Below are 56,918 nucleotides of genomic sequence, written 5' to 3' on the forward strand. Positions count from 1 at the left end.
TACCCATCGTGCTCTCGTCTCACTTCCATGCTCAGAGGATCAACTAACTCCTCTGCCACGAAGTCTGACGCGCGACACCAGCACCACTCCCCCTACGCGATCGCACCCACCGGGGTCTGGGTAGACCGGATGTCTGCGTGCGAGAACACCGCACGCAGCTACCTGACCGACCGGTTCGCCCAGACACTCGCGGGCGAGGCGATCCGGCCCGTCGACGACCCCGGCCGCCTGGCACAGGCCCTGGCCAACTGGGACATCCAGTCCCACCGCGCGCTGGCCCGCGACCTTGAGCCGTCCAACATCCTGCTCATCACCCGTACCCAGGGACTCGTCGCCGGCGCCAGCATGGTGCTCGTCGACGCGGCCGCCACCGCCGGCATCCTCGAGCCCTCGGACCGCCTGGTCCCCGCGATCGCCGACGCAGGCCGCTCCTGGAGCAATCTAGCCGGCCGCTGGGGAGACCTCGCTCCCCCGGGCGCTCGCCTCGACGAGCGCTTGGCTCGCGCGGCCGCAGAGGTCCGAGCCGCGTACCGCCAGATCACCCACAACACCACCACGCTCGCGGCGCCGGAAGTCATCGCCACCCGGCCAGGACTCCCCCAAGCCACCCTTGCGACCCTCCGTGCGATCAGGGCCGGCGCCGAGCTCGCGCACGTTGTCGCCGAGAAAGGCAACACGGCAGGTCTCACCGGGCCTGCACGGGCACTCTCGATCCGCGCCCACAACGACATCGAAGCCGGCTTGGTCGTTAATCCGCCGGAAGGCGACGTCGTCTGGGTCAGCCCGGCCGACATCCTTGCCCGCCGCAACGTACCGATACCGCGACCAGTGCGGGAGTCCCTGCGTACAGCGAGTGCAACGACGGTATCCGCCAGTGCAACGGCTGCAGCAACTGCTGACCTGACCATCGCCAACGGCGCCGACCGATCGCTCGATGTCGCGGCAACTTCCCCGGCCCTGAACCCGCTGCCCACGCGTCGACGGTCGCTGCTCGAGCCGGCCTTTACACCCCTACAACGGTTCGGCGGTGCCCAATCACGATGAGGAACCTATGTCCGAGACCACCTTGCCACGGCTACCAACTCCACGCGGAGGCGCCGGGCGATCCGTCCAGCGGCATCGCACAACCGCTGCGCATGGGTCACTTCCGACCCGTTCCTCCTGCGTTGATCGCTGCGGGCGCCTTCCTTCCCCTAGGTGACCGTAAGCAGTCACCGGCGAGACAACGGAGTGGATGCACGATGGCACGACCGACAGCAGCACAGAAGCAAGCACGTGAAGCGGCAGAACGCGCTCGCAAAGCCCGCGATACAAGCGCCGACCGACAGGTAGAAACCCCGGCGTTGTCGATGGCGACGGCGGGCTACGACCCGCTCCTGACCATCGAAGAGGTCTCAGAGTGGCTCGGGATTCCCAGAGGCACGCTCTACCAGTGGCGCACCCGCAAGCAGGGCCCTCGGGCCATCAAAGTCGGCGGAGCTCTTCGCTACCGACGCACCGAGGTGGAGACCTACCTGGACCAACACACAGATCCCCGCACTGCCTAGCACGCATACCCTCTAGCGAACGACCGCACAACGCGCCATCCGGAAGGCCCGCATGATCGGCAAGTACCCGTTCGGGATCGACCAGCCCGCATCGAGTGAGGCCGGCTGATGCCGCGCCCGCCGATGCCGCCAGGCACCTGGGGCACGATCGGCGTCTCCAAGACCGCCGCCGGCACCCATGAGGCCTCCGCTAACTATGTGTACTTCAGTGGCCGAGTGGCACGCGTCCGCGCCCGCGCTGACAGCGCCCAGGCTGCTCGCACCGCTCTGATCCGGAAGCTCCAAGAGCTCAACGGCGCCGAGGCCAGCGAGAACGAACTCACACCGCTGACCACGGTGGCTGAACTCGCTGTCTTCTGGCTGCGAGAGAAAGAGGCGCAGCAGGTGGCTACGAACTCCCTCAAGGCATACCGCAGCACGGTGAACAACCAGATCGTGCCCGTGATCGGAGAGCGACGGCTGCGCGATTGCCGGACGAGCACCCTTGACCGCGTCGTCAAAGATCGAGCCGCCCTTGGCTTCAGCCCCACCATGCTCCGCAAGGTCCTCCACGGAATGTTCGCCGTGGCCGTCCGTCACGACGTCATGGCCTCGAACCCGGTGCGGGACGTCGCGCGTATATCGAAACCGCGACGCGAGATCGAGTACCTCGACATGGACCAGATCCAGGACGTCCGCAGCCTCGTCGCAGAGTCGACCAGCAGCAAGCGACCGGGCCCACGGCCGACCACCGATCTCATGGACGCTGTCGACCTCATCCTGGGTACCGGCTGTCGCATCGGCGAGATCGGCGCGCTTATCTACTCCGAGATCGATCTGGCAGCCACACATCCCACACTTACCGTGTCCGGAACCATCATCACCGAGACCGGTGTGGGCACCTTCCGGCAACCGTGGACCAAGTCCAGCGCCGGCTACCGCACCCTGTTCCTACCACCGTTCGCCGTCGGGATCCTGCTACGGCGCCAGGTCGAGAACCACGCCAACCCGCACGGCGCTGTGTTCCCGACCCGCCGCGGAACCTGGCGGCAGATCTCAAACTGGGAACGGATGTGGAACCAGGTGGTCGACGACACCGCCTACGACTGGGTCACCTTCCACACCTTCCGCAGGTCGGTGGCCACCCTCATCGACCGTGAAGTGGGAATCGACGCTGCCCAGGCCCAGCTCGGTCACGAAGACAGCGACATCACCCGCGACTTCTACGTTCACAAGGCCACGGTCGCGCCCGATCTGACCGTCCATCTCGAGAAGTTCCGGCCCTCTACCTGACGGTCGCCCCACGAAGTCCCCCGTACGGGAGCGCTCGATACCCGGCGTGCACTCTGCCCCGCGCAGAGCGCTCTCGAGGTCTTGGCCGCGAGCGTTACTGGTCTGTTTCTGGACAGTTTCGTCATCAGATTCAAATCTCAGAGGGCCCCTGCCTGGACGTTTGCCCAGGTCAGAGGCCCTCTTCTGGCTCCCCCGGTTGGACTCGAACCAACAACCCTGCGATTAACAGTCGCATGCTCTGCCAGTTGAGCTACAGGGGATCGCTGTGGAGCGGAGAGAACCGTACCAAGCCGGACGCGGGGTCAGAAATCGGGGCCCGGGGCCCCGGCGTCGGTCCCGGGATCGGACCCGAGGTCGACGCCGACCTCGGCGGCGAGCTCGACGCGCAGGGCCGTCACGGCGTCGTGCACGCGGGGCGAGGCGGGATCGAGTCCGGCGTCGATCTCCTCGACCAGCAGCAGCGAGCCGTCGCCGCGGCGGCGCACGGAGACGGCCACGCCGAGCCGGCCCGCCACACTCCGCTGGCGGCGCAGGACGACCGACCGGGTGACCCGCTCGCGCACCAGCTGCAGCAGGCGTCCGGCGTCGTCGAGCGGCAGCCGCAGCGTCTCTCCCCCGGTCGTACGCACGGTGAGCGCGTCGTCGTCGGCGTCCCAGGCGGCGTCCGCGACGTCCTCCCACGGCAGGCGACGGTCGGGCAGGACGAGGGCGTCGCGGGTGCCGTGCACCTCGGCGCCGTGGGTCGTGCGGGCGCTCGCGAGCGGCCGCTCGCCGTCGGGGCGTCCGCGCCGTCGGAGCCGAGCCAGGGGGCCGGTCGGCGACCGTGGGGTCACTCGACGCCCACGATGTGGTCGCGCAGGGTGCGGCGGTGCTGCTCGAGCGCGGCGAGCTCGCCGAACATCCGATTGTACACGTCGGGCTGGTCGACGGGGTTGGTGCGCTGCAGCCGCGACTTCACCTCGGCGATGCGGCGCAGCACGGTGAGCTCCAGCAGCCGGACGACGTGCTGCTCGGCGTAGTGCTCGTCCGGCTCGCGGGCGGTGAGCACCGGCTCGACGCCGAGGGCCGAGATCGCCGACGACACCTCGGGACGTCCGGTCGCGGCGTCGCGCAGCCGAGCGCCCCACGTGGGGTCGCTCGCGGCGGCCGCGGGTCCGCCTGCGGCCTCGACGAGCTCCCACACCGCCCGGCAGGTCGGGTGGGTGAAGTCGTCGACGCCGGCCTGCGCCTGGCTGCGCGCGAGCGCCGCCGGGTGCTGGAGCAGCAGCTTGAGCACCTCGCGCTCGAGGGTGAACCGCGGGTCGCGCAGGTCGGGGCCCTCCCGGCGGGGCACGGGCTGCTCCCCCGGGGCTTCCGGCGACGCGCCGCCCCGCACGACCGTCTCGCGGGCCGGCTGTCCGGTGCCCGTCCCGGCCCCCGAGCCCTGCTTGGCCTGGCGGGCGGCGGCCCGCCGCACCTCCGCGCGCGCCTCGTCGGGGTCGACCCCCACGAGCTGGGCGAGCTCGCGGGCGAACGCGTCGACCTTCGAGCGGTCGCGCACGCTGGAGACCAGCCGGGCGCCCTCGCGCAGGGCGTCGACCCGACCGTCGGCGCGGTCGAGGTCGTGCCGGCCGACGACGTTGCCGAGCACGAAGCGGTAGAGCGGCACGCGGCGCGCGATCAGGTCGCGCACGGCCTCGTCGCCCTGCTGCATGCGCAGGTCGCACGGGTCGAGGCCGCCGGGCTCGACGGCCACGTAGGTCTGGGAGACGAAGTTCTGGTCGCCGCCGAAGGCCCGCAGGGCCGCCTTCTGGCCGGCGGCGTCGCCGTCGAAGGTGAAGATGACCTCGCCGCGGAACTCCTGGTGGTCGGCCAGGAAGCGGCGCAGCACCCGGGCGTGCTCGTCGCCGAAGGCCGTGCCGCAGGTGGCCACGGCGGTGCCGATGCCCGCCAGGTGGCAGGCCATGACGTCGGTGTACCCCTCGACGATGACCGCCTGCGAGCCGCGGGCGATCTCGCGCCGGGCGAGGTCGATGCCGTAGAGCACCTGGCTCTTCTTGTAGATCGCGGTCTCGGAGGTGTTGAGGTACTTCGCCTCGACCCGGTCGTCGTCGAAGAGCCGTCGCGCCCCGAAGCCGATGGTGTCGCCGGTGGCCTCGCGGATGGGCCACATCAGACGGCTGCGGAACCGGTCGTAGGGCGAGCGCCCGACGGCGGCCAGGCCGGCGGCCACGAGCTCGTCGGTGCTGAACCCGCGTCCGCGCAGGTGCCGGACGAGCGCCTCGCCGTCACGCGGGGAGAACCCGACCCCGAAGCGCTGCGCCGCGGCCTGGTCGAAGCCGCGCTGGTCGAGGAACTGCCGGGCGGTCAGCGCGTCCGGGGTGGCGAGCTGCTCGGCGTAGAACTCCTGCGCCTGACGGTGGGCGTCGACGAGGCGGCTGCGCTGCGGCCCGCGGTGGGCCGGGGCGTCGTCGCCCGACTCGTCGCGCTGCAGCTGCACCCCGGACTTCTCGGCGAGCCGCTCGACGGCCTCGGCGAAGGTGAGCCCGTCGATCTCCATCACGAAGCTGATGACGTCGCCGCCGGCCTGGCACCCGAAGCAGTGGTAGAAGCCGCGGCTGGGCGTGACGTGGAACGACGGGGACTTCTCGTCGTGGAAGGGGCACAGGCCCTTGAGCGAGCCGCCCCCGGCGTTGCGGAGGGTGACGTACTGCGCGACGACGTCGTCGATCCGGGCCTTCTCGCGGACCTCCGCGATGCTCTGCTCTCGGATGCGGCCGGCCACGAGCGCGATCCTACGGTCGGGTCCGCGGACCGCGGGTCAGGAGTCCCCCGCCACCCGGTTGGCCAGGGGCTCGCCGGCGGCGAACCGGCGCAGCTGGGCGGCGACCAGGCGGTGGGCCCGCGGCCACATGGCGCTGCTGGCCCCGCCGACGTGCGGTGAGACCAGCAGGTTCGGGGCCCGCCACAGCGGGTGCTCGGGTGGCAGCGGCTCGGGATCGACCACGTCGATCGCGGCGCTGATCCGGCCCTCGTGCAGGGCTGCGACCAGGGCGTCGGTGTCGACGACCGGCCCCCGCGCGAGGTTGACCAGGAGCGCCCCCGGACGCATCGCCGCGAGGAGCTCGGCGTCGACCAGGCCGCGCGACCGCTCGGTGAGCGGGAGGATCAGCACGACGACGTCGGCGTCGGGCACCAGCGTCGGCAGCTCGTCGACCCCGTGCACGTGGCCGCGCTCGTCGTCGCGGGCCGTGCGGGCGACCCGCACGACCTCGACCTCGAAGGGGGCCAGCCGCGCCTCGATGGCCGAGCCGATCGCGCCCGCCCCGACCAGCAGCACGCGCCGGTCGGCCAGGGCCGGGCGCCACTGCGGCTCCCAGGCGCCGCGGTCCTGCGCCCGGACGAAACCGGGCACGCCGCGCAGCGACGCGAGGACCAGGGTCAGCGCGAGCTCGGCGGTGGAGGAGTCGTGGATGCCACGGCCCGTGCACAGGTCGACGCCCGCCGGCACGCGTCCGCGCACGTGGTCGGCGCCGGCCGAGAGCAGCTGGACGGCCTGCAGCGACGTCATCGCCGGCAGCGGCTCGGCGATCACCGGGTCCATCCGGTAGGGCGGGACGTAGAGCGCGACGTCCGCGACCGACGCCGGCAGCGTCTCCAGCGCGGTCGGGTCGACGGTCTCGAACCGCAGCCCCGCCGGCGGGCCGTCGTCGCCCTGCGCCGCGAAGGCGGCGTCGAGGTCGGCGACGTCGAAGGGCAGCCAGACCAGTCGCTCGGCGGCCGGGGACGGGGTGCTCATGCGCTCCTCCTGCGGAGTCGGTCGTGCCACGAGACGGCGGTGACGTCGGTGAGCGAGGCGACCTGGTCGAGCACCACCCGGACGCACGCGGCGTCGTCGGGGGCGGCGCGCCAGTCGTCGGCGAACGGCGGGTCGAGCGCGTCGGGCCCACGCTCCAGCAGCACCTCGACGAGCTCGGCGAGCAGCTCGCGCTGCCGCTCCATCGCGACCAGCCGGTCGGAGGCCTGCATGACGTAGTGCGCCGCGATCGCCTTGAGCACCGCGATCTCCAGCAGGGTGCGCCCGGGCACGACGAGGTCGGCGCGGTGGCGGACGAGCGGGCCGCCGTCGGCGGCGGCGAAGGTGGCCGCCTGCACGGCTCCACAGAAGCGGCCGATCAGGTCGGAGGTGAGGTTCTTCAGGCCGGCGAGCGACCGACGCGAGCCGTCGTGGGCGGCCGTGGGCCAGCCGTCGACTCGCCGCAGACCGGCCAGGACGTCGTCGAGCTCGGCGTCGTCGGCGTCCGCCAGGCCCCAGGCGCGCAGCGTCGCCCAGACGGCCGGCGCGTCGAGGGCGTCCAGCCGCAGCCGGCCGGCCACGACGCCGTCCTCGACGTCGTGGACGCTGTAGGCGACGTCGTCGGCGAGGTCCATCACCTGCGCCTCCACGCACCGGCGTGGACGCTCCCCGGCGTCCGGCGCCGGCGCGCCCGCGCGGAGCCAGTCGAAGACCGGCCGGTCGTCGGCGTACACGCCGAACTTCACGGCGGTCGGACCGGACCCGCCGCGCGGCCACGGGTACTTGGTGCAGGCGTCGAGCGTGGCGCGGGTGAGGTTGAGCCCCACCGAGCGGCCCTCGGCGTCGACCGTCTTGGCCTCCAGCCGGGTCAGCAGCCGCAGCGTCTGCGCGTTGCCCTCGAAGCCGCCGCAGACCGCGCCGACGGAGTCGAGCAGGCGCTCGCCGTTGTGGCCGAAGGGCGGGTGGCCGAGGTCGTGGGCCAGCGCGGCGGTCTCGGCGATGTCGGGCGAGCAGCCGAGCGCGCGGGAGAGGTCGCGGGCGACCTGGGCCACCTCGAGGCTGTGGGTGAGGCGGTTGCGCACGAAGTCGTCGCTGTGGGGGCCGACCACCTGGGTCTTGGCGGCCAGCCGGCGCGACGCCGCCGCGTGCACCACCCGGGCGCGGTCGCGCTCGAACGGGCGCCGCACCGGCGCGTCGACCCGCTTGGGCGGCTCGGGCACGAGGCGCTCGGCGTCCGCGGGCGCGTAGCCGGGCTCGAGAGCGGGAGGCTCCTCGTGGAGCGGCGTCGGGGCGGGCATCGGCGCGAGCCTAGCCCCGTCCGGACGCGAGACCGCTCCCCCGCAGGCGCCGCGCCTCCTAGAGTGGTCCGCGACCACGCTCCCCAGCGTCCGCCTCCCCCTCACGAAGTGCCGCAGCCATGACCCTCGCCGTCGTCCCGGGCTACGCCGCGATCTCCGCGGCGCTCGTGACGAGCGTGCTCGGCGAGCTCGACCGAGCCGACGTGTGGGAGCGGCGCGGCACCGACCTCGTCGCCCGGCTGCTCGCCGACGACTGGGCGCGGCTGGAGGGCGCGGTGGCCGCCGCGGCCGCCGACCCGGCCGCTCCCCTCCCCGCGGCGTTCGCGTGGCGCTGCGCGTACGGGCTCCACCACCTCGGCGAGCTGCAGCGCGCCCGCGCGGTGGCGGCACGGGGCGCCGTCGACCCGTCCGCCTCCCGACCCGACCGGGCGCGGGTCGCCGCGCTGCGCGCGGCCCTGGCCTGGACCGCCGGCGACGAGGGCCGCTGCCGCGAGCACGCCGCCGAGGCCCGGACGCTCGCCGGCGACCATCCCGGAGCCGGCGCCTTCTCCTGGGTCGCGCAGGCCCTGCTGGCCGCGATCTCCGGCGACCGCGATGCCAACGCCCACGCCTACGAGCGCGGGCTCGCCTGCGCCCGCGCCGCCGGCGACCGGATCAGCGAGGAGCGCATCCTCAACAACCTGGGCTCCGCGGCCATCGAGGAGGGCCGCTACGCCGACGCCGCCGACCTGCTGGCCGCCGGGCTGGAGGTCAACGACCTCACCGGGCACCACTCCGGGCTCGCGGTGCTGCGGCACAACCTGGCCGAGGCGATGCTCGGCCGCGGCCGGCTGGACGAGGCGCTCCTGGAGGTCGAGGCCGCCCGCACGCTGTGGACGGCCATCGGCTCGCCCAGCGCGGGCGCGGCCTGGCAGGTGCTCGGCGAGGTGCAGGCCGCGCGGGGCAACGCCACGCAGGCCTCCCTGGCCTACCGCGAGGCGCTGCGGCTCGCCGAGGAGCAGGACGACGCGCAGACCGCCGTCCCGGCGCTGGCCGGCCTGGCGCGGGTCGCGGCGGCCGACGACCCCGACGAGGCCGACGCCCTGGTCTGCCGGCTGCTCGCCGCCACCGGCTCGGTCGGCGACGCCAACCAGCACCTCGCCGCAGGCTGGGTCCGGCTGCAGCGCGGGGCCGCCGAGGCCGCGCGCGGCCACGCGGCCCAGGCGGTCGAGGCCGCCGGACGCCACCGCGACCTCCCCCGCCTCGCCGAGGCCCTGCTCCTCTCAGCGCTCGCCGCGGAGCAGCCGGACGACGACGACCCGCGGGTGCGCGAGGCGCGCGACATCGGCGAGCGCCTCGACGCCCCGCTGATCGCGGCCCAGGCCGAGCTGGTCCGCGCGGGGCTCGGCCGCGACCGGCTCGCCCTCGACCTCGCGCTCGAGCGGCTGCAGATGCTCGGCGTCCACGACGACGCCGCCCGCATCGCCGGCCCCGCGCAGGCCGTGCGCGCCCGGCGTCCCGCGCCCGCGATCCGCGTGCACGCCCTCGGCCGGCTCTCGGTGCACCGCGACGGCGAGCCGGTGCCCGCCTCCGCCTGGCCCTCCCGCAAGGCGCGGGAGGTGCTGGCCGTGCTGGCCGGACGTGGCGAGCACGGCATCGCCCGCGGCGCGCTCGGCACGCTGCTGTGGCCGGAGGTCGCCGATGTCGGGCCGCGGCTCTCCGTGGCCCTCTCGCACCTGCGCTCGACCCTCGATCCCGAGCGACGCCACGCCGCCGACCACTACCTGCGTGCCGATCGCGAGCACGTGGCGCTCGACCTCGAGCACGTGGCGGTCGACGTCGTCGACTTCGAGCAGGCCGCCCGGGCGGCGCTGCGCGCCCACCGCCTCGACGCCCCGGACGCGCTGCGGCTGCTGGAGGCCGCCGCCGCCCGCCACACCGGCGAGCTGCTCGAGGACGACGCGGTCGAGGAGTGGGCGCTGGAGCTGCGGGACCGGATCGAGGAGCTCGGCCGGCGGGTGGTCGAGGCGCTGGCCGAGCGGCACGGGCGCGGCGCCGACCCGGCCGCCGCCGTGCCGTGGCTGGCCCGCCTGCTCGCGATGGACCCCTACGACGAGCCGACCTACCGGGCCGTCGTCACCACGCTGCGCCGGCTCGGACGCTACGGCGAGTCGCGCCGGTTCCACCGCACGTACGCGCTGCGGATGGCCGAGCTGGACGTGCCCGCACGCTCCTGGGAGGAGCTCAGCGGCGCGGCCGGCGACCCCGGGCTGACGGCCGTCACCGGCGGTCGCGGCTGACCTCGGCGCCCGTGGCAGACTCCGCCGCATGAGCACCCCCGAGGCGCTGTGGACCCCGCCCCGCGACGGCCGCTCCCGCCTCGAGCGGATGGCGGTCCGCCTGCACGACGCCGGCGTGATCACCGCCGAGGAGCGTGACGACTACGCGTCGCTGCACGCCTGGTCGGTGCGCGAGCCCGAGGTGTTCTGGCGCGAGACCTGGCACGAGCTCGGGCTGCCGCACACCGGCTCGACCACCCCGGCGCTGGCCTCGGCGTCGATGCCCGGCGCCACGTGGTTCCCCGACGTCCGGCTCAACTACGCCGAGGCGATGCTCGCCCTGCCGGGGCGGGCCGACGACGACGTCGTCGTCGTGGCGGCCTCGCAGAGCCGCGCCGAGGTCTCCCTGACCGCCGCCGCGCTGCGCGACCAGGTCGCGCGCGCCCGGGCGGGGCTGGTGCGCCTCGGCGTCGGCCGCGGCGACCGCGTGGCCGCCTACGCGCCCAACGTGCCCGAGACCCTCGTCCTGCTGCTCGCCGCCGCGAGCCTCGGGGCGGTGTTCTCCTCCTGCGCGCCGGAGTTCGGCACGCAGAGCGTCGTCGACCGCTGGCAGCAGATCGAGCCGACGGTGCTGCTCGCCGTCGACGGCTACCGCTACGGCGTCGGCGAGCGTGCGAAGGACGTCCACCGCGGCGCCGAGGTCGAGGCGCTGCGCGCCGCGCTGCCGTCGCTGACGGCCACCGTCCACCTCCCCTACCTCGACCCGTCGGCGCCGGCCCCCGCCGGCACGATCACCTGGGAGGCGCTCGTCGCGGAGCCGGGCCCGCTGGAGTTCGAGCCGGTGCCCTTCGACCACCCGCTCTACGTGCTGTTCTCCTCGGGCACCACGGGCCTGCCGAAGCCGATCGTCCACGGCCACGGCGGCATCGCGCTCGAGCACGGCAAGGCGCTCGCGCTGCACCACGACCTCGGCCCCGAGGACCGCTTCCTGTGGTTCTCCACGACCGGCTGGATGATGTGGAACCTGCTGGTCTCCGGCCTGCTCGTCGGCGCGACCGTCGTGCTCGTCGACGGCGATCCCGCCAGCCCCGACCTCGGCGCGCTGTGGCGGCTGGTCGCCGAGCACCGCGTCACGGTCTTCGGCACCAGCGCGCCGTTCCTCATGGCCTGCCGCAAGGACGGCCTGGTGCCGCGGGAGCTGGCCGACCTCGGCGCCCTGCGTCAGGTCGGCTCGACCGGCGCGCCCCTGCCGGCGGAGGGGTTCGACTGGGTGCACGAGGCCGTCGGGCCGGTGCAGCTGGCGTCGGTCAGCGGTGGCACCGACGTGTGCTCGGCCTTCGTCGGCGCCGCGCCGACGGTGCCGGTGTGGCGCGGCGAGATCTCCTGCCGGATGCTCGGCTGCGCCGTCGAGGCGCTCGACGAGCAGCACCGTCCCGTGCGCGACTCCCTCGGCGAGCTGGTGATCACCGCGCCGCTGCCGTCCATGCCGCTGGGCCTGTGGGGCGACGACGACGGCAGCCGCTACCGGGCGGCGTACTTCGACGACATCCCCGGCGTCTGGCGGCACGGCGACTGGATCACGATCACCGAGCGCGGCAGCTGCCGCATCACCGGGCGCAGCGACGCCACCCTCAACCGCGGCGGCGTGCGGCTGGGCACGGCGGAGTTCTACGCCGTCGTCGAGGCGCTGCCCGAGGTGCGCGACAGCCTCGTCGTGCACCTGGAGGACGACGAGGGCGGGGCCGGCCGGCTCGTGCTGCTGGTGGTGCTCGAGCCCGGCCGGGCGCTGGACGACGACCTGCGGCGCGCGATCGCCGTCGCGCTGCGCACGCACCTCTCGCCGCGCCACGTGCCGGACGACGTGCTGGCCGTCGGCGCCCTGCCCCGCACCCTCTCGGGCAAGCGGCTCGAGGTGCCGGTCAAGCGGATCCTCCGCGGCGCCGACCCCGAGGAGGTCGCCGCGGCCGGGGCGCTCCAAGCGCCGGAGTCGCTGGTGGAGATCGCGGCCCTGCGCGACGCCCACCTGCGCGGCTGACCGCGGCGGCTGACCTCGGCCGGCGGGTCCGACAGGTCCGGCGGCCGGCCGCCGAAGCTTCGGCGGTCGGCCGCCGAACCTGTCGGTGGGCGTTCGAACCTACGCACGCCCACCGGAAGGTCTCGTCGTGCCGGGACGGCCCGAGCCGCCGGCCATCCGGCCCGCCGCCCGGCCGGGCAGGTTGCGCCGGGGGTCGGGCGGCGTGCGGGGCGGGGCGGCGAGGTCGGCCGGCATCCGCAGGTCGACCGGCCGCAGCTCCGTGGCCGGGATCCAGCGCATCGCCAGCGACCAGGGCAGCTCGCCACCGCCGGACGCCCACGCCACCAGCCCCTCCCACTCCGCCGGCCGGCCCGGACGCTCCCGCTGACGCCACTCCACCAGCACGCCGAGGTAGACCGGCCCGTGACCGAGGCTGCCGCGCAGGTCGATCCAGACGGGCTTGGGATCGATGGCCTGGAAGAGGAACCGATCGGACGCGCCCACCCCGCCATTGGAACACATGTTCGACCCCTGCCGCACGGGGTCGGCCGCCACCCGGACGGGCTCGGAGCGCGTCGACCCGGCTGCCACACTCGCCCCCATGGAAGCCCCGTCCCCCGACCTCCCCGTCATCGTCGTCGGCGCCGGCATCGCCGGCGTGGCCTGCTCCCGCGCCCTGCAGGCGGCGGACGTGCCGGTGCGGTTGATCGATCGCGGCCGGCGTCTCGGCGGACGGATGGCCAGTCGGCGGCTCGAGGGACGTCCCGTCGACATGGGCGCCTCGTACTTCACCGTCTCCGACCCGCGGTTCGCGGCCGTCGTCGAGGACTGGCGCGCGCGGGGCGTCGCCCGGGAGTGGACCGACACCTTCACCGTGCTCGAGCCGGGATCCGCGCCCACGACCAAGACCGGTCCGATGCGCTGGTCCTCGCCGACAGGCCTGCGCAGCGTCGTCGAGGACCTCGCCGCGCCGCTGGAGGTCGAGCAGGCCGCGGTCGAGCAGGTGACGCTCGCCCCCGACGGCACGCTGAGCGTCGACGACCGTCCGGCCTCCGCCGTGGTGCTGGCGATGACCGACTCGCAGGCCCGCACCCTGCTCGGCGCGGGCCTGGAGGCCGATGCGGGCGTGCTGACCCGGGCGTCCGAGCCGGTCATCGCGACCGTCGCCTGGTGGGCCGAGCGCCTCTGGGACCTCGACGGCGCGTTCGTCAACGGCGACCCCGACCTCGCCTGGATCGCCGACGACGGCGCCCGACGCGGTGACGGCGCACCGTGCCTGGTCGCGCACTCGACGCCCGAGCTCGCGCAGCCGCACCTCGCCGACCCGCAGCAGGCCGGGCCCCCGATGGTCGCTGCACTGCGCCGCCTGCTCGACCTGCCGGAGCCGGCGGGCACCTACGTGCACCGGTGGTCGCAGGCGCGGCCGATCGGCGAGCGCGAGGCTCCGTTCCACCTCTCCGAGGCCGGCCTCGGCGTCTGCGGCGACGGCTGGGGGCCGGTCAGCAAGGTCGAGGGCGCCTGGCTCTCGGGCACCGCGCTCGGCGAGGCGATCGCCGCCCGGCACGCCTGACGGCACCGCACGGTCCGGGCCCGGCACCCGGCCGCGCGGAACGGGCCCCGGGGCCCGGGGCCTCCGAGCCGGTGGAGCGCGGGCTCAGCGCGGCAGGACGAACCCGACGCGCGTCGGCGTGCCCCGGCCGGCGCTGTTGACCGCCCGGATCTCGAGCCGGTGGCGGCCCGGACGCAGGTGGGTCACCGCGAGCTCGGGGAGCGCGCCGAACAGCCGCTCCCCGACCCAGCGGGGCGCGCCGCCGTCGAGAGAGACGCGGTAGGAGCGCACCAGGCCGCCGTGGTCGTCGGCCACCCGTTCCCAGGCGAGGCGCACGCTGCGGCGGTACGGCCGCACCCGGACGTCGGTGACGCGGCTGGGGGCCAGCGCGCCGCGGACGACGGTGGTGACCTCCTGGCGTCCGCCCTCGCGGTCCTCGGCCACGAACGTCACCTCGTGCCGCCCGCCGGACGGGACGCGCACGGACGCGGCATAGTCGACCACGTGGCCGGCGTCGGAGCCGTGCGGCACGAAGGGCGGCGCCGGCTCGAAGCCGCTGCCGTCGTCGTAGACCTGGCGCAGCACCTGCTGGCCGTCGACCAGGGCGGTCAGCACCGCGAGCCGCTCCCCCGCGGCCAGGCGACCGTAGACCTCGGCGGCCTCGGTGCGGCACAGCTCGACGCCGCGACAGATGGCCGGCACGAGATCGAGACGGTCCGCGGGCGCGTCGGCGGCGGCCGGCACGCAGAGCGCGCCGGGGATCGCCAGGACGGCCAGGGCCGCCGTCAGGAGACTGCGGGAGGAGCGGGGAGGTCGCACCGGCCCATCATGCCGGAGCCGGCGGCGGCTCGGGCTCAGCGCACCGACACGTGCACGTGGTCGAAGTGGTTGGCCGTGGCGGAGCCGCGGTCCTCCATCGTGCGCCAGCCCTCGCCGGCCCGCTCGGGGGTCCAGATGCGCTGCCGCCAGATGACGTCGAAGAGCCCGAGCCGAGCCGCGTTGGCGCGGAGGAACTCGGCGATCTGCGTGCCGAGGGCGACGTCGCTGGTCATGATGTCGAGCGCGCGTCCGGAGGCGTGCTCGCCGTGCGCGTCGTAGCCGCCGTAGCTGGTGATCTGCGGGAAGGCGTGGCAGACCGCGCGGTAGACGGCGACCGCGCCCGGCGTCAGGCCGTTCTCGACCGAGCCGTTCGGGCACGGCGCGCTCGAGAGCCCGCCGGCCGCCGCACGGGCCGTCGGCGTGGCCAGCGGCTTGGTGGCGGTGAGGTAGCCGGCGGTGACCCAGCGCGAGCGTCCCTTGATCGCCAGCTCGACGCGGTCGTTGGCCCGTCGGCCGGTGACGAGCACCTTGGCGCCAGGGTCGAGGAGCCCGACCTTGCGGGCGTCCTGCCCGGAGCCGTCCCAGAGGTTGAGCGCGGTGGTGGTCCAGCGGTGGGTGTCGGCGGCGGCGACGGCGGCCCGGGTGCGGGCGGCCTTGGCCTCCGCGACCTTGGCCGCGGCCCGTCGGGCCGCCTGCTGCGCGGCGCGCTGGGCGGCCTGGCGCTGGGCGGCCGAGGAGACGGCCTCGGACCGGTCGGCGTCACGCGAGAGCGGGGCGGGCCGACGGGCCGCGCTCGCCGAGCCAGACGGGCTCGCGGGCGCGGCGGCGTCCGCGACGCTCGCGCCGACGTCGGGCGAGCCGTCGGAGACCACGACGCCGAGGCCGACGGCGCCGACGGTCAGGCCGAGCGCGACGGGCGCGGCGACCCTCGCCGTGCGGCCCGGCTGGGCGGAGGGACCACGGACGCCCTCGCGGGCGGTGCGCAGCAGGGCGGTCGGGACGGTGGTGCGGAGGCGGGCAGTGGTGTCCCGCTTGTGGCGATGGTCTGCCACAGCGCTGATCCTTCGCTGTCGGGGCCCCCGGACGCGGTGCGCAGGGGGTGAGGCCGCCGTCAAATCCGGTCGGGATCGTCGCGACGCGCGCTCACAGGGCGCCCCCACTCAAGCACGACGGCGGCCGCGTGGCCGAATCTTCGCCGGATCCGTGACCCGGGTCTCAGCCGTCCGCGAGCGTCCTGGCCGGTCAGCCACCGGAGGCGGCGAGGGCGTCCTCGCGCTCCAGGGAGGCGGGCGTGCGGGTGTCGTCCAGCCAGCCGTCGGGCAGGGCGACGCGGGCGCGCGGGGAGCCCTGCCGCCCGCGCGGCGTCCCGAGCTCGCTGCGCGGGAACTCCTCGTCGGGGTCGAGCTCGGCCAGCAGGACGTCGAGCTCGGCCAGCGTGCCGATCAGCGCGAGCTCGCGGCGCAGGCGGCCGCCCGCGGAGAAGCCCTTGAGGTACCACGAGACGTGCTTGCGCCACTCCTTGCAGCCGCGCTCCTCGCCCATGTGGCGGCAGAGCAGCTCCGCGTGGCGGCGCATGATGTCGCGCACCTCGCCCAGCCGCGGCGTCTCCGCGACGACCGAGGCGTCGGGCACCTCCGCGGCGAACGCTGCGGCGAGGTCGCGGAAGAGCCACGGTCGGCCGAGGCAGCCGCGGCCGACGACGACGCCCGCGGCGCCGGTGTGCTCGACCATCCGCACGGCGTCGGCGGCCTCCCACACGTCGCCGTTGCCCAGCACCGGGATGTCGACGCGCGAGACCAGATCGGCGATGGCGTCCCAGTCGGCCCGGCCGGAGTAGGCCTGCTCGACGGTGCGACCGTGGAGCGCGATCGCCGCGCAGCCCGACTCCTGCGCGATCCGGCCGGCGTCGCGGTAGGTGAGGTGGTCGTCGTCGATGCCCTTGCGGGTCTTCATCGTGACCGGCACGTCGTAGGGCGCCGCGGCCGCGACCGCCGCCTCGAGGATCGACCCCAGCAGGTCGCGCTTCCACGGCAGCGCCCCGCCGCCGCCCTTGCGGGTGACCTTGGGCACCGGACAGCCGAAGTTGAGGTCGACGTGCGCGACGCCGTGCTCGGCGCAGAGGATCTCGACGGCCCCCGCGACGTAGCGCGGGTCGGTGCCGTAGAGCTGCACCGAGCGGACCGTCTCGAGCTCGTCGAAGACGAGCATGTCGCGGGTGTGCTGGTCGCCCTCCACGAGGCCGCGGCTGGTGATCATCTCGCACACGTACAGGCCCGCGCCCTGCTCGGCGCAGAGCCGGCGGTACGCGGCGTTGGTGATGCCGGCCATCGGGGCCAGCACCACCGGGGTGGCGACCTCGAGGGAGCCCAGGCGCAGGCCGGTCACCGGGGGGTGGCGGGACGCAGCGGCGTCACGGCGCCCGTCCAGGTGATCGGCGCGAAGTCCTGGACGGGCCGGAAGCTGACGCCGGCCAGCTCGCCCTTGCGCGGCACGAAGTAGATGAGGCAGACCGAGGTGGACGCGCCGGGCGCGAACCGCGAGGGCAGCACCGAGCCCGAGCAGGGCGTGAACCGACCGAGCAGCCGCGACGCCTCGACGAGGGTGTCGTCGGCGTCGAGGGCGTAGAGCGGCACCGGACGTCCGCCCAGGTCGGAGGAGCCGACGTTGGTGACCCGCGCCCGCACGAAGTACGGCGCGCTGGTGCGGGCCTCCTCGGGGATCTGCCAGCCGCTGAAGGACTGCCGGATCGTCGTGCTCTGCAGCCGGGTGATCGTGATCGCCAGGGCGCCGACGCTGCGCTGGTCGGGCCGGTACGCGACGGTGGCCCGCTGGCCGACGCGCAGCGACGTGCCCTGCGGGGTGAGGGAGACCCCCACCGGCACCGGCAGGTAGTCGGTGGCGCCGACGGAGCCGGCCGCGCCGGGCGAGGCCGAGCCGGACGCGTCGGTGGCCAGCGGATCGGTCGGGGCGGTGGACGGCCCGGACGCGCCGTCGGTGGGCGTGCTGCTCGCGGCCGGACGCTGGGGCTCCCCCGGCGTGGCGTCGTCGCTGCACGCCGTCAGGGCGGGGCTCGCCGCCAGCGCCAGCGCGCCCAGCAGCGTCAGGAGCCGGCGCGTGCGCCGCGCGTCACGATGCGTGGTCCCCATCTCTCCCCGTCCTCGTCGCCCGATCGACCAGTCTGCCCGAGCCGACGCCCCGATGCGGGACGTTCGGCCCGGTGCGGCGGTGTCGGCGGCCGCGTCAGCAGCCCACCAGCCGCTCGGCGAAGTAGCGCGTGATGCCGTCGAGGCTGAGGCGCTCCTGGCTCATGGAGTCGCGCTCGCGCACGGTGACCGCGTCGTCCTCGAGGGTGTCGAAGTCGACCGTGACGCAGAACGGGGTGCCGATCTCGTCCTGGCGGCGGTAGCGGCGGCCGATGGCGCCGGAGTCGTCGAACTCGACGTTCCAGGTGCGCCGCAGCTCGGTGGCCAGCGCCTTGGCCTTCGGCGAGAGGTCGGCGTTGCGCGAGAGCGGCAGCACGGCGACCTTGACCGGCGCGAGCCGCGGGTCGAGGCGCAGCACGGTGCGCTTGTCGACGCCGCCCTTGGTGTTGGGCGCCTCGTCCTCGTGGAAGGCGTCGACCAGGAAGGTCATGAGGCTGCGCGAGAGGCCGGCGGCCGGCTCGATCACGTAGGGCGTGTAGCGCTCGCCGGCGGCCTGGTCGAAGTAGGAGAGGTCCTGGCCCGAGTGCTTCGCGTGGGTGGAGAGGTCGAAGTCGGTGCGGTTGGCGATGCCCTCGAGCTCGCCCCACTCGCTGCCGGCGAAGTTGAAGCGGTACTCGATGTCGACGGTGCGCTTGGAGTAGTGGCTCAGCTTCTCCTGCGCGTGCTCGTAGTGGCGCAGGTTCTCCGGACGGATGCCCAGCTCGGTGTACCAGCGGGTGCGCTCGTCGATCCAGTGCTGGTGCCACTCTTCGTCCTCGCCGGGCTTGACGAAGAACTCCATCTCCATCTGCTCGAACTCGCGGGTGCGGAAGATGAAGTTGCCGGGGGTGATCTCGTTGCGGAAGCTCTTGCCGATCTGCGCGATGCCGAACGGGGGCTTCATCCGCTGCGAGGTGACCACGTTGGCGAAGTTCAGGAAGATGCCCTGCGCGGTCTCCGGACGCAGGTAGTGCAGGCCCGACTCGTCCTCGATGACGCCGAGGTAGGTCTTGAGCAGGCCCGAGAACTGGCGGGGCTCGGTCCAGGCGCCGCGGGTGCCGCAGTTGGGGCAGGCGACGTCGGCGAGGTCGACGGCGTCGGGGTCGTCGAGGCCCTTCTTCTCCGCGACCGCCTCCTGCAGGTGGTCGGCGCGGAAGCGCTTGTGGCACGACTGGCACTCGGTGAGCGGGTCGGTGAAGGTGTCGACGTGGCCCGAGGCCTCCCACGTCTGCCGCGGCAGGATGACGCTGGAGTCGAGGCCGACGACGTCGTCGCGGCTCTGCACCATGGCCTTCCACCACTGCCGCTTGATGTTGTCCTTCAGCTCCACGCCCAGCGGGCCGTAGTCCCAGGCGGAGCGGGTGCCGCCGTAGATCTCGCCGCACGGGTAGACGAAGCCTCGACGCTTGGCGAGGGAGACGACGTTGTCGACGGCGGACGGGGGCGGCTTGGCCACGACGGCTGCTCCTGGCGGTGGGCGGGTCGGCCGGCTGCCGGCCCGGGACGGCTGCGGACGGGACGGACCCGCACGCGGTGGCTCAGCCTAACGAGCGGGCGCCGGGGGCGTTCAGGTCGGTCCCGTCCTCGACGACCTCGTAGGCCGTCGGCTCGTCGAGCGCCCGCCCGAGCACCGGCACCGCGGTGAGCTTGACGTCGTAGGCGGACAGCGCGCGACGGTAGGCGCCCACGTGCTCCCACCGCGTCACCAGGGTCCACAGGGCGGGGTCGTCGGCGTTGCGGCCGATCTCGCCGGAGAGGTAGCCGGGCCGGGCCGCCAGGGCGTCGCGGGCCGCGACCAGGTCGGCGGCGAAGGTCGCCGCCTCCGGGGAGTCGGGGGTCACGCGGAACCGGACGACGACGAGCATGCGTCATCCAACCACGGGCGGATGGGCGGGCCCCGGTGTCGGTTTCCCCGGGCGCCCGGGGAAACCGACGCTCCGTGACGCGCACGGCACCCCGCCACGTCCAGGGAGGTGCCGTGCGCGTCACGCGAGCCGCCGCCGACCGGCGGACGACGACCAGCGGACGACCGACGGACGCCCCGGCTTTTGACAATCGTTCCCAGATCTCCTGAGAATCGTTGTCATGAAGATTCGTCGTCCCGGTCTCGCCGCCGGCCTCGTCGCCCTCGTCGCCACCGGCGCGCTGAGCGGCTGCGCCGCCTTCTCCGACGACGCGGCCGGAGGCCCCGCGGCGTCGGGCGGCGACGGACGCGTGCAGGTCGTGGCGGCCTTCTACCCCCTGCAGTTCGTCTCCCAGCGCGTCGGCGGCGACCTCGTCGACGTCACCGACCTGACGAAGCCGGGCGCCGAGCCGCACGACCTCGAGCTCGACCCGCGGCAGAACGCCTCGGTCGTCAGCGGCGACCTCGTGGTCTACGAGAAGGGCCTGCAGGCCAGCGTCGACGCCGCCGTCGAGCAGCGTCCCGCCGGCCGCGCGACGCTGGACGTCGTCCCCGCCGCGCGGCTGACCGACCTCTCCCACGACGGGCACGACGACGCCGCGCACGACCACGGCGGTGAGGAGGAGACCGGCCTCGGCGACCTCGACCCGCACTTCTGGCTCGACCCCACGCGCCTGGCCGACGTCGCCGACGCCGTGGCCGCGTCCCTCTCCGAGGTCGCCCCCGACCACGCCGCGCAGTTCCGGGCCAACGCCGCCGCGCTGCGGGCCGACCTCGAGCAGGTCGACGCCGAGTTCGAGCGCGGTCTGGGCGGATGCCGGCGCGAGACGATCGTGGTCTCGCACAACGCGTTCGGCTACTGGGACCGCTACGGCCTCGACATCGAGCCGATCTCCGGGCTCTCCCCCGACGCCGAGCCGACGCCCGCCGACCTAGCCCGGCTGCAGGACCTCATCCGCAGCGACGGCATCACCACGGTGTTCGGCGAGACCTTGGTGTCGCCGAAGCAGTCTGAGACGCTGGCCCGGGACATGGGCGTCTCCAGCGCCGTCCTCGACCCGATCGAGGGCCTGACCGATCGCACCGCCGACCAGGACTACCTCTCGATCATGCGCTCCAACCTCGACGCCCTGCGGAAGGCCAACGGATGCCGGTGATCGACCTGCGCGACGCCGCCGTCGCCCTCGGCGGACGGCCGGTGCTGCGCCACGTCGACCTGCGCGTGGAGTCGGGCGAGTTCGTGGCGCTCATGGGCGCCAACGGCTCGGGCAAGTCGACGCTCGTGCGCACGCTGACCGGCCTGCGCCCGCTGACCTCGGGCAGCCTCGCGCTCTTCGACACGCCGTTCGAGCGCTTCCACGCCTGGAGCCGCGTCGGCTACGTGCCCCAGCGGGCCAGCGCCGCCAGCGGCGTGCCGGCCTCGGTCTGGGAGGTCGTCGCCTCGGGACGCCTCACCCGGCGTCGGCTGCTGCGGCCGCTGGGGCGTGCCGACCGCGCGGCGATCGCCCGCGCGCTGGAGGTCGTCGGCCTCGCCGACAAGGCCCGCGAGGGCATCGGCGACCTCTCCGGCGGCCAGCAGCAGCGCGCGCTGATCGCCCGCGCCCTCGCCGGCGAGCCCGAGCTCTTCTTCCTCGACGAGCCCACCGCGGGCGTCGACCTGCCCAACCAGCAGGCGCTGGCCGACGCGCTCGGCGTGCTCAAGGCCGACGGCGCGACGATCGTCCTGGTCGCCCACGAGCTCGGCCCGCTGGCGCCGCTCGTCGACCGGTCGGTGGTGATGCGCGACGGCCGCGTGGTGCACGACGGCCGGCCGCTGGCCGACCACGAGGTGCACGCCCCGTGGGTCGGTGACGCCGGCGACCCGCACTGCCATCCCAGCGCGCGGCGGCAGGCCCGCCGCGAGCGCCACGGACTGCCCGTCCGCTCGCCGCTGGACCGACCCGAGCGGAGCCGCTGACCATGGACCTCTTCGCCTACGGCTTCATGCAGCGCGCCCTGATCGCGGCGGCCCTCACCGGCCTGGTCGCACCGGCCGTCGGCACCTACCTGGTGCAGCGCCGCCTGGCCCTGATGGGCGACGGCCTCGGCCACGTCGCCGTCACCGGCATCGCGCTCGGCCTGCTCACGAACTCCTCGCCGCTGTGGACCGCCATGCTGGTGACGGTGACCGGCGCCGTGCTGATCGAGCTGATCCGCGAGCGCGGCAGCGTCAACGGCGACGTCGCCCTCGCGCTGCTGTTCTACGGCGGCCTGGCCGGAGGCGTGCTGCTCACCGGCATCGGCGGCCAAAGCGCCTCGACGCTCCAGGAGTACCTGTTCGGCTCGATCCTCACCATCACGATCGCCGATATCTGGGCGGTCATGGGGCTCACCGCCGTCGTCCTGGCGATCGCCCTGGGGCTGGCGCCGCAGCTGTTCGCGGTCTCGCAGGACGTCGAGTTCGCGCGCGTCGCCGGGCTGCGGGTGCGGGCGTACAACCTGCTCATCGCGGTGCTCGCGGCGGCCAGCGTGACGGTCGCCATGCGCACCGTCGGGCTGCTGCTCGTCTCGGCCCTCATGGTGGTGCCGGTGGCCACCGCCCAGCAGCTGACCCGCTCCTTCCGCGCCACGCTGCTCGGCGCGATGGTGCTCGGCGTCGCCGCCTCGGTCGGCGGGCTGGTCGCCTCGGCCGTCGCGTCGTCGCGTGCCCAGGTCGCGCCGGGATCCACGATCGTGATCGTCGCCCTGCTCGGCTTCGCCGTCACCTGGCCGATCGGCTCGTGGCTGCGGCACCGACGCCGGCTGACCTCGCCCTTCGACGACGAGCCGCTGGACGGCCTCGGCGGACCGGACGGCCCGCTCGACGCCGCCCACCGCACCGTCACCGAGCCGCACGTGCACCGGCACGGCGCCGACTGCGGCCACGTCGCGGTGCCGCACGGCGACCACGTCGACTACCTGCACGACGGGCACCGGCACGCCCCGCACGAGGCGCACTACGACGAGCACTGACGGGCGCTGACGGGCGCTGACGGGCACTGACGGGCACTGCCCGCCGCGGGTCAGGCGCTGCCGTAGCGCCGGTCGCGCTCGGCGTAGATCTCGATGGCCCGCCACAGCGCGAGCCGGTCGACGTCGGGCCACAGCACGTCGGTGAAGACCATCTCGGAGTAGGCGGCCTGCCAGAGCATGAAGTTGGAGAGCCGCTGCTCGCCCGACGTGCGCCACACCAGGTCGGCGTCGGGCAGCTCGGGCAGGTAGAGGTGCCGGGCGAGGACCTTCTCGTCGACCTTCTCCGGGTTCAGCCGCCCGGCGGCCACCTCGCGGGCGATCGCCCGGGCGGCATCGGCGAGCTCGGCGCGTCCGCCGTAGTTGACGCACATCGTCAGGGTGAGGACGTCGTTGTCCTTGGTCAGCTCCTCGGCGACCTGCAGCTCCTTGATCACCGAGCGCCACAGCCGGGGCGCACGACCGGCCCAGCGCACCCGGACGCCGAGCTCGTGCATCTCGTCGCGGCGACGGCGGATGACGTCGCGGTTGAAGCCCATGAGGAAGCGGACCTCCTCGGGCGAGCGGCTCCAGTTCTCGGTGGAGAACGCGTAGGCCGAGATCGCCTTCACGCCGATCTCGATGGCGCCCTCGACGACGTCGAAGAGCGACGACTCGCCCTCCTGGTGGCCGCGGGTGCGCGGGAGGCCGCGCTCCTTGGCCCAGCGGCCGTTGCCGTCCATGACGATGGCGACGTGCCGGGGCACCAGCTCCGGCGGGAGCGCGGGCGGACGGGCCCCCGACGGGTGCGGGGTGGGCGGACGGACGGCGCGCTTCACGAGGCGGGAGCCTAGCTCTGACGGTCGCCGGCGCTCGCCGGCGCTCGCCGGCGCTCGCCAGCGCACGTCGGCGCTCGTCACAGCACGTCAGCGCTCGACGTGCTCCAACGAGCGCAGGCCGCGCTCGAGGTGCCACGACAGGTACGCGGCGACGAGCCCGGACGCCTCGCGCGCGGTGCGCTCGTCGGCCCGGGCGACGACCGGCCAGTCGCCGGCGAGGAGCGCGCCGAGCAGCACGACCGCCTCGCTCGACGGGCCGGCCGAGCCCGGGATCCGGCAGGTGGTGCAGAGCATGCCGCCCATCGAGGGGTTGAACCACCGGTGCGGGCCCTCGAGGCCGCAGTGGGCGCAGGCGGAGAACGAGGGCGCGTAGCCCGCGACCGCCAGGGAGCGCAGCAGGTAGGAGTCGAGCACCGCGCCCGGACGCCGGTCGTCGGAGGTGAGCGCCCGCAGTCCGCCGACGAGCAGCAGGAACTGCTGCAGCGACGGCTCGCGCTCCTCGGTGACCAGCCGCTCGGCGGTCTCGAGCATCACCGTGCCGGCGGTGTAGCGCTCGTAGTCGAGGCCGAGGCCGGAGTGGAACGGCGTCAGGGTCTCGGCCTGGGTGACGGTGTCGAGCGAGCGGCCCTCGGCCAGCTGCAGGTCGACGTGCATGAACGGCTCGAGCCGCGAGCCGAACTTCGAGGTGGTGCGCCGCACGCCCTTCGCGACCGCCCGGATGCGTCCGTGGTGGCGGGAGAGGAGGGTGATGATGCGATCGGCCTCGCCCAGCTTGTGGGTGCGCAGGACGATCGCCTCGTCACGGTAGAGCGGCACGCACCCATTGTGCGGGGTGCGCGGGCGGGGCCGCGTCCCGGCGCGCGGGGGCGGCTCAGGCGCCGGCGCGGCGTCCGCGCCGGGTTCCGCGCCAGCAGGCGGTGGCGAAGGCGATGGCCAGGCCGTCGAGCCGCTCCGGCGAGCGGCGCCACTCCAGGATCGAGCGGGCCTCGACGAAGGTGGCCTGCGGCAGCTCCTCGGCCAGCATCGCCGCGTCGGCGGCGGGGTGGATGGGATCGGCCGGGTGGCCGACCACCAGCGCCGGGACGTCGATGCGGCGGCGCTCGCGCGAGGGCGGGGCGATGCGGCCGAAGAACAGGCCGTGGACCACCGCGGCCATCGGGCCCGGCCGCTGGTCGAGGGTGTCGAGGGCGATGCCCGCCCAGAACGGCAGGGGACGGCGCGGCACCCAGCGGGTCGCCAGCCGCACGGCGGTCACCGAGAGCGGGACGAACCGGGCCGCGAAGAGCAGCGGCGCGAAGGCCAGGATTCCGGCCTCGAGCGCGTTGTCGAGCACGGGCATCTCGACGATCAGGCCGCGGACGCGCTCCGGCGCGATCGCGGCGACCTCCAGCGAGACGTTCGCGCCGAGCGAGGTGCCGCCGATCACCGCCTGCGCCGCGCCGAGGTGGTCGAGCAGGGCGACGACCTGCTCGGCGAAGGCCGTGACGGAGTACGCCAGCGGGTCGTCGGGACGGTCGGAGCGACCGTGGCCCAGCAGGTCGAGCGTGACGACGTGCAGGCCGGCCGCGGCCAGGGTGCGGGCCAGAGGCTCCTGCATGCGTCGCGGCATCAGCTGCCCGTGCAGCAGCACCACCCAGGAGTCGCCGCTGCCGTGCTCGGTGTACTCGAGCCGGTCGCGGTGACCGTCGACCTCGACGAAGAACTGCCCGACCTGCTCTGCGACCAGCATGGGCCGACCCTAGCCCGGACCCCGCGGGTCGCCGGGGAGCGTCCGGATCAGCCCCGGATCAGCCCGGGGGCCAGGTGAGGTCGCGTCCGCCGAGCACGTGCAGGTGGGCGTGGAACACCGTCTGACCGGCCTCGGCACCGGTGTTGAAGGCGAGGCGGTAGCCGGCGAGCCCCTCGAGCCGGGCGATCTCGGCGGCGGCCGTCAGCAGCTCTGCGGCCACCAGCGGCTCGGCCGCGGCCAGCGCGGCGGCGTTCTCGTGATGGCCGCGCGGGATGACGAGCACGTGCGTCGGCGCCTGCGGGGCGATGTCGCGGAAGGCCAGCACGTGCTCGGTCTCGTGCACGACCTCGGCGGGGATCTCGCCGGCGAGGATCCGGCAGAACAGGCAGTCGGGGTCGCGGGGTGCGTCGCTCACGGGCCGAGCCTGCCACAGCCTCCGGCGCGTCGGGTGGCCCGCGGCGTCCGCCCCGGGCGAGGCTGTCGGGGTGACCCGCCTGACGTCCCGCCTCGCCTCCGCCGTCCTCCCGTTCGCGCTGCTGGTGCCGCTGGCGGCCTGCGGCGGCGAGTCGCCCTCCCCCGTGGCGGACGCCGGGTCGCCGAGCGCGACCCCCGACCCGACCGGCGCGAGCAGCACGGGCGGCTCCCCGACCCCGAGCGCCGGCGGCTCGCCGTCCTCCTCCCCCACCGTGGCGACCGACGGCGAGACCGCCTCCGGCATCGGCACCTCCGACACCGCCGTCCCGCTCTACTGGGCCGGCAGCCGGGGGGCGACCTTCCAGGACCGGCTCTACCGGGAGTTCCGCCGCACCCAGGGCGATCCGCTGACGGGCGCCGCCAACCTGCTGACGAACGGCGCGCCGGGACGCTTCACCTACCGCTCGCTGCTGCCCCGCCGTCCCGTCGACTCGGTCGTCGTGCGCGACGGTCGGATCGTGATGACGGTCGCCGATCCGCGCTGGCGCAGCCCCGGTCGGCTGACGCCCGCGCAGGCCCGCCTCGCCGTGCAGCAGCTCGTCTACACGCTCCAGGGCGTCGCCCAGCAGCGGCTGCCGCTCGAGCTGCGGATCGACGGCAGCGACGGCCCGCAGCCGCTGCTCGGCCTGTCGACCACCGACGGCATCGCCGCCGCGCCGTCCGGCACGACGCTGTCGCCGGTCATGATCACGACCCCGGACGAGGGAGCGCGGCTCGACCTGCGCCGCATCCGCATCACCGGCACCGCGGACGCGCCCGAGGGCACCGTCCGGTGGCGGATCGCCGACGGCGGGGGCGAGACGATCAAGGAGGGCTTCGTGACCACCGCAGGGTTCGGCCGCCAGTACCCCTGGAGCGTCGACGTCGACCTCTCGAAGAACACCGTGTCCCCGGGCGACGAGGTCACCGTCTACGCCTTCCTGGACGACTACTCCGACGAGGTCAAGTTCCCGACCGACGGCCGGGGGATCACCCTGCGGTGATCCCGGGGCCGCCCGGCCTCAGCCCCAGCGCGGGGTGCGCGCGAGCAGCGCCGCGACCGCCGCGACCCCGGCCGTCGAGGTCCGCAGCACCTCCGCGCCGAGCCGCACGGTCTGCGCGCCGGCCTCGCTCAGGCGCGCGACCTCGTCGTCGCTGAGGCCGCCCTCGGGGCCCACGACGAGCACGACCGGACCTGCGCCCTCCGCGGGCAGTCGGACGCCGGCGAGGGACGACGTCGCCTGCTCGTGCAGCACGACGGCGACGCCGGCCCGCGCCGCGCCGGCGACCAGCGCGAGCACGTCGTCCGTCGTCGCCAGCGGCGCCACGGTCGGGTGCCACGCGCGTCGTGCCTGCTTGGCGGCCTCGCGGGCGGTCGCCGTCCACCGGGCGTGACCCTTGGCGGCGCGCTCCCCGCGCCAGACCGCCACCGACCGCTCGGCCGCCCACGGCACGATCTCGGCGACCCCGATCTCGGTCAGCACCTCCACGGCCAGCTCGCCCCGCTCCCCCTTGGGCAGTGCCTGGACGACCACGACGCGCGGCGTCGGCTCGTCGACCCGCTCGACCTCGTCCACCGTGACGGCGAACAGCCGCTTGCCGGTCTCGGCGACCTCGCCCCGGACGGTCGTGCCGCGGCCGTCGGTGAGCGCCACCCGCTCGCCGACCCGCAGCCGGCGCACCGTGACCGCGTGGTGGGCCTCGTCGCCGTCGACCTCGACGCGGTCGCCCGCGACGACGCCGTCGAGCGCAGGCACCAGGTGCACCGGGAGGCTCATCGCGTCGCTCGCGGCGTCAGTGCTGGTTGAACGCGTCGCGCAACCGGCCGAAGACGCCCTTGTGGCTGCTCGGGCGGACGTTGCCGCTGGGGGCCTCCTCGCCGCGGATCGCGGCCAGCTCGCGGAGCAGCTCCTCCTGGCGCGGGTCGAGGCGGGTCGGCGTCTCGACGGTCGTGGTGACGATGAGGTCGCCGCGTCCGCCCCGGAGCGACGGCACGCCGCGGCCGCGCATCGTCTGCTGGTGCCCCGACTGCGTGCCCGGACGGATCTCGACCTCGAAGGAGGTCTCGAGCTCCGTGGGCGCCTCGGGATCCTCGACGACGTCGGCCTCGAGGGTCGGCAGGGTGAGCACGGTGCCGAGCGCGGCGGCCGTCATCGGCACCGTGACGGTGCAGTGCAGGTCGTCCCCGTGCCGGGTGAAGACGTCGTGGTCGGCGACGTGCACCTCGACGTAGAGGTCGCCGGCCGGGCCGCCGCCCGGCCCGACCTCGCCCTGCTCGCTGAGCTGCACGCGGGTGCCGGTGTCGACGCCGGCCGGGATCTTGACCGTCAGCGCCCGGCGCGAGCGCACCCGGCCGTCGCCGCCGCACTCGCGGCAGGGGTCGGGGATGAGCGTGCCGAACCCGCGGCAGGCCGCGCAGGGGCGCAGCGTGCGGATCTCGCCGAGGAAGGAGCGCTGGACGTGGGCGACCTCGCCCTGGCCGCGGCAGGTCTCGCAGGTGACCGGACGGCTGCCGGGCGCGGCGCCCGCGCCGTCGCAGGTGCCGCAGGTGACCGCGGTGTCGACGGTGAGCTCGCGGGCGACGCCGAAGGCGGCCTCGGCCAGGCTGACCTCGAGCCGGATCAGCGCATCCTGTCCTCGACGAACGCGCGGACGCGGACCACGACCCTGGCCAGCCGCCTGACCACCTGCTCCGAAGAAGGCGTCCATGATGTCGGTGAACGAAAACCCGGCACCCTGCCCGAAGTCGCCGCGCCCGCCGAACGGGTCGCCGCCGCGGTCGTAGGCCGCCCGCTTCTGCGGGTCGGAGAGCACCTCGTAGGCCGAGGTGACCTCCTTGAACCGGTCCTGGGCGGCCGGGTCGGGGTTGACGTCGGGGTGCAGCTGGCGGGCCAGCTTGCGGTAGGCCTTCTTCAGCGTGTCGGCGTCGGCGTCACGGGCGACCCCGAGGAGGTCGTAGAGGTCCTGGCTCACCAGTGGTCCTTCGGTCGGTTCGGTCGGTGCGGGGTGGTCGGTGCGGGGTGGTCGGGCGGTTCCCGGGCTCAGCCCGGGCCGAGGCGGTCAGGCCTCGTCGAGGATGCGGGAGACGTAGCGGGCGACAGCGCGCACGGCGGCGATCGTGCCCGGGTAGTCCATGCGGGTCGGGCCGACGATGCCGAGCGTGGCCAGCGAGTCGGTGGCCGGCCCGTAGCCAGTGGAGACGACGCTGGTCGAGGCGAGCTGGGCGTACGGCCCCTCGGTGCCGATGCGCACCGTCACCGCGCCGCCGGTGCTGGCCTCGCCGAGCAGCTTGAGCAGCACGACGTGCTCCTCGAGCGCCTCGAGGAGGGGCCGGACGGCGGAGTCGAAGGAGTCGCCGTAGCGCGCCAGGTTGGCCGCGCCGCTGACGGCGATGCGGGCGTCGGAGCGCTGGTCCTCGATGGCCTCGACGATCGCGGCGACGACGGTCGACGCCGGGTCGGCCGGGGCCTGGTCGGACGGCGCGTCGGACGGCACGTCGGGCAGCACGGCACGCAGGGCCGTGACGGCGTCGGCGATCGGCTCCCCGACGGCGAGCCGCAGCAGCTGGGAGCGCAGGGCGGCGAGGGCGTCGTCGTCGAGGTCGCCCGGCAGGTCGACGACCCGCTGCTCGACCCGGCCGGTGCTCAGGATCAGCACCACGAGCACCCGGGCCGGCGTGAGCGCGACGAGCTCGACGTGTCGCACGGTGGAGCGGGCGAGCGTCGGGTACTGGACGATGGCGACCTGACGGGTCAGCTGGCTGAGCAGCCGCACCGAGCGCTGGACGACGTCGTCGAGGTCGACGGCGCCGTCGAGGAAGGTCGAGATCGCCTTGCGCTCCGCGACGCTGAGCGGCTTGACGGTGGTGAGCCGGTCGACGAAGAGCCGGTAGCCCTTGTCGGTCGGGACGCGGCCCGCGCTGGTGTGGGGCTGCGCGATGTAGCCCTCCTCCTCGAGCACGGCCATGTCGTTGCGCACCGTGGCGGGCGAGACGCCCAGGCCGTGGCGCTCGACCAGCGCCTTGGAGCCGACCGGCTCCTCGGTGGCGACGTAGTCCTCGACGATTGCCCGCAGCACCGCGAGCCGACGGTCCTCCTGCACGGGTCGCCTCCTGCCTGGCTGGTCGCGCCCCCGGCGGTCGGGGACGAGGGGTGCGGCGCGGGCGCGCCTGGCACTCCCGTGGGCCGAGTGCCAAGCCTACTCCGAGGGCGGGGGCGCGCACCGGCCGTGGGCGTCCGGCGGGCCGTGTCGGCGATCTCCGGTGGCGCTCCCGCCCGATTGAGATTAGGTTAGGCTTACCTAGATCACCTCGGAGGTCGTCATGCCGCTCCATCCCCCGACCGGGCTCGCCGACGCCGCCCTCGCCCGCAGCATCCTCGCCTGCCCGGCGGGCGCCCAGCTCGCGGTCGAGGACGTCGACCACCTCGACCTCGCCCGCGTGGTCCTGTGCGAGGTCGCGGGGGTGCCGATGCTCGGCTGCCCCGCCGACTCGCCGCTGGCCACCGCCGCGACCCTCGGCCGCGGCGCCGTGCTCACCCTCGCCAGCGGCCTGCCCGGCCGGCCCGGCACCCTCCTCGTGCTCGGCCGGCTCGAGGCCGTCCGGCTGGAGCGCTGCGCCTGCCCGTGCGCCGAGGGCGCACGCCAGGTGGTGCGGCTCGACGTGCGGCACGTCAGCCTGCGGACCCCCGACCGACCGCGGCGACTGGTGCCTGCGGACGCCTTCGCCGACCCCGTCCACGCCCTCAACGCCGGACACCTGGTGCGCACCGCGGCGCACGCCAACGAGCACCACGGCGAGCTCCTGCGCGACGCCGTGGCGGCCGCGACCGGGGTGCCGGCGACGCACGTGCTCGGCGTCGAGCTCACGGGGCTCACCGCGCACGGCGTCGAGCTCGCCTGGGTCGACGTCGACGGCGCCCATCGTGAGGGACTCGCGTTCCCGCGCCCGGCCGCCGACCTGGACGACCTCTCCCTGCTGCTGCGCGACCTGCTGCTCGCCACGGCGCGCTGAGCCGGAGCGCGTCCCGGGCGCCCCGTCCAGCGGCGCGGGCGTAGGGTCGCCGCCGTGGCCCGCCCGAGACTCGAGGAGATCGCGACCCGCGTCTGGGCCGCCCGGGTCGAGCCGTGCGACGTGACCATCGGCGTGATCGGGGGCGACGACGGCGTGCTCGTCGTCGACGCCCCGGGCTCGGTCGCGGCGGGCCGCGCGCTGTGCGCCGCGGTGACGGCGCTGGACGCCGGACCGGTGCTGGGCGTCGTCCACACCCACGCGCACCTCGACCACGTGCTCGGCGCGGCGGCCTTCCGCGAGCTCGACCCCGCGGTGCCCGTGCACGCGCAGACGGAGGCCGTCGCCGCGCTGGACGCCGCCGCCAGGGGCGCCTCGCGCGCCCTGCACGACGACCTGCTCCCCCACCTCGAGGCCGCGGAGCAGGAGGCCGCCGTCGCTGCGCCGATCGTCGTGCCGGACCGCCCGCTGTCGTCGGTCCGCGCCGTCGACCTCGGCGGACGGCTCGTCGAGCTCGTCCACCCCGGCCGCGGCCACACCGCCGGCGACCTCGTCGTCCGCGTGCCCGACGTCGACCTCGTGCTGGCCGGCGACCTCGTCGAGGAGTCCGGACCGCCGTCGTACGGCCCCGACGCCCACCCGCTCGACTGGCCGGCGAGCCTCGACGTCGTCCTGGGCCTGCTCTCCGGGAGGTCGATCGTGCTCCCCGGCCACGGGGCGCCGATGGACCGCGACGCGGTGGAGGAGCAGCGGGCGCTCCTCGGCGTGGTGGCCGAGACCGTCCGCGACCTCGCGACCCGCGGCGTGCCGGCTGACGAGGCGCTCGAGGCCGCTCCGTGGCCCTTTCCGAGCGCGGGCCTCGAGCACGCCGTCGCCCGCGGCTACGCCGCCCTCCCGCTGCTGCGCCGACGCCTGCCGCTGCTCTGAGCCGGACCACCCGCCCGAGGGTGTGCACGCCAGCGCATCGCGGGCAGCGTGGGGACATGAGCGAGGACCCGCACCCGCACGCCGACGTCACCGACGACGCCCTGCCGCCCGACCTCGTCCCGAGCGAGGACAACCCGCTCGCCGAGCCCCTCGCCGACGGCGAGACCGCCGGCGACCTGCTGCACGACGGCAAGCACGCCGACCAGGACGAGCCGGAGAGCGCGGGCGACTCGGGCGGCTGAGCCGGCCCGGCCGCCCTGCCGGGCTCGCCTGCGGCGCGTCGCCCGGGAGCCGGCGCGCCGACTGTCTAGCCTCCTGCGGTGGCCGACCGATACGGATCCGACGTCCTCAGCGGCGACTGGCGCGCACCGAAGCGCGGTCGCGCCGTCGAGCACCCCGCCGACAAGGGCCTCGTCGTCGAGGAGGTCACCACCGACTGGTGCGGCGAGATCGTCGCCGTCGACCGCGACCTGCACACCGTCACGCTGGAGGACCGGCGCTCGCGGCGCCGCACCTTCCCCCTCGGGGCGGGCTTCCTGCTGGAGGGACGACCCGTCATCCTCACCGCGCCGGTGAGGGCCGCGGCTCCCGCGGCCCCCGCCCGCACGGCGTCCGGCTCCGTCGCGGTGCCGAACGCCCCGGCCCGGGTCGCCCGGGCCAGCCGCATCTTCGTGGAGGGCCGCCACGACGCCGAGCTGGTCGAGAAGGTGTGGGGCGACGACCTGCGCATCGAGGGCGTCGTCGTGGAGTACCTCGGCGGCGTGGACGACCTCGCCGACCACCTGCGCGACTTCCGGCCCTCGGCCCAGCGGCGGGTGGGCGTCCTGGTCGACCACCTCGTGCCGGGCTCGAAGGAGAGCCGCCTTGCGCAGGGCATCGCCCGTTCGGCGGTCGGGCCCCACGTGCTGATCGTCGGCCACCCGTTCGTCGACATCTGGCAGGCGGTCAAGCCCGCACGGCTCGGGCTGGACGCCTGGCCGCGGATCCCGCGGAACGTCGAGTGGAAGCATGGGGTGTGCCAGCACCTCGGCTGGCCGCATCGCGACCAGGCCGACATCGCCCGTGCCTGGAAGCACATCCTGGGCCGCGTCGGGTCGTTCGCCGACCTCGAGCCCGCCCTGCTCGGCCGCGTCGAGGAGCTCATCGACTTCGTCACCGCGCCCTAGCCGCAGGTCAGGAGCGCAGGGGGTGGCCCTGGGCGTCGCGGGAGTCGGTGGCCAGCAGGATGATCCCGTCGACGAACGGCCAGATGGCGCCGATGCCGCAGGTCAGCACCGTGACCACCAGCTGGAGCACGCCGGTGGTCGTGTCGCCGATGTAGAAGCGGCCTAGGCCGAGCGGGATCAGCAGCTGCAGCAGCCCCGCCACCAGCTTGGACTTCTCCGAGTACGGCACGCCGGTGACCGGGTGGACGCCCCAGGGCGCGCCGGGCGCCGCACCGGGTGCCGCGCCGTACGGCTGGCCCGGCCACGGCTGTCCGCCCCACTGCTGCCCCGGCGACGGGCCCCACGGCTGCCCCGGCGGCGGCGCCCAGCCGGGATGCGGCTGTCCGGCGGGCGGGGGCGGGTACCCGGACGGCGCGGACGGCGCGGACGGCGGGGGCGGCGGCACCTGCCCCTGCGGGGACTGCTCCGGTGGCGGCTGGCTCATGGCAGCACCCTACGGACCACGGCGTCCGCGAGCAGCCGTCCGCGCCGGGTCAGCACCAGCCGGCCGTCCGACCAGGGTCCGGGCTCGGCGAGCTCCTCGGCGACCACCTCGGCCGCGGCGCGGCGGCCGGCGTCGTCGAGGGCGGCGGCCGGCAGTCCCTGACGGAGCCGCACCTCCAGCAGGACGCGCTCGACCCGGCGGTCCTCGTCCGCGAGCACCTCGCGGCCCTGGGCCGGGCTGAGGCCGGCGTCCAGCCGCTGGGCGTAGGCCGCCGGGTGCTTGCGGTTCCACCAGCGCACGCCGCCGACATGGGAGTGCGCGCCCGGCCCGACGCCCCACCAGTCGGCGCCGGTCCAGTAGAGGAGGTTGTGCCGGCACTCCGCACCGGGACGCGCCCAGTTCGAGACCTCGTACCAGGACAGCCCGGCCGCGGTGAGCCGCTCGTCGGCCAGGAGGTACTTGTCGGCGAGGTCGTCGTCGTCCGGTGCCGGCAGCTCGCCGCGCCGAACCCGACGCGCCAGTGCCGTGCCGTCCTCGACGATCAGGGCGTAGGCCGAGAGGTGGTCGGGCTCGCAGGCCAGGGCGGCGTCGAGCGAGCGCCCCCAGTCGTCGAGCGACTCCCCCGGCGTGCCGTAGATGAGGTCGAGGCTGACCTGCTCGAAGCCCGCCTCACGGGCCCAGGCCACCGCCTGCGGCACCCGCAGGGGGTCGTGGGTGCGGTCGAGGACCCGCAGGACGTGCCGCACGTCCGACTGCATCCCGAAGGACAGCCGGGTGAAGCCCGCCTCCCGCAGCCCCGCGAGCGACTCCGGGGTGACGGAGTCGGGGTTGGCCTCGGTGGTGACCTCGGCGTCGTCGGCCAGGCCGACCTCCTCGCGCACCGCCTCCAGCAGCGAGCCGAGCTCGGCCGGCGTCAGCAGGGTCGGCGTGCCGCCGCCCACGAAGACCGTCTCGACCGGCCGGGTCGGGCCGAGCACCCGGGCCGCCAGGGCGATCTCCCGGGCCGCCGTCGCCGCGAAGTCGCGTCGCGACACCCCGGGCCCGAGCTCCTCGGCGGTGTAGGTGTTGAAGTCGCAGTAGCCGCAGCGGACCGCACAGAACGGCACGTGCAGGTAGACGCCCAGGCCGCTCGCGCCGACGTCGGCCAGCGCCGAGGCGGGCAGCGAGCCGTCGTCGGGAGCCGGCTCGCCGTCGGGGAGGGTGCTGGGCACCGGTCCATCCTCACACGCGCGGGCGACCCCGCCTGCGGCCGGGCGATCAGACGGGGACGGCCAGGCTGACGACGTAGCCGTCGTCGACCGAGCCGGTGACGGTGGCCAGCTGCAGGGAGTGGCCGTCGGCGAAGACCAGGTCGGTGTCGAGGCTGACGCGCTGGAGGTTCGCGACGCTGGCCTCGTAGCCCTCGGCGGTGCCGTAGACGGTCTCGCAGACGTCCTGGGGCAGCGCCAGCTGGGAGGTGCGCAGCCGGTTGGTCGCGTCCGTCGCGTCGGCGACGCTCGGGTAGACCTCGAAGTGCATGTGCGGCCACCGGCCGTCGTAGCAGGCCGGGAAGACGCTGGTGAACTCGAGCCGACCGTCGGCGTCGGCCACCTGCACCCCGCGCAGGTAGTTCTCGGCCTGGGCGCTGCCGGTGTACATCGAGTACTGGCCGTCGCGGTCGCAGTGCCACAGGTAGACGGCCGCGCCCTCGTACGGCGTCGCGTCCTCGCCGTCGAGGTCGTAGACCCGCAGCCGGATCCTGATCGGCACGCCCTCGGCGACCCCGTCGGCGTCCCCGAAGGAGCGGGTCAGATCGCTGCGGACGACGCCCGACTCGGCCAGCGCGTCGGGCCCGTTGCTGCCGTCGCCCGGATACGGCCCCGCGGTCTCCTCGGGGATCTCGCCGGCGGCGACGGCCGTGGCCGCGGCGCCCATGCCGCCCGCCGGAGGGCCGCCCGGGACGGTGGCGGCTCCGCTCGTGGCGGCCGAGGAGGCGGAGGAGGAAGCGGTCTCCTCGGCCCCGCAGGCGGTGAGGGCGGCCGCCGCGCCGACGCCGCCGAGCAGCCCCAGCAAGCCCCGCCGGCCCATCGCCCGACGCCGCGCCAGGAGGATCGGCAGGTCGTGGGCGAGGCCGAGGTCGTGGTCCTCGAGCTCGTCGTGTCCGTGCGGCGTGCTGGTGCTGCCGGTGCTGGTGCTGGTGTTGCTGCCGGTGCTGGTGCTGGGGGTCATGGTGGCTCCTCGGGCGCGGGGCGGATCGTCCGCCGGTGGGAGCAGTCGACCGGTCGCCGCTGTGCATCGGCTGTGCTCGACGCAGGAGGCTCATCGGAAGTCGCGCGAGCGCAGCCGGGTCTCGAGCGCGGCCGCCGCCTCGGGGTGCAGGTCGGAGAGGCCGGACAGGCGATCGGCCACCAGGTTCGTGACGCCGTCGCGCCGCTCGACCAGCCCCCGCACCACCATCGCCTGGGAGCGGGTGGCCACGGCCCGGTGCCGACGCCACAGCCCCTGGCCGCAGACGACGTTGAGCATGCCCGTCTCGTCCTCGAGGTTGAGGAACGTGACCCCGCCGGCGGTGCCCGGACGCTGCCGGTGCGTGACCACGCCGGCGACGCTCACCCGGCGTCGGTCGGCGACCGTCGCGCGCTCGCCGACCAGGTCGGCCACCGCGTGCACGCCGGCTGCCCGCAGGCCCGGCCGCAGGTGAGCGAAGGGATGGTCGTCGGGGGTGACGCCGGTGGCCCACAGGTCGGCGAGCAGCACGCCGACGCCGTCGAGGCCGGGCAGCGTCGGCGGCGGTGCGGCCACCACGAGTCCCTCGAGGTGCTCCTCGCGCTCGGTCCAGCCGGCCGTCCACAGCGCCTGGCGACGGTCGAGGCCGAGACCCTCGAAGACCCCCGCGGTGGCCAGCGCCTCGAGCTGGCCGGCGTCGAGGCCCGCCCGACGCGACAGGTCGGCGAGATCGCGGAAGGGTCGCTCCTCGCGCGCCGCGACGATCCGCCGGGCGACGTCGTCGCCGATGCCGCGCACCGAGGCCAGGCCCAGTCGCACCGCGAACCCGCCGTCGCGCCGATGCCGGGGCGTGGGATCGGGCGTGCCCTCCACGAACGGCGGCACCTCGCCGCCGTGGTCGTGGCGGCAGGCGTCCAGGCCGGTGGCGCGCGGCCGCTGCCCCGGCGGCAGGTCGACCAGCGGCTCCAGCCCCGCCTGCGCGTCCGAGCGCAGCAGGTCGGGACGCCGCACCTCGACGTCGTGGCGCCGGGCGTCGCCGACCAGCGACTGCGGGGAGTAGAAGCCCATCGGCTGCGCGCGCAGCAGGCCGGCGAGGAACGCCGCCGGGTAGTGCAGCTTGAACCACGAGCTCGCGTAGACGAGCAGCGCGAAGGACAGCGCATGGCTCTCGGCGAACCCGAAGTTCGCGAACGAGCGGATCTGCAGGTAGATCGCGTCGGCCCGCTCCCCGTGCAGGCCCTTGCGGGCCATGCCCTCGTAGAGCTTGCGCTCGATCCGCTCGATCCGCTCGATGCCCCGCTTGGAGCCCATCGCGCGGCGCAGCAGGTCGGCGTCGTCGGCGTCGCAGTCGCCGAGCACCATCGCCATCTGCATCAGCTGCTCCTGGAACAGCGGGACGCCGCGGGTGCGCTCGAGGATCGGGATGACGCTGGGGTGCGGGTAGGCGATCGGCTCCTGCCCCATCGCCCGGCGGATGTAGGGGTGCACCGCGCCGCCCTGGATGGGCCCGGGGCGGATCAGCGCGATCTCGACGGCGAGGTCGTAGAAGGTGCGGGGACGCAGCCGCGGCAGGGTGCCGATCTGGGCACGGCTCTCGACCTGGAAGACGCCCACGGAGTCGGCCCGGCAGAGCATGTCGTAGACCGCGGGCTCCTCCTTGGGCAGCGAGTGGAGCTCCCAGTGCTCGTCGAGGTGCTCACGGGCCAGCGCGATCATGTGGTCGAGCGCGCTGAGCATGCCGAGGCCGAGCAGGTCGAACTTCACCAGGCCCATCGACGCGCAGGCGTCCTTGTCCCACTGCAGGACGGTGCGGCGGTCCATGCGCGCCCGCTCGATGGGGCACACCTCGCCGATCGGCTGCTCGGTGAGCACCATGCCCCCGGAGTGGATGCCCAGGTGACGGGGGGCGCCGAGGAGCTCCTCGGCCAGCCCGACGACCGCGGGCGGCACCGCCTCGCCCGCCCGGGCCTCGCCGCGGGTGTCGGCCGCGGTGCCGGTGCCGTCGTCGGCCAGCTGGTCGGCCACCACCGAGGTCCAGCTCGTGACCTGCTTGGACCACGCGTCCTGCTGGCCCGGCGAGAACCCCAGCGCCTTGGCGGCGTCGCGCACGGCCATCTTGGGCCGGTAGGAGATGACGTTGGCGACCTGCGCGGCGTTGAGCCGGCCGTAGGTGTCGTAGACCCACTGGATGACCTCCTCGCGGCGCCGGGCGTCGAAGTCGACGTCGATGTCGGGCTCCTCGTCGCGGTGCTGGGAGATGAACCGCTCGAAGGGCAGGCCGTACCGCACGGGGTCGATGGCGGTGATGCCGAGCGCGTAGCAGACCGCGGAGCTGGCCGCGGAGCCGCGGCCCTGGCAGAGGATGCCGCGGCGGTGCGCGAAGTCGACGATGTCGTGGACGATGACGAAGTAGCCGGGGAAGTCCTTGCGCTCGATGATCTCCAGCTCGCGCTCGACGCGGGAGCGCGCCTCGGCCTCCTGCGGGGTGCCGGCGTAGCGCCGGGCGAAGCCGGCCCAGGTGAGCTCGCGCAGCCGGCTGGTGGGCGTGTGGCCCTCGGGGATGCCCTGTTTGGGCAGCCGGGGCGAGGCCTTGCGCAGGTCGAAGGCGAGCTCGCCGGCCAGCCGCGCGGCGTACGCCACCGCGCCCGGGTGACGGGCGAACCGGGCGGCCATCTCCTCGCCGCTGCGCAGGTGCGCCTGGCCCGAGACCGGCAGCCAGCCGTCGAGGTCGGCCAGGCTGCGCCGGGCGCGGATGGCCGACATCGCCTGCGCCAGCCGCCGCTGCTCGGGCCGGGCGTAGTGGACGTTGTTGGTGGCCACCACCGGCAGGCCGTGCTCGCGGGCGAGCCCGGCGAGCACGTCGTTGGCGACGGTGTCGCCCGGGTGCGCGTGGTCGGTGAGCTCGACGACGACGTGCTCGGCGCCGAACCGCTCGACCAGGGCGCCCAGCGCGGCGTCGGCCGCCGCCCCGCCGCCCTCGGCGAGGGCCTGACGCACCGCGCCCTTGCGGCAGCCGGTGAGCACCACCCAGTGGCCGCGGCCGCGCTCGACCAGCTCGTCGAGCCGGTGGTCGGGGCGCCCCTTCTCGTCCCCGCGCAGGTGCGCGAGGGTCATCGCCCCGGCCAGCCGGTGGTAGCCCTCGACGCCGCGGGCCAGCACCAGCAGGTGGGTGCCGGCGGGGTCGGCGACCCCGAGCTGCGGGGCGTCGAGGCCCAGGCTGAGCTCGGCTCCGTACACGGTGCGCAGGTCGGGGTGCGCGCGGGCGGCCTCGGCGAGCATCGGCGCGCCGTGGAAGCCGTCGTGGTCGGTGAGCGCGAGCCCGGTCAGACCCAGCCGGACCGCCTCGGCGACGAGCTCCTCCGGCGGGCTGGCGCCGTCGAGGAAGCTGAAGTCGCTGTGGCAGTGCAGCTCGGCGTAGGGCACCACCGGCCCCTCGGGCGGCAGGGCGCCGCTGGCGTCGGGACGGCGACGGCGCGTCGAGATCGGCGCCTCGGGCGGCGGGGCGGAGCGTCCGGAGAGCCGTCGCTCGAGCTCGCTCCACGGCACGGCGGGATTGCTGAAGCCCATCAGCGCGCCTCACTCATAGCCGGCCACCGCCTCCCAGGCGCCGTCGAGGCAGGTGATCAGCCAGGCGCGCCCGTCGGCCCCGACCAGCTGGAAGCGCATGACCGGCCCGCGCTGCGCCGCGCCGGGCTCCCACCAGGCGGTCTCGGCCGGCCACGGCCCGGCCCAGCCGACGACCGGCTGCCAGCGGTCCTCCACGTGCAGCCGGACGGGCTCGCCGCTGAGCGCACCGCGCTCGTCGACGAGCACCGGACGCCCCGAGGCGTCCTCCACCCGCGCCGGCCACGGCGTCGGGAAGACCCGCGCGGGCGCCGGGCCGAGGATGCGGCCGGGCCAGGCCGGCTCGACCGGCCGCAGCCCGGTGGGACGCTGCCCCCACGGGACGAGCGCCTGCCGCTCGGCGGGGGTGCGTCCGCCCTGCAGCACCGGCTGCAGCACCCGGTCGTGACCGAGCATGCCCTGCAGCCGCGCGAGCCCCCGCTCGACCCGGGCGTCGGTGCCGCCCCAGAGGCCCTCGGCGTGCACGTGCTCGGGCACCACCGTGAGCGGCTCGAACCGCACCCCGGTGACGGCCGCGCCGAGCGTGCCCAGCCCGACGCCCTGGCCGGCCCCCTGACCGGCGAGCTGGTAGCGCAGCCGGTCGAGGACGTCGGCGGCGGAGAACCAGCGCGGGTGCAGCCAGGTGCGCGCCAGCACCGGCGGCTCGCCCTCGGTGCGCACCTCGACGCACAGCTCGGTGCACACCAGGCGCCGCTCGGTGAGCCCCGCGACGAGCCGCTCGACCGTGCGCCGGGCAGAGAAGCAGATCGCCTCCGCGGAGTCGAGCGCCGGCTCGAAGGCCACCTCGGCGCCGAGGTCGGGCGGCGGGGTGCGGGGGGCGAACCGCTGGGCGTCGACGCCGTCGAGCACCTGGTGCACCCGGGCCACCGCCAGCCCGAAGCGGGCCCGCACGTCGGGTGCGGGCAGCGCGGCGAGCTGCCCGAGGGACTCGATGCCCAGACGGCGCAGCAGGCTGACCGCGTCGGCGTCGTCGAGCACCTCGACGGGCAGCTCGGCCAGCAGCTCGCGCGCCCCGCCGGGCGGCACGACGCGGCACTCCTGGGGACGGGCCAGCCGGGCGGCCTGCTCGGCGGTGAAGAGGTCGTCGGCCACGCCGATGCGGACGTCCCAGACGCCCGCGCGCACCAGCCGCTCGGCGACGACGGCGGCGGTGGCCTCCTCGTCGCCGTAGTAGCGGCCCGGGGAGCGCAGGGCCGCGAGCCCCGGCCGCAGCAGCGCGACGCCCGGCCGCAGCTCCTCGAGCACCGCCAGCACCGGCTCGAAGGCCCGGGCGTCGCGGTCGGGCGCGTCGGCCAGCACCCGCAGCTCGGGGCAGCGGCCCTGCGCGTCGCGGCGACGCATGCCGCGACGCACGCCGAGCTCGCGCGCAGTGGCCGTGCAGGCCACCACGCGGTTGGCGGCGAACACCGCGGCGGGCCGCCGCGACGGGGAGTCCGCCGAGCCGGCCTCGGCGCCGTCGACGCTCGGCTCCCCCGCGGCCTCCCACAGCGCCGCGACGACCGGCCAGTCGGGGCACCAGACGACGAAGACGCGCATCAGCCGGCCGCCTTCCGCAGCGGCGTCGCGCCGTGCCGACCGACGCCGACGGGGAGCCCGGCGTCCCCCAGGCCCTCGAGCCGCACGCGCACCGGCGGCGCGCTGCCCCGCTGCACCTCCACGACGGCGTGCCGACGGTCGAGCAGCCCCTCGCCGTGGCCCACGCCGTGCCAGGCGACCTCGGCGAGCCGCAGCCGCGCGGTGCAGCGCGGCCACTCCCCCTGCACGACCAGCGCCGCGGAGCGCTCGCGCAGCCGCGCGGAGAGCCGCTCGGCGACCGACGGCGCCAGCGGAGCGCGTCGACCCCGCAGCAGCGGCGGGCGCACCACGACGAGGCCGGCGAGGTCGATGACCGCGGCCAGCGCCTCGAGCCACTGCTCCCCGGGCTCGGGCACGACGACGGTGCGGGAGAGCTCGACCCCCCAGGCCGCGGCAGCCTCGGCGCCGAGGTCGTCCACCCCCACCAGCGCGCTCCAGGCGCCGGCCCGCGAGGGGCCGGCCATGAGCAGCAGCGCGAGGGTGGTGGAGTCGACCTGGTAGGTGCCCCCGGCCCGCAGTCGCAGCACCGGCGCGAGCGCCGGGTGGGTGACCAGCTCGACCCCCGCCTCGGCGGCGGCGAGGCCCGGACGCTCGAGCCGCGCGATGCGCTGGCGCAGCGCGGCGAGCTCGTCGGCGCGGGAGGTCGGGGCGATGGTCACGCGTCCATGATCGAACGGATGTTCGATCGGCGCAACCCGGGATCTCGAACTCGCGTTCGACACGCACGACGGGGGCCGATCACATCACGGATCGGCCCCCGTCGTCGAGCGGAGGGGTGGTGCGGTCAGGCGTAGAAGGCGTCGATGCGCTCCTTGTTGCGCTGCTCGACGACGTTGCGCTTGACCTTCAGCGACGGGGTGAGCTCACCGGACTCGATCGAGAGGTCGTGGTCGAGGATCTCCCACTTCTTGATCGTCTCCCAGCGGTTGAGCTTGGAGTTGAGCTCCTCGACGTAGCGGCCGATCTCGGCGCGCAGCCGCTCGTCGCGGGTGATCGCGGCGTAGTCGCCCGTGACGCCGTTCTCCGCGGCCCAGGCGGTGGCGGCGTCGGGGTCGATGGTGATCAGCGCGACGCAGTAGTTGCGCTCGTTGCCGAAGACCATGAACTGGCTGACCAGCGGGCAGATCGCCTTGAACTTCGCCTCGATCGCCGGCGGGGCGATGTACTTGCCGCCGGAGGTCTTGAAGAGGTCCTTGATGCGACCGGTGATGCGCAGGTGGCCGTCGGCGTCGAGGCTGCCCTTGTCGCCGGTGTGCAGCCAGCCGTCGGCGTCGAGCGCCTTGGCGGTCTCCTCGGGCAGGTTGTGGTAGCCGGCCATGACGTGGGGCCCGCGGATGAGCACCTCGTCGCCCTCGCCGATGCGGATCTCGGTGCCCGGCAGCGCGGGGCCGACGGTGCCGATCTTGTAGTCCTGCGGGTGGTTGACCGCGGCGCCGGCGGCGTTCTCGGTCATGCCGTAGCCCTCGAGGATGAGGATGCCCGCGGCGTGGAACCAGTTGGCGATGTCGGCGTTGAGGGCCGCGGAGCCGGAGATGAAGAACTTCACCCGGCCGCCGAACCGCTCGCGGACCTTCGCGAAGACCAGGCGGTCGAAGAGCGCGTGCTGGACGCGCAGCGGCAGCGGCACGGCCTTGCCGGCACGCCGGAGCTCGTCGACGGCGGTGCCGACCTTGAAGGCCTGCTCGAAGATCTTCTGCTTCGCGCCGCCCTCGCTCTCGGTCATCGTGATGATGCGGCCGTAGGCCTTCTCGAAGATGCGCGGCGCGGCGCCCATGAAGGTCGGGCGGACGACGGCCAGGTTGTCGATGATCTTGTCGACACGGCCGTCGATCGCGGTGGCGAAGCCGCAGGCCAGCTGGGCCGAGAGCAGCACCTTGCCGAACGCGTGGGCCATCGGGAGCCACAGGAACTGCAGGTCGTCCTCGTGGAGGATGTCCTGCACCCGGATGGCCTCGCCCTCGTAGACCCAGGAGCGGTGCAGCAGCCGCACGCCCTTGGGACGTCCGGTGGTGCCGGAGGTGTAGATCAGGGTGGCCAGGGCGTCGGGGGCGATCGCCCGGGCGGTCTCCTCGACCTGCCCGGGGTGCTCGGCGAGCCAGGCGTCGCCCTCGGCGGCGAGCTGCTCGAGGCCGGTGACCCAGCCCTCCGGCGCGTCGGGGGCGTCGACCTTCTCGAAGGTGACGACCCGCAGCACCTCGGGGAGCTGCTCGCGGAACTCGACGAGCTTGGCGACCTGCTCGGCGTCCTCGGCGAACACGACCCGGCTGCCGGAGTCGGAGAGGATGTAGGCGACGTCGTCGGCGTTGGTGGAGGGGTAGACCGTGGTGGTGGCGCCGCCGGCGAGCATGATCGCCAGGTCGGCGAGGATCCACTCGTAGCGGGTGCCGGCGGCGATGCCGACGCGGTCCTCGGCCTCGAGGCCGAGCGAGCGCAGGCCGGCGGCCAGCCGCTCGACCTCGCGACCCGCCTGACGCCAGGTGATCGACTCCCAGGCCGTGCCGACCGGGAAGCGGAAGGCCTCCACGTCGGGGCTCGTCGCCACGCGGTCGAGGAACTGGACGGCCACGTTCCGAGGGAGGTGGTCCACGAAGCTGGTGTCTCGCACGATCGCCATGGCACGTAACTTAGGTCACGCGGCCTACCGGCCGGTCACGTGTCCGCTCAGCGGGTCGGGGCGTCCGGCAGGAGGACGTCCTCGCCGCCGCTGCGCAGGGCCTCCACGTAGGCCTCGGCCTTCCGTCGCGCCCCCGGCACGAGGTCGGGCACCTCCAGCAGCCGCGGGAGCAGCGTGCGGTCGGTGCTGAGGGCGCGGTAGAGCGTCGAGACCGTGACGCCGTGCCCCGGACGGTGGACGACCTCGAGGGGGTCGCCCGCGCACAGCTCGCCCTCCTCGACGACGCGCAGGTACGGCCCCGGCCGACCCACGCGGGCGAACCGCCTGACCCACGCGCGGTCGTCGTAGCCACTGCGGCCCATCCAGCGCTTGAACTCGTTGCAGGGCGTCCGCACGGAGCGCACCTCGAGCAGCGCCGTGCCGATGCGCCAGCGCTCGCCGACCTCCGCCTCGTTGACGTCGATCCCCTCGGTGGTGAGGTTCTCGGCGAACGTGCCCGGCGGCACGTCCCGGCCCAGCTCCTGCGCCCACCAGCGCAGGTCCTCGACCGCGAACGCGTAGACCGCCTGGTCGGGACCGCCGTGGTACTTGCGGTTCGACACCTCGTCGCCCTCGAGGCCGAGCGCGCCCACCGCGACCGGACCCTCGACGGCCGTCTTGTCGATCGACGTGCGACCGATCGTCGCCCAGTCGGCCTCGCGGGGCCGACCGACGTTGACGGAGAGCACGTGCGCCATGAGGCGATCCTCCCATGGGGCGAGGCGTGCGGCACGGCGTCGCCGCTTGTCAGGGAGAACTGGACGTTGTCAGGGGAAACTTCCCCTGACAACGTCCGGTTTCCCCGGATATCCGGGGAAACCGTCGGCCCCTGATCGCTTTCCAGATCGGCAACCATCGCTTACGCTTTCCGACATGGAAACCTCTCGGACCGATCTCGAGCAGGCCCGACGCGAGATGCGCCGCGCCGAGCTCTCCCCGTTCGTCGACTACCCGCGCCTGGGCGCCTGGTACCCGTTCGCGTGGGCCGCATGGGCGGCGGCACTCGTCGGCGTGCTGCACGTGCACCTCGACTCCGCGCCGCTGCAGCTGCTGGTCGTCCTCTCGCCGACGCTGACGGCGCTGGCGTTCCTCTCCTGGTACGCCCGGCGCCACGGAGCGCTGCCGCGCGACCGCCGGCTGACCCCGCGTCCGCTGGCGCGACTCGCCCGGCTCCTCTGGGCGGGCCAGCTCGCCGTCCTCGTGGCCGCCTTCGCCGCCGACGTCGCCGTCGGTCCCGCGCTCTCCGCGCCCCTCGCCGCGCTCGGCGCCGGCCTGGTCGTCGCCTGGTACGAGCACCGCTACGCCGCGATCGCCGATCGGCTGCGCCGCGAGGTCGAGGCATGATCGCGGATCTCGACCCCGTCATCCACGCGCCCAAGCGGCTGGCGGCGATGGCGCTCCTGGCCGTGTCGACCCAGGCCACCTTCCCCACGCTGCGCGAGCGCCTCGCGATCAGCGACTCCGACCTGTCCAAGCAGATGAGCGCGCTCGAGGCCGCCGGGTACGTCGAGGTGCGCCGCAGCGGCCGCGGGCGCGGCTCGGTGACGTCCTTCCGGATCACCGACCCCGGACGCGCCGCCTACCGGCGTCACCGCGAGGCCCTCGAGGCCATCCTCGGCACCGCGGACGAGGCCGCGACGACCTGAGCCGTGCGCGGTCGCGTCGGCTCGCCCCACGCGTCCCTTCCGCATCACTGGTCAGGGAGAACTGGACGTTGTCAGGGGAAACTTCCCCTGACAACGTCCGGTTTCCCCGGATATCCGGGGAAACCTGCGAGGCGCCGACCTCAGTCCTGGACGGCCTTCGCGACCGCGACGCACGTCGTCAGCCAGGAGCCGGTCGACGCCGCCGGGGTGACGCCGCCGGCGTCCTCCTCCAGGCGCCACAGCGCGTTGACCATCATCCGCAGCACCACCCAGTCGCGGGCGCGCTCCTCGTCCAGGCCAGCCGCGTCGATGACGGCGTGGAAGCGACGCCGGACGCCGTCGCGGACGTCGCCGGCCAGCTCGTCGTAGCGATTCCAGAGCAGCGGGGCAGGCTCGAAGTGGGGGTCGCCGGAGAGCGGCTTCGGATCGATCGCGCGCCACTCGCCCGCGGCGTCGGCGAGCACGTTCTCGTAGTGCAGGTCGGCGTGCAGCAGGCGTCCGTCGGTGGCGGCGTCGGTGGCGAAGGACGCCGCGAGGTGCGCGGCCTGCTCGACCATCCGGCGCGGCAGCGGCGCCGAGCGCGGCAGGGCCGCGAGCCGCGCGGCCCAGCCCTCACAGAGCACCGACAGCAGGCGGAGCTGCGGCGGAGCCGGCCGGTGGAGCGCGCCGTAGAGCCCGCCCACGATCTCGCAGGCCGCGACGTCCCACTCCTCGACGAGGTCTCGTGAGGTGAGCCGCTCGAGCAGGAGCGCACCGCGCCGCGGGTCGGCGCGCAGCAGCGTCGCCGCGCCACGTCCATGCCAGTGCTGCATCGCCAGCGACTCGTGCTCGGACTCCGCATCGAGGAACCCGACCTTCAGGACGGCGTCAACCCGGTCGCGCGTGCGCACCGGGAAGACGACCGCGGTGTTGCCGTGCCTCGGGTCCCCGTCGACGACGAGCTCCCACTCGGCGACGAGGTCGCGGAGCAGCGCCGGCAGGCGGTCGAGCCAGGACGCCCACGACGGCCCCCGGGCGCCGAGCGCCAGGAGCGACGCGGGCAGCCGCACTACTTCTTGCCGGCCTTCTCCGTGCCCCCGCCGCCGGTGGAGAGCGCGGCCACGAAGGCCTCCTGGGGGACCTCGACGCGGCCGACCATCTTCATCCGCTTCTTGCCCTCCTTCTGCTTCTCCAGCAGCTTGCGCTTGCGGCTGATGTCGCCGCCGTAGCACTTGGCGAGCACGTCCTTGCGGATGGCGCGGATGTTCTCGCGGGCGATCACCCGGGCGCCGATGGCGGCCTGGATCGGCACCTCGAACTGCTGCCTCGGGATGAGCTCCTTGAGCTTGCCGGCCATCATCACGCCGTAGCCGTACGCGGCGTCCTTGTGCACGATCGCGGAGAACGCGTCGACCGGCTCGCCCTGGAGCAGGATGTCGACCTTGACGAGGTCGGCGGCCTGGTCGCCGTCACGCTCGTAGTCGAGCGAGGCGTAGCCCTTGGTGCGCGACTTCAGCTGGTCGAAGAAGTCGAAGACGATCTCGCCCATCGGCAGGACGTAGCGCATCTCGACGCGATCCTCGGAGAGGTAGTCCATGCCCTGCAGCGCGCCGCGCTTGGTCTGGCACAGCTCCATGATCGTGCCGATGTAGTCGCTCGGGCTGAGGATCGTGGCCCGGACGACGGGCTCGCGCACCTCGTTGATCTTGCCCTCGGGGAACTCCGACGGGTTGGTGACGACGTGCGCCGTGCCGTCCTCCATGACGACGTCGTAGACGACGTTCGGCGCGGTGGAGATGAGGTCGAGGCCGAACTCGCGCTCGAGCCGGTCGCGGGTGATCTCCATGTGCAGCAGGCCGAGGAAGCCGCAGCGGAAGCCGAAGCCGAGCGCGCCGGACGTCTCGGGCTCGTAGGTCAGCGCGGCGTCGTTGAGCTGCAGCTTCTCCAGCGCCTCGCGCAGGTCGCCGAACTGGTCGCCGTCGATCGGGTAGAGGCCCGCGTAGACCATCGGGTTGGGGTGCTTGTAGCCGCCGAGCATCTCGGTGGCGCCGCCGTGCTGGGTGGTGACGGTGTCGCCCACGCGCGACTGCCGCACGTCCTTCACGCCGGTGATCAGGTAGCCGACCTCGCCGACGCCGAGCTCGCCCGCCTTGACCTGCTCGGGGCTGATCACGCCGATCTCGAGCATCTCGTGGGTGGCGTTGGTCGACATCATCTTGATCCGGTCGCGGTGGTTGAGCCGGCCGTCGACCACGCGCACGTAGGTGACGACGCCGCGATAGGTGTCGTAGACGGAGTCGAAGATCAGCGCCCGCGCGGGGGCGTCCGCGCGACCGACCGGCGGCGGGGTCTGCGCGACGACGTGGTCGAGCAGCTCCTCGACGCCCAGGCCGGTCTTGGCGCTGACCCGCAGGACGTCCTCGGGCTCGCAGCCGACCAGACCGGCCAGCTCGGCGGCGTACTTCTCCGGGTTGGCGCTCGGGAGGTCGATCTTGTTGAGCACCGGGATGATGTGCAGGTCGGCGCCCATCGCGAGGTAGAGGTTCGCGAGCGTCTGCGCCTCGATCCCCTGCGCGGCGTCGACGAGCAGGATCGCGGCCTCGCACGCCTCGAGCGAGCGCGACACCTCGTAGGTGAAGTCGACGTGCCCTGGGGTGTCGATCATGTTGAGCACGTAGTCGCCGGGCGCAGCCCCGCGCTCGTTGTCGGCGCCGACGCGCCACGGCATGCGCACCGCCTGGCTCTTGATCGTGATGCCGCGCTCGCGCTCGATGTCCATGCGGTCGAGGTACTGGGCGCGAGCGCTGCGCTCGTCGACGACGCCGGTGAGCTGCAGCATGCGGTCGGCCAGCGTCGACTTGCCGTGGTCAATGTGGGCGATGATGCAGAAGTTGCGGATCACCGACGGGTCGGTGCGACCCGGCTGCGGGACGGCGTTGCTCGGAACTGCGGGCACGGAGGGTCTCGGGTCTCTCGCTCGGGTGGCGGCGGTGCGGGTGCGCGTCCGGGGACGCGGGCCCATCCTCCCATCCCGACCGAGGCCGGGCGAACCCGGCGACGCGCCGTCGCAGATGGCGGGCGCCGCGCGCCCGACGCGGGACAGTACGACGGTGTCCGCGACCTCTCCCGCCCCCGTCCCGCCGCCGCTCGGCGCGCCCGGGAGCCTCGGTCGCACGGCCCGCCGGATCCAGTGGCACTTCCTGCCGCCGGGCGTGCGCGCACAGGTCGAGGGCCGCTGCGGCTCGCCGGTCGTCGACGCCGTCTCGTGCGACGCCGGGTTCACCCCGGGCATGGCGAGCGTCCTGACCTGCCTCGACGGGTCGCGGCACTTCGTCAAGGCCGCCTCCGGACCCGCCCAGGGACCGTTCGCCGAGTCCTACCGCGCCGAGGCCCGCACCCTCCGCGCCCTCGCCGGCAGCGGCGTCCCAGCCCCCGCCCTGCGCTGGACGCTGGGCGTCGAGGGCCTCGACGACGCCGACGCCGAGGGCTGGGTGCTGCTCGGCCTCGAGCACGTGCCGCACCGGCTGCCCGGCGAGCCGTGGACGCTCCCCGACCTCGACCGCGCCCTCGACGCGCTCGCCACGGTGACGGCCGCGCGGGTCGTCCCCGCCGACCAGCCGACGCTGGCCGAGGAGTGCGCCGCCTGGCCCGCCCTCTGGCGCCGCTCCCCCGCCGTGGACCTGCCGCACGCCGGTCCCTGCGCCGAGCTGGCCGCGCACGCCCTCGACGCCGCGGCCGGCGACCACCTCGTCCACCTCGACCTGCGCGGCGACAACGTCCTGCTGGCCGATGACGGGCGCACGCTGCTGTGCGACTGGACGTGGCCGGTGCGCGGGGCCGCCTGGGTCGACGCCGTGACGCTCCTCGCCGCCGCTCGCGACGACCTGCCGGCCGCGGCGCTCGAGGCCCGGCTCGCCGAGCACCCGCTCACCGCCGGCGTCGCGGCCGACGACGTCGACGCCCTGCTCGCCCTGCTGCTGGGCTGCCTGACGACGGCGGGCGCCGGCCCGGTGCCGACGACCTCGCCGTGGGTGCGGGCCGCCCAGCGCCGCCAGGCCGGGCAGCTGGCAGACTGGCTCCGGGTGCGCCGGGGCTGGTCGGTCGACTCGATTTGAGGCGTCCGGAGTCGCGCTGTTAACCTCATGCGTCGCGCGGACGCTGCCTGCGCAGACGTGGCTCGGCCCCTCGACCCCCGGTCGACGCGCTCGGCCGGAGCCGCACCCCAGCAGCGCAGCACGTCAGCAGACACCGCATCCGACGATCCGAAGGCATCTCAGTGGCGAACATCAAGTCCCAGATCAAGCGCAACAAGCAGAACGAGAAGCGTCACGAGCGCAACAAGGCCGTCAAGACCGGCCTGAAGTCCGCCGTCCGCAAGTTCCGCGAGGCTGCCGAGGCCGGGGACAAGGACAACGCCGTCGTCTACGCGCGGGAGGCCTCGCGCAAGCTCGACAAGGCCGCGTCCAAGGGCGTCATCCACAAGAACCAGGCGGCCAACCGCAAGTCGGCCATCGCCAAGAAGGCCGCGTCGCTCTGACCCCCTGAGCCACACGCTCCGAACGGCCCGCCGGCCTCGCCGGCGGGCCGTTCCGCGTCTCAGCGACGCTCGCGCAGGCCGGCGATGGACAGGACGAGCCGCTCGAGGGTGTAGGCGGGGTCGCTGGCCGCGCCCTTGATGTCGGCGTCGGCGCGCGCGACCGCGCGGACGGCGGCGGCCAGGCCCTCCGGGCTCCATCCCCGCAGCTGCTCGCGCAGCGAGCGCAGCTTCCAGGGCGGGACGCCGACGTCGCGGGCGAGATCGGCGTCGCGCTGACCGCGGGAGGCGCCGCTCAGCCGCGCCAGCCCCCGCGCGCTGCCGGCGAACGCCGACGTGACGAGCACCGCGGCCGTGCCGTTGTCGAGGGTCCAGCGCAGCTCCTCCAGGGCGCGCTGACGCTGCCCCGCGAAGGCGGCGTCGGCCACCGCGAACGACTTGGCCTCGGCGCGACCGCCGAAGTAGCGCTGCACCTTCTCCGCGGTGAGCGGCTCGCCCGGGAAGTCGTGGGCGAGCTGGTCGGCGGCCGCGGCGAGCGCACGGAGGTCCTGCCCGATCGCCTGCACGAGCTGGGCGGCGGCGTCGGGCTCCATGCGTCCGCCGTGCCGCCGCACCTCGGCGGCGACGAACGTCGGCAGCTCGCTCGGCTTGAGCTCCTCCGAGCGCCACTCGGCGACGGCCGGGAGCTTGCGCAGCCTGTTCAGCGTGCCCGAGCCCTTGGGCCCGCCGTTGTGCACGAGCACGAGGGCGACGTCCTCGACCGGCGCGGCGGCGTAGTCGAGCAGCCCCGCGACCGACCCGTCGGGCAGCTGCTCGAGCGAGCGGACGACCACGCAGCGGGTGGTCGAGAACAGCGACGGCGCCGCGAGCTCGCCGAGCGTGGCCAGGCTGAGGTCGGCGGCGCCCGTGTCGGCCAGCTCGGCCTCCGCGTCGTAGGCGCGCACGACCGAGCGCACCGTCTGGACGGAGCGCTCGTTGAAGAGCTCCTCCTTGCCGGTGACGAGGACGACGTGACCGAGCAGGTCGCCGATCTGGGGGCCGGAGGTGCGCGCGGGTGCTGCCATGGTGCGAGCAGCCTGACACAGCCCGCCGACAGCGCGGCACGGGGCGTCACGGGCGTCTGGGGGGTCACGGGCCCCGGCGGGTGGCCGTGGAGAGCCGCCCGTCGTCGGTGACGACCGCGAGGTCGCCGTCGAGGTCCGTGCGCAGGACCCGCGCGGAGCGACGCAGGTGGTCGAGCAGCGGACCGTTCGGGTGCCCGTAGTCGTTGTCCGCCCCCACGCTGACCAGCACCACCCGAGCTCCGAGCGAGTCGAGCCAGCCGAGGTCCTGGTGCCGGCTGCCGTGGTGCGGCAGCTTGAGCACGTCGGCACGCAGATCGGGACGCTCCCGCGCGAGGGCGGCCTGGCCGTCCGGCTCGAGATCGCCCGTGAGCATCAGCCGCAGACCGTCGACCCGCACCAGCAGCACGACGCTGCCCGCGTTCGCGGTGCTGCCGTCGCCCGGCCCCGGGTGCGACGGACCGGGCTCGGGCCAGAGAGGCTCCAGGCTCACGTCGCCCACCGTGAAGGCGGGCCCGCGGGTCAGCGCCCGCACCGGAATGCCGCGGGCAGCGGCGAGGGCGCCCACGTCCGCCACGCCGCCCGGCGGGTCCTGCAGCGTCGTGACGAGCACGGCTCCCACCGACCGACCCGCGAGCACGCCGGCGAGGCCGTCCACGTGGTCCGCGTGGTAGTGGGTGAGGACGACCAGGGGCACCGTGGAGACGCCCAGCCGCTGCAGGCAGCGGTCGACGAGAGCCGGCTCCGGACCGGCGTCGAGCACGACCGCCTCGCCGGGCCGCCCGGTGGCGAGCACCAGCGCGTCCCCCTGGCCCACGTCGCACGCGACCAGCCGCCAGTGGGCGGGCGGCCAGCCCGGCGTCGGCAGCCGCACCAGCATGACGAGGAGCAGCAGGCCGGCGAGCAGCAGCGCCCGCGCGGGTCGCGCGACCAGCCAGGGCCCGCGCACCGCCAGCAGCGCCGAGCCGAGCGTCAGCGCGAGCAGGGCGACGACGCCGGTGCCCCAGCCGATCGCCGGCAGCGGGACGTCCGCGCAGGACCTGGCCACCGTGACGATCCAGCCGACGCTCCACGCCGCGGGCAGCGCGACGAGCCGACCGACGTCGACCTCGACGACGGCGATCAGCCCGCCGACCAGGCCCAGGATCGTCGCCGGCGCGACCGCCGGGGCGGCGAGCAGGTTCGCGACGACCGCGATCAGGCTGACCTGCCCGGAGAGCCCGGCGACCAGCGGCGTGCAGGCCAGCTGGGCGGCGACCGGCACCGCGACCGCGTCGGCCGCCGGCCCGGGGAGCCATCGGGCCAGGGCGTCGCGCCACCGGGGTGCCAGCACGAGGATGCCGGCCGTGGCCGACACCGACAGCGCGAACCCCGCGGAGGTCGCGAGGGTCGGCTCGAGGAGCAGCAGGACGACGCCGGCCACGCTGAGCGCCCGCAGACCGCGCCGGCGACCGTCCCCGCCGAAGGACAGCAGCGCGACCGCGCCCATGACCGCGGCCCGCAGGACGCTCGGCTCGGTGCGGGCGACCAGGACGAACCCGACGATGCCGAGCGCGGCCAGCACCAGGCCCCAGCGTCCCCGCACCCCGCACCACCGGCCGACGCCGAGCAGGGCGGCGAGCACGAGGGTCAGGTTCGTGCCGGAGACCGCGAGGAGATGGGTCAGCCCGGTGGTGCGGAAGTCGTCGGCGAGGTCCTCGGAGACGCCTCCGTCGTCGCCCGACACCAGTGCGGGGACGAGCGCCGCCTGCTCGGCGGGCTGGTCGGCGACCGCGGCCCGCAGCCCGGCGCGCACCCGGGCCGCCACGCGCCACCACACGTCCGGAGGGGTCCTCAGGTCCGGGGGTCCGCGGGGGTCGACCACCGCGGCGACGTCGCCGTCCGCGGGCGCGAGTCGCCCCCGAGCGGCGACGGTGGCTCCCAACGGGACGCGCGCCCAGGAGTCGTCGCCGAGGACGACGACCGGCGCCCGCAGACGCCAGGAGCGTCCGCGGGCGGTGATCGCGACGACGCGGGCGCGCACGACGGTGAGGTCCTCGAAGCGACCGTCGACGCGACGGGGGTCGTCGGTGACCTCCAGCAGCAGCTCCACGGAGGCGCGGTCGGCCGCGAGGGCGCCGACGGGACCGTGCCGCACCGGATCGCCGTGCGCCAGGGCCACGACGGCCGCGCCGGCGACGACGAGCGCCAGCACCGCGGCCGCGGCGCGGGAGAGCGCGCCGCGCCGGACGCCGAGGATCGCGCCGCCCACCCCGAGGAGCAGCCCGGCCAGACCCAGGCCGCCCGCCAGACGTCCGATCGAGCCGCCCTGCACGACGGCCGCTCCCAGCAGCGCGCCGACCCAGGTGGCCAGGGCCACCGCCGCCATCCGCGCGTCGAGCGCCGCCGTGGGATGCGGCGTGCCGACCGGCGCTCGCGGCGCTCCCGGCGGGACCCGCGCGACCTCCCGGGCCGTCCTCGGGCTCACAGGGTGACCAGCGGCGCGATCTGCGCGAGGGTCGCGTCGCCGATGCCATCGACCTCGAGCAGCTCGTCGATCGCGGTGAAGCCGCCGTGCTGCTCCCGCCACGCGACGATCGCCTGCGCCATCACCGGCCCCACCCGCGGGAGCACCTCGAGCTGCTGGGCGGTCGCGGTGTTGAGGTTGACCACGCCCGCCGCGGACGCCCCCGGCCCGGACGCCCCGGAGCCGGCCGGCGCGCCGGCTCCCGCGGCTCCCGCGGCGGGCCCGGCGCCTTTGGGCGGCGGGCCGACGACGATCTGCTCGCCGTCGACGAGCACGCGGGCGAGGTTGATCGGGCTGAGGTCGACGCCCGCCCGCGGTCCGCCCGCGGCCTCCACCGCGTCGACCACGCGGGATCCGGCGGGCAGGACGGCGATGCCCGGACGCCGCACCCGGCCGGCCACGTCGACCGTGACGGTGCCCGCGGGCGTCGCCGCGCCGGCTCCCGACGGCGCTGACGGAGCCGGCGGAGCAGAGGCACCGGACGCCACGGGCGGGGTCGCGTCCGCGCGCGCCCCGGACCCACCGCCGGGGTCACTCGGCCCAGGCGCCGGGATCTGCTGTGCCGCGGCGGGGATCGGCGCCGACACCGGCACCGGCCGGGCCCGGACCATCGACCAGCACGCCCAGGCCAGGCCGAGGCAGACCAGCCCGGCGACGACCGCGACCGGGCCGGGGGCCAGCAGGCCGCCACGGGCCAGCCGACCGGCCGGGCCCGCCTGCCAGGCGTCGCGGACGGCCTCCCTCCCCCGGGCCGCCGGACCCCGGCGCGCGGAGGCGTGGCGTCCGGGCATCGGGACGGTCCACTCGTCGTCGGCGACCTCGGACGCGCGCACCGCGCCGTCGTCGACCGCCGCGGCGGCGAGCGCCGCGTCCGCGCCCTCCAGCCCCGGCAGCAGACGCCGGGGCGCGAGCCGGGTGTGCCCGGCCCACCAGTCCTCACCGGGATCGTCCGTGCCGCCCGTCGGCTCGGCCACGGGGGCCTCCGCGCCGCTCCGGACAGGCCGCGCCGCACCGGCGGCACCGGCGGCCTCGAGCACGGGCTGCTCCTCGCCGCGGACAGCGCGCGCGAGCTCGGCGCGCAGCAGCTCGAGGCGACGGGCGACGGCGTCGTCAGGGGGTTCGGGGGCACGCGAGCGCATGCCGGCACGCTAGGCAGCGGCGCGGATCTGCCGGCAGGGTCGCCAGCGCATCTGGGGACGAGCCTGTCGCCACCGGCCCTGTGGACGTCGACCGGCCCGCGGGCTCAGTCCCCCGAGGGGTCCGCGTCGTCGAGCACCGGCGCCACGCAGAGCGCGATCATCCCGGGCCCCACGTGGGCACCGAGCACCGCGCCCAGCTCGCCGAACGCCACCTCGCCCGCGAGTCGTGCGCCCAGCCGCTCCGCGAGCCGCTCGGCCAGCGACGCCGCGCGCTCGGCGTTCGCCAGGTGCGCCACCGTCACCTCGACGCGTTGCACGCGCTGCCCAGACTGCCCGGGCTGCCCAGACTGCCCGTCGGCGCCCTCGACCGCCTCCACCGCCAGCTCCTCGAGGCGCGCGAGCGCCCGGCCGGTGGTGCGCACCCGCTCGAGGGGCACGACCTTCCCGTCGTCGATCCGCAGCAGCGGCTTGACCGCCAGCGCCCCGCCGAACAGCGCTGCCGCGGCGCCGATCCGTCCGCCCCGGCGCAGGTACTCCAGGGTGTCGACGTAGAGCAGCGAGGTGCAGGCCGCGGCCCGGGCGCGCACCGCCGCGGCGACGGCCTCCGCCGAGCCGCCGGCGGCCGCGACGGCAGCGCCGCTCAGCGCGGCGTAGCCGGTGGCCACGCCGACCTGCGCGGTGTCGACCACCGTCACCGGCACGCGGGACCGCGAGGCCGCCAGCCGCGCGGACTCCAGCGTCCCGCTCATCTGCCCGGAGAGGTGCACCGAGACGATCGCCTCGGCACCGGCCCCGGCGAGCCGCTCGTAGACCGCCGCGATCGCCTCCGGCGCGGGGCGCGACGTCGAGACCGGCGTCCACTCCCGCAGCGCCGCCGCGACGACCTCGGGCGTCGCCTCGGGCGAGCCCTCGTCGTGCACCTCGGCGCCGATCACCACCTGCAGGGGGACGACGGCGATCCCCGCCGCGGCCGCCACCTCGGGCGGGAGCATCGCGGTGGAGTCGGTGACGAGCGCGACGCGCGCGGCGACCACCGGCGTCACACCACCACGTTGACCAGCTTGGGGGCGCGCACGATGACCTTGCGCACGGGGCGGCCGTCGATCGCGCGGACGACGTCGGGGTCGGCCAGCGCCAGTGCCTCCAGGTCGGCCTCGGCGATGTCGGGCGCGACCTCGAGGCGCGCCTTCACCTTCCCGGCGATCTGGACGACGGCCGTCACCGACTCCTCCACCAGCAGCGCCTCGTCGACCACCGGCCAGCCGGCGCGGGCGACGGTCGGCTCGTGGCCGAGCCGCGCCCACATCTCCTCGGCGGTGTACGGCGCGACCAGCGAGAGGAGCACGGCGACGGACTCGGCGGCCTCGCGGACGGCCGGGTCGGCCGGGCCGCAGCCGGAGTCGATGGCCTTGCGGGTGGCGTTGACCAGCTCCATCGTGCGCGCCACCAGCACGTTGAACCGGTAGCCCTCCACCAGCTGCGCGGCGTCGTGCACGGTGCGGTGGGTGACGCGGCGCAGCGCGACGTCGCCGCCGGCCTGGTCGGCGCCCGGCTCCGAGGCGACGTCGCCGGCCAGCCGCCACGCCCGCTGCAGGAAGCGCAGCGAGCCGGCCGGGGAGACGTCGGCCCAGTCGATGTCGTCCTCGGGCGGCGAGGCGAAGACCAGCGTCAGACGCACGGCGTCGACGCCGAACTCCTCCAGCTGCGCGCCCAGGTTGACGCCGTTGCCGAGCGACTTGCTCATCTTCCGGCCGTTGTTGATCACCTTGCCCTGGGACAGGTAGGCGGAGAACGGCTCGTCCCAGTCGATCAGGCCGGCGTCGCGCAGCACCTTGGTGAAGAACCGCGCGTACAGCAGGTGCAGCACCGCGTGCTCGTCGCCGCCGATGTAGAGGTCGATCGGGCCCCACGCCTTCGCCAGGGCGGGGTCGAACGCCTGGGTGTCGTCGTTCGGCGAGAGGTAGCGCAGGAAGTACCAGGACGAGTCGACGAAGGTGTCCATGGTGTCGGTGTCGCGCTCGGCCGGGCCGCCGCAGGCCGGGCAGGCCACCTCGACCCACGCGCGCGCCGCGCCCAGCGGCGAGGTGCCCTTGGGCTTGAGGTCGGCGCCCCGCAGCTCGGGCAGCTCGACGGGCAGCTGGTCGTCCGGCACGGGCACCTCGCCGCAGGCGGGGCAGTGGACGATCGGGATCGGCGCGCCCCAGTAGCGCTGCCGGCTGAGCAGCCAGTCGCGCAGCCGGAAGTTGACCGTGCCGGTGCCGGCGGAGCGCTCCTCGAGCAGCTCGATCGCCGCCCGGATGCCAGCGGCCTTGTCGGTCAGGCCGTCCAGCGGGCCGGAGGAGACGTACGTGCCCGCGCCGGTCGTGGCCACGCCGGAGACCGCGGGGTCGTCCTCGCCGGTGTCGACGACGCGCCGCACCGGCAGGTCCATCGCCCGGGCGAAGTCGAGGTCGCGCTGGTCGTGGGCCGGCACGGCCATGATCGCGCCGGTGCCGTAGTCGGCCAGCACGTAGTCGCTGGCCCAGACCGGCAGGCGCTCGCCGTCGACCGGGTTGATCGCGTGGACGCCCAGGAAGACGCCGGTCTTGGGCCGGTCGGTGGCCAGGCGGTCGATGTCGGAGGCCTTGCGGACCTCCTCGCGGTAGGCCTCCAGGGCCCCGCGCTGCTCCTCGGAGACCAGCGACGCGGCCAGCGGCGCGTCGGCCGCCACCACCATGAACGTCGCGCCCCACAGCGTGTCGGGACGCGTGGTGAACACGGTGACCGGCTCGTGGTCGACGCCGTCGATCGCGAACGTCACGTGCGC

Annotated in this window: 51 protein-coding genes and 1 tRNA gene (1 of these 52 running past the window's edge); 18 read left to right on the top strand and 34 right to left on the bottom strand. The window is 75.1% G+C overall.

The window, feature by feature from the left end:
* Positions 1-129: 129 nt before the first annotated feature.
* From K8Z61_RS15165 to xerC, 3 genes are all read left to right on the top strand, one after another.
* Complete coding sequence (locus K8Z61_RS15165) at positions 130-1,044, top strand: hypothetical protein (protein ID WP_224130737.1); 915 nt, start codon at positions 130-132, stop codon at positions 1,042-1,044.
* 305 nt (positions 1,045-1,349) lie between these two features.
* The gene (locus K8Z61_RS19390; protein ID WP_224130907.1) at positions 1,350-1,547 is read left to right on the top strand and encodes an AlpA family transcriptional regulator; all 198 of its coding nucleotides are present in this window, start codon (positions 1,350-1,352) and stop codon (positions 1,545-1,547) included.
* A gap of 108 nt (positions 1,548-1,655) precedes the next feature.
* Positions 1,656-2,819: a tyrosine recombinase XerC gene (gene xerC / locus K8Z61_RS15175; protein WP_183593694.1), complete on the top strand. Its 1,164-nt coding sequence runs from the start codon at positions 1,656-1,658 to the stop codon at positions 2,817-2,819.
* Positions 2,820-3,003: 184 nt separating this feature from the next.
* On the opposite strand, the gene K8Z61_RS15180 is transcribed toward xerC, so the two are convergent.
* From K8Z61_RS15180 to K8Z61_RS15200, 5 genes are all read right to left on the bottom strand, one after another.
* Positions 3,004-3,079, bottom strand: a tRNA-Asn gene (locus K8Z61_RS15180).
* Positions 3,080-3,121: 42 nt separating this feature from the next.
* Positions 3,122-3,652, bottom strand: coding sequence for a hypothetical protein (locus K8Z61_RS15185; RefSeq protein ID WP_224130738.1), 531 nt, complete (start codon positions 3,650-3,652; stop codon positions 3,122-3,124).
* The gene (gene dnaG / locus K8Z61_RS15190) at positions 3,649-5,583 is read right to left on the bottom strand and encodes a DNA primase (protein WP_224130739.1); all 1,935 of its coding nucleotides are present in this window, start codon (positions 5,581-5,583) and stop codon (positions 3,649-3,651) included. Before dnaG ends, K8Z61_RS15185 begins: the two co-directional genes overlap by 4 nt.
* Positions 5,584-5,619: 36 nt before the next feature.
* Positions 5,620-6,597: a 2-hydroxyacid dehydrogenase gene (locus tag K8Z61_RS15195; RefSeq protein ID WP_224130741.1), complete on the bottom strand. Its 978-nt coding sequence runs from the start codon at positions 6,595-6,597 to the stop codon at positions 5,620-5,622.
* Positions 6,594-7,892, bottom strand: a complete 1,299-nt coding sequence (locus K8Z61_RS15200) for a deoxyguanosinetriphosphate triphosphohydrolase (RefSeq protein ID WP_224130743.1) — start codon at positions 7,890-7,892, stop codon at positions 6,594-6,596. Before K8Z61_RS15200 ends, K8Z61_RS15195 begins: the two co-directional genes overlap by 4 nt.
* Positions 7,893-8,011: 119 nt before the next feature.
* On the opposite strand from K8Z61_RS15200, the gene K8Z61_RS15205 reads away from it, so the two are divergent.
* Together K8Z61_RS15205 and K8Z61_RS15210 are read left to right on the top strand one after the other, a co-directional pair.
* Positions 8,012-10,171 (top strand): BTAD domain-containing putative transcriptional regulator, encoded by a 2,160-nt coding sequence (locus K8Z61_RS15205; protein WP_224130745.1) that lies wholly within the window; start codon positions 8,012-8,014, stop codon positions 10,169-10,171.
* Positions 10,172-10,199: 28 nt separating this feature from the next.
* Positions 10,200-12,185, top strand: a complete 1,986-nt coding sequence (locus tag K8Z61_RS15210; RefSeq protein WP_224130747.1) for an acetoacetate--CoA ligase — start codon at positions 10,200-10,202, stop codon at positions 12,183-12,185.
* Between the two features lie 99 nt (positions 12,186-12,284).
* Here the strand turns inward: K8Z61_RS15210 and K8Z61_RS15215 are convergent, their stop codons facing one another.
* Positions 12,285-12,668 (bottom strand): hypothetical protein, encoded by a 384-nt coding sequence (locus K8Z61_RS15215; protein ID WP_224130749.1) that lies wholly within the window; start codon positions 12,666-12,668, stop codon positions 12,285-12,287.
* A 97-nt stretch (positions 12,669-12,765) separates the two neighbouring features.
* Here K8Z61_RS15215 and K8Z61_RS15220 point away from each other — a divergent pair, with 97 nt between their 5' ends.
* On the top strand, positions 12,766-13,734 hold the full coding sequence (locus K8Z61_RS15220; RefSeq protein ID WP_224130751.1) for an NAD(P)/FAD-dependent oxidoreductase: 969 nt from the start codon (positions 12,766-12,768) through the stop codon (positions 13,732-13,734).
* Positions 13,735-13,818: 84 nt separating this feature from the next.
* On the opposite strand, the gene K8Z61_RS15225 is transcribed toward K8Z61_RS15220, so the two are convergent.
* The 6 genes from K8Z61_RS15225 to K8Z61_RS15250 all read right to left on the bottom strand — a co-directional run bounded on the left by K8Z61_RS15225 (position 13,819) and on the right by K8Z61_RS15250 (position 19,579).
* Entirely contained in the window at positions 13,819-14,532 is a 714-nt protein-coding gene (locus K8Z61_RS15225; RefSeq protein WP_224130753.1) for a fibronectin type III domain-containing protein, read from the bottom strand.
* A 35-nt stretch (positions 14,533-14,567) separates the two neighbouring features.
* Positions 14,568-15,584 carry a mucin-2 protein gene (locus K8Z61_RS15230; protein ID WP_224130754.1) on the bottom strand — a complete coding sequence of 339 codons (1,017 nt, stop codon included), beginning with the start codon at positions 15,582-15,584 and terminating at the stop codon, positions 14,568-14,570.
* A 190-nt stretch (positions 15,585-15,774) separates the two neighbouring features.
* The gene (gene dusB / locus K8Z61_RS15235) at positions 15,775-16,917 is read right to left on the bottom strand and encodes a tRNA dihydrouridine synthase DusB (protein WP_224130756.1); all 1,143 of its coding nucleotides are present in this window, start codon (positions 16,915-16,917) and stop codon (positions 15,775-15,777) included.
* Positions 16,914-17,678 (bottom strand): hypothetical protein, encoded by a 765-nt coding sequence (locus K8Z61_RS15240; RefSeq protein ID WP_224130758.1) that lies wholly within the window; start codon positions 17,676-17,678, stop codon positions 16,914-16,916. The genes dusB and K8Z61_RS15240 overlap by 4 nt, the downstream gene beginning before the upstream one ends.
* Before the next feature lie 94 nt (positions 17,679-17,772).
* Entirely contained in the window at positions 17,773-19,170 is a 1,398-nt protein-coding gene (locus tag K8Z61_RS15245) for a glycine--tRNA ligase (protein ID WP_224130760.1), read from the bottom strand.
* A gap of 82 nt (positions 19,171-19,252) precedes the next feature.
* A complete protein-coding gene (locus K8Z61_RS15250) occupies positions 19,253-19,579 on the bottom strand; it encodes an antibiotic biosynthesis monooxygenase (protein ID WP_224130761.1) in 327 nt (108 codons plus the stop codon).
* Between the two features lie 220 nt (positions 19,580-19,799).
* Here K8Z61_RS15250 and K8Z61_RS15255 point away from each other — a divergent pair, with 220 nt between their 5' ends.
* The 3 genes from K8Z61_RS15255 to K8Z61_RS15265 are packed head-to-tail and all read left to right on the top strand — an operon-like array spanning position 19,800 to position 22,608.
* Complete coding sequence (locus tag K8Z61_RS15255; RefSeq protein ID WP_224130762.1) at positions 19,800-20,774, top strand: metal ABC transporter substrate-binding protein; 975 nt, start codon at positions 19,800-19,802, stop codon at positions 20,772-20,774.
* The gene (locus K8Z61_RS15260; protein WP_224130763.1) at positions 20,765-21,574 is read left to right on the top strand and encodes a metal ABC transporter ATP-binding protein; all 810 of its coding nucleotides are present in this window, start codon (positions 20,765-20,767) and stop codon (positions 21,572-21,574) included. Before K8Z61_RS15255 ends, K8Z61_RS15260 begins: the two co-directional genes overlap by 10 nt.
* A 2-nt stretch (positions 21,575-21,576) precedes the next feature.
* Entirely contained in the window at positions 21,577-22,608 is a 1,032-nt protein-coding gene (locus K8Z61_RS15265; protein WP_224130764.1) for a metal ABC transporter permease, read from the top strand.
* Between the two features lie 50 nt (positions 22,609-22,658).
* Here K8Z61_RS15265 and K8Z61_RS15270 read toward each other — a convergent pair whose 3' ends face one another.
* The 4 genes from K8Z61_RS15270 to K8Z61_RS15285 form a co-directional block, all read right to left on the bottom strand.
* On the bottom strand, positions 22,659-23,423 hold the full coding sequence (locus tag K8Z61_RS15270; RefSeq protein ID WP_224130765.1) for an isoprenyl transferase: 765 nt from the start codon (positions 23,421-23,423) through the stop codon (positions 22,659-22,661).
* An 87-nt stretch (positions 23,424-23,510) separates the two neighbouring features.
* The gene (gene recO, locus K8Z61_RS15275) at positions 23,511-24,239 is read right to left on the bottom strand and encodes a DNA repair protein RecO (RefSeq protein WP_224130766.1); all 729 of its coding nucleotides are present in this window, start codon (positions 24,237-24,239) and stop codon (positions 23,511-23,513) included.
* Between the two features lie 55 nt (positions 24,240-24,294).
* The gene (locus K8Z61_RS15280) at positions 24,295-25,152 is read right to left on the bottom strand and encodes an alpha/beta fold hydrolase (protein ID WP_224130767.1); all 858 of its coding nucleotides are present in this window, start codon (positions 25,150-25,152) and stop codon (positions 24,295-24,297) included.
* 58 nt (positions 25,153-25,210) lie between these two features.
* Positions 25,211-25,567 (bottom strand): HIT domain-containing protein, encoded by a 357-nt coding sequence (locus K8Z61_RS15285; RefSeq protein ID WP_224130768.1) that lies wholly within the window; start codon positions 25,565-25,567, stop codon positions 25,211-25,213.
* A 70-nt stretch (positions 25,568-25,637) separates the two neighbouring features.
* Between K8Z61_RS15285 and K8Z61_RS15290 the strand changes: the two genes are divergently transcribed.
* Positions 25,638-26,609, top strand: coding sequence for a Gmad2 immunoglobulin-like domain-containing protein (locus tag K8Z61_RS15290; protein WP_224130770.1), 972 nt, complete (start codon positions 25,638-25,640; stop codon positions 26,607-26,609).
* An 18-nt stretch (positions 26,610-26,627) separates the two neighbouring features.
* Here K8Z61_RS15290 and K8Z61_RS15295 read toward each other — a convergent pair whose 3' ends face one another.
* The 3 genes from K8Z61_RS15295 to hrcA form a co-directional block, all read right to left on the bottom strand.
* The gene (locus K8Z61_RS15295) at positions 26,628-27,371 is read right to left on the bottom strand and encodes a 16S rRNA (uracil(1498)-N(3))-methyltransferase (protein WP_308116789.1); all 744 of its coding nucleotides are present in this window, start codon (positions 27,369-27,371) and stop codon (positions 26,628-26,630) included.
* A 28-nt stretch (positions 27,372-27,399) separates the two neighbouring features.
* On the bottom strand, positions 27,400-28,578 hold the full coding sequence (dnaJ, locus tag K8Z61_RS15300) for a molecular chaperone DnaJ (protein WP_224130772.1): 1,179 nt from the start codon (positions 28,576-28,578) through the stop codon (positions 27,400-27,402).
* 87 nt (positions 28,579-28,665) lie between these two features.
* Positions 28,666-29,706 carry a heat-inducible transcriptional repressor HrcA gene (hrcA, locus tag K8Z61_RS15305; RefSeq protein WP_224130774.1) on the bottom strand — a complete coding sequence of 347 codons (1,041 nt, stop codon included), beginning with the start codon at positions 29,704-29,706 and terminating at the stop codon, positions 28,666-28,668.
* A gap of 220 nt (positions 29,707-29,926) precedes the next feature.
* Between hrcA and K8Z61_RS15310 the strand changes: the two genes are divergently transcribed.
* From K8Z61_RS15310 to K8Z61_RS15325, 4 genes are all read left to right on the top strand, one after another.
* Positions 29,927-30,616, top strand: coding sequence for a hypothetical protein (locus K8Z61_RS15310; RefSeq protein WP_224130775.1), 690 nt, complete (start codon positions 29,927-29,929; stop codon positions 30,614-30,616).
* Positions 30,617-30,670: 54 nt separating this feature from the next.
* On the top strand, positions 30,671-31,540 hold the full coding sequence (locus tag K8Z61_RS15315; RefSeq protein ID WP_224130776.1) for an MBL fold metallo-hydrolase: 870 nt from the start codon (positions 30,671-30,673) through the stop codon (positions 31,538-31,540).
* A gap of 56 nt (positions 31,541-31,596) precedes the next feature.
* Complete coding sequence (locus K8Z61_RS15320; protein WP_224130778.1) at positions 31,597-31,782, top strand: hypothetical protein; 186 nt, start codon at positions 31,597-31,599, stop codon at positions 31,780-31,782.
* A gap of 78 nt (positions 31,783-31,860) precedes the next feature.
* Positions 31,861-32,706, top strand: coding sequence for a DUF3097 domain-containing protein (locus K8Z61_RS15325; protein WP_224130779.1), 846 nt, complete (start codon positions 31,861-31,863; stop codon positions 32,704-32,706).
* Positions 32,707-32,713: 7 nt separating this feature from the next.
* Here the strand turns inward: K8Z61_RS15325 and K8Z61_RS15330 are convergent, their stop codons facing one another.
* From K8Z61_RS15330 to K8Z61_RS15365, 8 genes are all read right to left on the bottom strand, one after another.
* Positions 32,714-33,190 carry an NINE protein gene (locus tag K8Z61_RS15330; protein ID WP_224130781.1) on the bottom strand — a complete coding sequence of 159 codons (477 nt, stop codon included), beginning with the start codon at positions 33,188-33,190 and terminating at the stop codon, positions 32,714-32,716.
* The gene (gene hemW / locus K8Z61_RS15335; protein ID WP_224130782.1) at positions 33,187-34,401 is read right to left on the bottom strand and encodes a radical SAM family heme chaperone HemW; all 1,215 of its coding nucleotides are present in this window, start codon (positions 34,399-34,401) and stop codon (positions 33,187-33,189) included. The genes K8Z61_RS15330 and hemW overlap by 4 nt, the downstream gene beginning before the upstream one ends.
* A gap of 46 nt (positions 34,402-34,447) precedes the next feature.
* Positions 34,448-35,398, bottom strand: a complete 951-nt coding sequence (locus K8Z61_RS15340) for a 3,4-dioxygenase subunit beta (RefSeq protein ID WP_224130783.1) — start codon at positions 35,396-35,398, stop codon at positions 34,448-34,450.
* 90 nt (positions 35,399-35,488) lie between these two features.
* The gene (locus K8Z61_RS15345) at positions 35,489-38,962 is read right to left on the bottom strand and encodes an error-prone DNA polymerase (protein ID WP_224130785.1); all 3,474 of its coding nucleotides are present in this window, start codon (positions 38,960-38,962) and stop codon (positions 35,489-35,491) included.
* Between the two features lie 9 nt (positions 38,963-38,971).
* Entirely contained in the window at positions 38,972-40,555 is a 1,584-nt protein-coding gene (locus K8Z61_RS15350; RefSeq protein ID WP_224130786.1) for a DNA polymerase Y family protein, read from the bottom strand.
* Positions 40,555-41,253: a hypothetical protein gene (locus K8Z61_RS15355; RefSeq protein ID WP_224130787.1), complete on the bottom strand. Its 699-nt coding sequence runs from the start codon at positions 41,251-41,253 to the stop codon at positions 40,555-40,557. The genes K8Z61_RS15350 and K8Z61_RS15355 overlap by 1 nt, the downstream gene beginning before the upstream one ends.
* Before the next feature lie 125 nt (positions 41,254-41,378).
* Positions 41,379-43,208 (bottom strand): long-chain fatty acid--CoA ligase, encoded by a 1,830-nt coding sequence (locus K8Z61_RS15360; RefSeq protein ID WP_224130789.1) that lies wholly within the window; start codon positions 43,206-43,208, stop codon positions 41,379-41,381.
* Between the two features lie 47 nt (positions 43,209-43,255).
* Positions 43,256-43,945, bottom strand: coding sequence for an MOSC domain-containing protein (locus K8Z61_RS15365; protein ID WP_224130790.1), 690 nt, complete (start codon positions 43,943-43,945; stop codon positions 43,256-43,258).
* A 175-nt stretch (positions 43,946-44,120) separates the two neighbouring features.
* On the opposite strand from K8Z61_RS15365, the gene K8Z61_RS15370 reads away from it, so the two are divergent.
* On the top strand, positions 44,121-44,591 hold the full coding sequence (locus K8Z61_RS15370) for a hypothetical protein (RefSeq protein WP_224130791.1): 471 nt from the start codon (positions 44,121-44,123) through the stop codon (positions 44,589-44,591).
* Positions 44,588-44,893 carry a transcriptional regulator gene (locus K8Z61_RS15375; protein ID WP_224130792.1) on the top strand — a complete coding sequence of 102 codons (306 nt, stop codon included), beginning with the start codon at positions 44,588-44,590 and terminating at the stop codon, positions 44,891-44,893. Before K8Z61_RS15370 ends, K8Z61_RS15375 begins: the two co-directional genes overlap by 4 nt.
* A 140-nt stretch (positions 44,894-45,033) precedes the next feature.
* On the opposite strand, the gene K8Z61_RS15380 is transcribed toward K8Z61_RS15375, so the two are convergent.
* Both K8Z61_RS15380 and lepA read right to left on the bottom strand, forming a co-directional pair.
* A complete protein-coding gene (locus K8Z61_RS15380; protein WP_224130794.1) occupies positions 45,034-45,942 on the bottom strand; it encodes an aminoglycoside phosphotransferase family protein in 909 nt (302 codons plus the stop codon).
* Positions 45,942-47,828 carry a translation elongation factor 4 gene (lepA, locus tag K8Z61_RS15385; RefSeq protein ID WP_224130796.1) on the bottom strand — a complete coding sequence of 629 codons (1,887 nt, stop codon included), beginning with the start codon at positions 47,826-47,828 and terminating at the stop codon, positions 45,942-45,944. The genes K8Z61_RS15380 and lepA overlap by 1 nt, the downstream gene beginning before the upstream one ends.
* 154 nt (positions 47,829-47,982) lie before the next feature.
* Here lepA and K8Z61_RS15390 point away from each other — a divergent pair, with 154 nt between their 5' ends.
* A complete protein-coding gene (locus tag K8Z61_RS15390; protein ID WP_224130797.1) occupies positions 47,983-48,987 on the top strand; it encodes a phosphotransferase in 1,005 nt (334 codons plus the stop codon).
* A 161-nt stretch (positions 48,988-49,148) separates the two neighbouring features.
* The gene (rpsT, locus tag K8Z61_RS15395) at positions 49,149-49,409 is read left to right on the top strand and encodes a 30S ribosomal protein S20 (RefSeq protein ID WP_224130798.1); all 261 of its coding nucleotides are present in this window, start codon (positions 49,149-49,151) and stop codon (positions 49,407-49,409) included.
* Between the two features lie 59 nt (positions 49,410-49,468).
* Here rpsT and holA read toward each other — a convergent pair whose 3' ends face one another.
* The 5 genes from holA to leuS form a co-directional block, all read right to left on the bottom strand.
* Complete coding sequence (holA, locus tag K8Z61_RS15400) at positions 49,469-50,470, bottom strand: DNA polymerase III subunit delta (RefSeq protein ID WP_224130800.1); 1,002 nt, start codon at positions 50,468-50,470, stop codon at positions 49,469-49,471.
* A 64-nt stretch (positions 50,471-50,534) separates the two neighbouring features.
* Positions 50,535-52,934, bottom strand: a complete 2,400-nt coding sequence (locus K8Z61_RS15405; RefSeq protein WP_224130801.1) for a ComEC/Rec2 family competence protein — start codon at positions 52,932-52,934, stop codon at positions 50,535-50,537.
* Entirely contained in the window at positions 52,931-54,112 is a 1,182-nt protein-coding gene (locus K8Z61_RS15410; protein WP_224130803.1) for a ComEA family DNA-binding protein, read from the bottom strand. The genes K8Z61_RS15405 and K8Z61_RS15410 overlap by 4 nt, the downstream gene beginning before the upstream one ends.
* A gap of 104 nt (positions 54,113-54,216) precedes the next feature.
* Positions 54,217-55,155: a DegV family protein gene (locus tag K8Z61_RS15415; RefSeq protein ID WP_224130804.1), complete on the bottom strand. Its 939-nt coding sequence runs from the start codon at positions 55,153-55,155 to the stop codon at positions 54,217-54,219.
* Positions 55,152-56,918 carry the 3' portion of a leucine--tRNA ligase gene (gene leuS / locus K8Z61_RS15420; protein WP_224130806.1) on the bottom strand. The gene runs 720 nt beyond the window's last position, so only the last 1,767 of its 2,487 coding nucleotides appear in the window; its start codon lies off the right edge, out of view — the gene reads right to left on this strand; its stop codon occupies positions 55,152-55,154. The genes K8Z61_RS15415 and leuS overlap by 4 nt, the downstream gene beginning before the upstream one ends.

The organism is Nocardioides sp. TRM66260-LWL (assembly GCF_020075545.1).
In the GTDB taxonomy this organism is placed as follows: domain Bacteria; phylum Actinomycetota; class Actinomycetes; order Propionibacteriales; family Nocardioidaceae; genus Nocardioides.

Excerpts from the sequence above, each read along its gene's own strand:
- K8Z61_RS15165 (WP_224130737.1), top strand. The coding sequence starts at position 130 with ATGTCTGCGTGCGAGAACACCGCACGCAGCTACCTGACCGACCGGTTC.
- K8Z61_RS19390 (WP_224130907.1), top strand. The coding sequence starts at position 1,350 with ATGGCGACGGCGGGCTACGACCCGCTCCTGACCATCGAAGAGGTCTCA.
- xerC (WP_183593694.1), top strand. The coding sequence starts at position 1,656 with ATGCCGCGCCCGCCGATGCCGCCAGGCACCTGGGGCACGATCGGCGTC.
- K8Z61_RS15195 (WP_224130741.1), bottom strand. The coding sequence starts at position 6,597 with ATGAGCACCCCGTCCCCGGCCGCCGAGCGACTGGTCTGGCTGCCCTTC.
- K8Z61_RS15200 (WP_224130743.1), bottom strand. The coding sequence starts at position 7,892 with ATGCCCGCCCCGACGCCGCTCCACGAGGAGCCTCCCGCTCTCGAGCCC.
- K8Z61_RS15205 (WP_224130745.1), top strand. The coding sequence starts at position 8,012 with ATGACCCTCGCCGTCGTCCCGGGCTACGCCGCGATCTCCGCGGCGCTC.
- K8Z61_RS15210 (WP_224130747.1), top strand. The coding sequence starts at position 10,200 with ATGAGCACCCCCGAGGCGCTGTGGACCCCGCCCCGCGACGGCCGCTCC.
- K8Z61_RS15220 (WP_224130751.1), top strand. The coding sequence starts at position 12,766 with ATGGAAGCCCCGTCCCCCGACCTCCCCGTCATCGTCGTCGGCGCCGGC.
- K8Z61_RS15240 (WP_224130758.1), bottom strand. The coding sequence starts at position 17,678 with ATGGGGACCACGCATCGTGACGCGCGGCGCACGCGCCGGCTCCTGACG.
- K8Z61_RS15250 (WP_224130761.1), bottom strand. The coding sequence starts at position 19,579 with ATGCTCGTCGTCGTCCGGTTCCGCGTGACCCCCGACTCCCCGGAGGCG.
- K8Z61_RS15255 (WP_224130762.1), top strand. The coding sequence starts at position 19,800 with ATGAAGATTCGTCGTCCCGGTCTCGCCGCCGGCCTCGTCGCCCTCGTC.
- K8Z61_RS15260 (WP_224130763.1), top strand. The coding sequence starts at position 20,765 with ATGCCGGTGATCGACCTGCGCGACGCCGCCGTCGCCCTCGGCGGACGG.
- K8Z61_RS15265 (WP_224130764.1), top strand. The coding sequence starts at position 21,577 with ATGGACCTCTTCGCCTACGGCTTCATGCAGCGCGCCCTGATCGCGGCG.
- K8Z61_RS15280 (WP_224130767.1), bottom strand. The coding sequence starts at position 25,152 with ATGCTGGTCGCAGAGCAGGTCGGGCAGTTCTTCGTCGAGGTCGACGGT.
- K8Z61_RS15310 (WP_224130775.1), top strand. The coding sequence starts at position 29,927 with ATGCCGCTCCATCCCCCGACCGGGCTCGCCGACGCCGCCCTCGCCCGC.
- K8Z61_RS15320 (WP_224130778.1), top strand. The coding sequence starts at position 31,597 with ATGAGCGAGGACCCGCACCCGCACGCCGACGTCACCGACGACGCCCTG.
- K8Z61_RS15330 (WP_224130781.1), bottom strand. The coding sequence starts at position 33,190 with ATGAGCCAGCCGCCACCGGAGCAGTCCCCGCAGGGGCAGGTGCCGCCG.
- K8Z61_RS15340 (WP_224130783.1), bottom strand. The coding sequence starts at position 35,398 with ATGACCCCCAGCACCAGCACCGGCAGCAACACCAGCACCAGCACCGGC.
- K8Z61_RS15345 (WP_224130785.1), bottom strand. The coding sequence starts at position 38,962 with ATGGGCTTCAGCAATCCCGCCGTGCCGTGGAGCGAGCTCGAGCGACGG.
- K8Z61_RS15350 (WP_224130786.1), bottom strand. The coding sequence starts at position 40,555 with ATGCGCGTCTTCGTCGTCTGGTGCCCCGACTGGCCGGTCGTCGCGGCG.
- K8Z61_RS15360 (WP_224130789.1), bottom strand. The coding sequence starts at position 43,208 with ATGGCGATCGTGCGAGACACCAGCTTCGTGGACCACCTCCCTCGGAAC.
- K8Z61_RS15365 (WP_224130790.1), bottom strand. The coding sequence starts at position 43,945 with ATGGCGCACGTGCTCTCCGTCAACGTCGGTCGGCCCCGCGAGGCCGAC.
- K8Z61_RS15370 (WP_224130791.1), top strand. The coding sequence starts at position 44,121 with ATGGAAACCTCTCGGACCGATCTCGAGCAGGCCCGACGCGAGATGCGC.
- K8Z61_RS15375 (WP_224130792.1), top strand. The coding sequence starts at position 44,588 with ATGATCGCGGATCTCGACCCCGTCATCCACGCGCCCAAGCGGCTGGCG.
- holA (WP_224130800.1), bottom strand. The coding sequence starts at position 50,470 with ATGGCAGCACCCGCGCGCACCTCCGGCCCCCAGATCGGCGACCTGCTC.
- K8Z61_RS15410 (WP_224130803.1), bottom strand. The coding sequence starts at position 54,112 with ATGCGCTCGCGTGCCCCCGAACCCCCTGACGACGCCGTCGCCCGTCGC.